This is a genomic window from Enhygromyxa salina, from assembly GCF_002994635.1.
Classification (GTDB): domain Bacteria; phylum Myxococcota_A; class Polyangia; order Nannocystales; family Nannocystaceae; genus Plesiocystis; species Plesiocystis salina_B.
The window spans coordinates 1-57,671 of sequence record NZ_PVNL01000106.1 but is presented as its reverse complement, the minus strand read 5'-3'; the positions used below and the strand labels follow the sequence as shown (position 1 = coordinate 57,671).

At 69.6% G+C, this 57,671-nt stretch carries 44 protein-coding genes (1 of these 44 running past the window's edge); 21 read left to right on the top strand and 23 right to left on the bottom strand.

Going from position 1 to position 57,671, the window contains the following annotated elements:
- A protein-coding gene (locus ENSA7_RS26350; RefSeq protein ID WP_181234127.1) for a TlpA family protein disulfide reductase crosses the window boundary here: on the bottom strand, nt 1-411 show its 5' portion. 303 nt of this gene lie to the left of the window's left edge; only the first 411 of its 714 coding nucleotides appear in the window; the start codon lies at nt 409-411; its stop codon lies off the left edge, out of view.
- A gap of 117 nt (nt 412-528) precedes the next feature.
- Entirely contained in the window at nt 529-1,746 is a 1,218-nt protein-coding gene (locus ENSA7_RS26345) for an MYXO-CTERM sorting domain-containing protein (protein WP_181234126.1), read from the bottom strand.
- A 133-nt stretch (nt 1,747-1,879) separates the two neighbouring features.
- Here ENSA7_RS26345 and ENSA7_RS26340 point away from each other — a divergent pair, with 133 nt between their 5' ends.
- Both ENSA7_RS26340 and ENSA7_RS26335 read left to right on the top strand, forming a co-directional pair.
- Nucleotides 1,880-4,756, top strand: coding sequence for an ATP-binding protein (locus tag ENSA7_RS26340; protein WP_106092113.1), 2,877 nt, complete (start codon nt 1,880-1,882; stop codon nt 4,754-4,756).
- Between the two features lie 7 nt (nt 4,757-4,763).
- Complete coding sequence (locus ENSA7_RS26335; protein WP_106092112.1) at nt 4,764-6,077, top strand: 1-acyl-sn-glycerol-3-phosphate acyltransferase; 1,314 nt, start codon at nt 4,764-4,766, stop codon at nt 6,075-6,077.
- A gap of 9 nt (nt 6,078-6,086) precedes the next feature.
- On the opposite strand, the gene ENSA7_RS26330 is transcribed toward ENSA7_RS26335, so the two are convergent.
- Entirely contained in the window at nt 6,087-7,199 is a 1,113-nt protein-coding gene (locus ENSA7_RS26330) for a hypothetical protein (protein WP_146158148.1), read from the bottom strand.
- Between the two features lie 127 nt (nt 7,200-7,326).
- Complete coding sequence (locus ENSA7_RS26325) at nt 7,327-8,643, bottom strand: Hsp70 family protein (RefSeq protein ID WP_106092110.1); 1,317 nt, start codon at nt 8,641-8,643, stop codon at nt 7,327-7,329.
- A 122-nt stretch (nt 8,644-8,765) separates the two neighbouring features.
- Between ENSA7_RS26325 and ENSA7_RS26320 the strand changes: the two genes are divergently transcribed.
- From ENSA7_RS26320 to ENSA7_RS26300, 5 genes are all read left to right on the top strand, one after another.
- Nucleotides 8,766-10,076 carry a cation:proton antiporter gene (locus ENSA7_RS26320; RefSeq protein WP_106092109.1) on the top strand — a complete coding sequence of 437 codons (1,311 nt, stop codon included), beginning with the start codon at nt 8,766-8,768 and terminating at the stop codon, nt 10,074-10,076.
- 6 nt (nt 10,077-10,082) lie between these two features.
- Complete coding sequence (locus ENSA7_RS26315) at nt 10,083-14,522, top strand: cation:proton antiporter domain-containing protein (protein WP_106092108.1); 4,440 nt, start codon at nt 10,083-10,085, stop codon at nt 14,520-14,522.
- Nucleotides 14,507-15,241, top strand: a complete 735-nt coding sequence (locus ENSA7_RS26310; protein WP_106092107.1) for a mechanosensitive ion channel domain-containing protein — start codon at nt 14,507-14,509, stop codon at nt 15,239-15,241. Before ENSA7_RS26315 ends, ENSA7_RS26310 begins: the two co-directional genes overlap by 16 nt.
- Nucleotides 15,242-15,341: 100 nt before the next feature.
- Nucleotides 15,342-17,330, top strand: coding sequence for a c-type cytochrome (locus tag ENSA7_RS26305; RefSeq protein ID WP_181234125.1), 1,989 nt, complete (start codon nt 15,342-15,344; stop codon nt 17,328-17,330).
- A complete protein-coding gene (locus ENSA7_RS26300) occupies nt 17,327-19,522 on the top strand; it encodes a hypothetical protein (protein WP_146158146.1) in 2,196 nt (731 codons plus the stop codon). Before ENSA7_RS26305 ends, ENSA7_RS26300 begins: the two co-directional genes overlap by 4 nt.
- Before the next feature lie 225 nt (nt 19,523-19,747).
- Here the strand turns inward: ENSA7_RS26300 and ENSA7_RS26295 are convergent, their stop codons facing one another.
- Entirely contained in the window at nt 19,748-20,308 is a 561-nt protein-coding gene (locus tag ENSA7_RS26295) for a Uma2 family endonuclease (RefSeq protein ID WP_106092104.1), read from the bottom strand.
- Between the two features lie 60 nt (nt 20,309-20,368).
- Nucleotides 20,369-20,587, bottom strand: coding sequence for a heavy-metal-associated domain-containing protein (locus ENSA7_RS26290; protein ID WP_181234124.1), 219 nt, complete (start codon nt 20,585-20,587; stop codon nt 20,369-20,371).
- Nucleotides 20,588-20,695: 108 nt separating this feature from the next.
- On the opposite strand from ENSA7_RS26290, the gene ENSA7_RS26285 reads away from it, so the two are divergent.
- Both ENSA7_RS26285 and ENSA7_RS26280 read left to right on the top strand, forming a co-directional pair.
- Nucleotides 20,696-23,044: a heavy metal translocating P-type ATPase gene (locus ENSA7_RS26285; RefSeq protein WP_106092102.1), complete on the top strand. Its 2,349-nt coding sequence runs from the start codon at nt 20,696-20,698 to the stop codon at nt 23,042-23,044.
- On the top strand, nt 23,044-23,598 hold the full coding sequence (locus tag ENSA7_RS26280) for an RNA polymerase sigma factor (protein ID WP_106092101.1): 555 nt from the start codon (nt 23,044-23,046) through the stop codon (nt 23,596-23,598). The genes ENSA7_RS26285 and ENSA7_RS26280 overlap by 1 nt, the downstream gene beginning before the upstream one ends.
- Nucleotides 23,599-23,617: 19 nt before the next feature.
- On the opposite strand, the gene ENSA7_RS26275 is transcribed toward ENSA7_RS26280, so the two are convergent.
- Nucleotides 23,618-24,127 carry a DUF1993 domain-containing protein gene (locus ENSA7_RS26275; RefSeq protein WP_106092100.1) on the bottom strand — a complete coding sequence of 170 codons (510 nt, stop codon included), beginning with the start codon at nt 24,125-24,127 and terminating at the stop codon, nt 23,618-23,620.
- Between the two features lie 93 nt (nt 24,128-24,220).
- Between ENSA7_RS26275 and ENSA7_RS26270 the strand changes: the two genes are divergently transcribed.
- The 4 genes from ENSA7_RS26270 (at nt 24,221) to ENSA7_RS26255 (ending at nt 28,767) form a co-directional block, all read left to right on the top strand.
- Nucleotides 24,221-25,336, top strand: a complete 1,116-nt coding sequence (locus tag ENSA7_RS26270) for a DUF4215 domain-containing protein (RefSeq protein ID WP_106092099.1) — start codon at nt 24,221-24,223, stop codon at nt 25,334-25,336.
- Between the two features lie 192 nt (nt 25,337-25,528).
- Nucleotides 25,529-26,053, top strand: a complete 525-nt coding sequence (locus tag ENSA7_RS26265) for a hypothetical protein (protein WP_106092098.1) — start codon at nt 25,529-25,531, stop codon at nt 26,051-26,053.
- Nucleotides 26,043-27,458: a TolC family protein gene (locus ENSA7_RS26260; RefSeq protein WP_106092097.1), complete on the top strand. Its 1,416-nt coding sequence runs from the start codon at nt 26,043-26,045 to the stop codon at nt 27,456-27,458. Before ENSA7_RS26265 ends, ENSA7_RS26260 begins: the two co-directional genes overlap by 11 nt.
- Nucleotide 27,459: 1 nt before the next feature.
- The gene (locus ENSA7_RS26255; RefSeq protein WP_106092096.1) at nt 27,460-28,767 is read left to right on the top strand and encodes a multicopper oxidase family protein; all 1,308 of its coding nucleotides are present in this window, start codon (nt 27,460-27,462) and stop codon (nt 28,765-28,767) included.
- 23 nt (nt 28,768-28,790) lie between these two features.
- On the opposite strand, the gene ENSA7_RS26250 is transcribed toward ENSA7_RS26255, so the two are convergent.
- From ENSA7_RS26250 to ENSA7_RS26240, 3 genes are read right to left on the bottom strand one after another with little or no spacing between them, the layout of a single operon-like run.
- Nucleotides 28,791-30,032: an aminotransferase class I/II-fold pyridoxal phosphate-dependent enzyme gene (locus ENSA7_RS26250; RefSeq protein WP_106092095.1), complete on the bottom strand. Its 1,242-nt coding sequence runs from the start codon at nt 30,030-30,032 to the stop codon at nt 28,791-28,793.
- 59 nt (nt 30,033-30,091) lie between these two features.
- A complete protein-coding gene (locus tag ENSA7_RS26245) occupies nt 30,092-31,552 on the bottom strand; it encodes a cryptochrome/DNA photolyase family protein (RefSeq protein ID WP_106092094.1) in 1,461 nt (486 codons plus the stop codon).
- 51 nt (nt 31,553-31,603) lie between these two features.
- Nucleotides 31,604-33,259: a M20/M25/M40 family metallo-hydrolase gene (locus ENSA7_RS26240; RefSeq protein ID WP_181234123.1), complete on the bottom strand. Its 1,656-nt coding sequence runs from the start codon at nt 33,257-33,259 to the stop codon at nt 31,604-31,606.
- A gap of 103 nt (nt 33,260-33,362) precedes the next feature.
- Between ENSA7_RS26240 and ENSA7_RS26235 the strand changes: the two genes are divergently transcribed.
- On the top strand, nt 33,363-34,970 hold the full coding sequence (locus tag ENSA7_RS26235; protein WP_106092092.1) for a SagB/ThcOx family dehydrogenase: 1,608 nt from the start codon (nt 33,363-33,365) through the stop codon (nt 34,968-34,970).
- A gap of 30 nt (nt 34,971-35,000) precedes the next feature.
- Here the strand turns inward: ENSA7_RS26235 and ENSA7_RS44180 are convergent, their stop codons facing one another.
- The gene (locus tag ENSA7_RS44180) at nt 35,001-35,213 is read right to left on the bottom strand and encodes a hypothetical protein (protein ID WP_181234122.1); all 213 of its coding nucleotides are present in this window, start codon (nt 35,211-35,213) and stop codon (nt 35,001-35,003) included.
- 174 nt (nt 35,214-35,387) lie between these two features.
- Here ENSA7_RS44180 and ENSA7_RS26230 point away from each other — a divergent pair, with 174 nt between their 5' ends.
- The gene (locus tag ENSA7_RS26230; RefSeq protein WP_181234121.1) at nt 35,388-38,780 is read left to right on the top strand and encodes a helicase-related protein; all 3,393 of its coding nucleotides are present in this window, start codon (nt 35,388-35,390) and stop codon (nt 38,778-38,780) included.
- Between the two features lie 139 nt (nt 38,781-38,919).
- Nucleotides 38,920-40,077 carry a vWA domain-containing protein gene (locus ENSA7_RS26225; RefSeq protein ID WP_106092090.1) on the top strand — a complete coding sequence of 386 codons (1,158 nt, stop codon included), beginning with the start codon at nt 38,920-38,922 and terminating at the stop codon, nt 40,075-40,077.
- A 94-nt stretch (nt 40,078-40,171) separates the two neighbouring features.
- Here the strand turns inward: ENSA7_RS26225 and ENSA7_RS26220 are convergent, their stop codons facing one another.
- The 7 genes from ENSA7_RS26220 to ENSA7_RS26195 form a co-directional block, all read right to left on the bottom strand.
- On the bottom strand, nt 40,172-40,492 hold the full coding sequence (locus ENSA7_RS26220) for a Uma2 family endonuclease (protein WP_342352844.1): 321 nt from the start codon (nt 40,490-40,492) through the stop codon (nt 40,172-40,174).
- A complete protein-coding gene (locus ENSA7_RS45450; protein ID WP_244923913.1) occupies nt 40,471-40,644 on the bottom strand; it encodes a hypothetical protein in 174 nt (57 codons plus the stop codon). Before ENSA7_RS45450 ends, ENSA7_RS26220 begins: the two co-directional genes overlap by 22 nt.
- A gap of 122 nt (nt 40,645-40,766) precedes the next feature.
- Nucleotides 40,767-41,594: a hypothetical protein gene (locus ENSA7_RS44175; RefSeq protein WP_181234120.1), complete on the bottom strand. Its 828-nt coding sequence runs from the start codon at nt 41,592-41,594 to the stop codon at nt 40,767-40,769.
- A gap of 136 nt (nt 41,595-41,730) precedes the next feature.
- The gene (locus ENSA7_RS26210; RefSeq protein WP_106092088.1) at nt 41,731-43,317 is read right to left on the bottom strand and encodes an aldehyde dehydrogenase (NADP(+)); all 1,587 of its coding nucleotides are present in this window, start codon (nt 43,315-43,317) and stop codon (nt 41,731-41,733) included.
- Nucleotides 43,314-44,228 carry a dihydrodipicolinate synthase family protein gene (locus tag ENSA7_RS26205; protein WP_106092122.1) on the bottom strand — a complete coding sequence of 305 codons (915 nt, stop codon included), beginning with the start codon at nt 44,226-44,228 and terminating at the stop codon, nt 43,314-43,316. The genes ENSA7_RS26210 and ENSA7_RS26205 overlap by 4 nt, the downstream gene beginning before the upstream one ends.
- A gap of 13 nt (nt 44,229-44,241) precedes the next feature.
- Nucleotides 44,242-45,393 (bottom strand): NAD(P)/FAD-dependent oxidoreductase, encoded by a 1,152-nt coding sequence (locus ENSA7_RS26200; RefSeq protein ID WP_106092087.1) that lies wholly within the window; start codon nt 45,391-45,393, stop codon nt 44,242-44,244.
- Nucleotides 45,390-46,343 (bottom strand): proline racemase family protein, encoded by a 954-nt coding sequence (locus tag ENSA7_RS26195; RefSeq protein ID WP_106092086.1) that lies wholly within the window; start codon nt 46,341-46,343, stop codon nt 45,390-45,392. Before ENSA7_RS26195 ends, ENSA7_RS26200 begins: the two co-directional genes overlap by 4 nt.
- Before the next feature lie 103 nt (nt 46,344-46,446).
- On the opposite strand from ENSA7_RS26195, the gene ENSA7_RS26190 reads away from it, so the two are divergent.
- A complete protein-coding gene (locus ENSA7_RS26190) occupies nt 46,447-47,016 on the top strand; it encodes a helix-turn-helix domain-containing protein (protein ID WP_106092085.1) in 570 nt (189 codons plus the stop codon).
- Nucleotides 47,017-47,027: 11 nt separating this feature from the next.
- On the opposite strand, the gene ENSA7_RS26185 is transcribed toward ENSA7_RS26190, so the two are convergent.
- Nucleotides 47,028-48,068 carry a hypothetical protein gene (locus ENSA7_RS26185; protein ID WP_146158145.1) on the bottom strand — a complete coding sequence of 347 codons (1,041 nt, stop codon included), beginning with the start codon at nt 48,066-48,068 and terminating at the stop codon, nt 47,028-47,030.
- 45 nt (nt 48,069-48,113) lie between these two features.
- Here ENSA7_RS26185 and ENSA7_RS42495 point away from each other — a divergent pair, with 45 nt between their 5' ends.
- From ENSA7_RS42495 to ENSA7_RS26175, 3 genes are read left to right on the top strand one after another with little or no spacing between them, the layout of a single operon-like run.
- On the top strand, nt 48,114-48,323 hold the full coding sequence (locus tag ENSA7_RS42495; RefSeq protein WP_181234119.1) for a SlyX family protein: 210 nt from the start codon (nt 48,114-48,116) through the stop codon (nt 48,321-48,323).
- Between the two features lie 16 nt (nt 48,324-48,339).
- The gene (xseA, locus tag ENSA7_RS26180) at nt 48,340-49,770 is read left to right on the top strand and encodes an exodeoxyribonuclease VII large subunit (RefSeq protein WP_146158143.1); all 1,431 of its coding nucleotides are present in this window, start codon (nt 48,340-48,342) and stop codon (nt 49,768-49,770) included.
- Nucleotides 49,767-50,642, top strand: coding sequence for a shikimate dehydrogenase family protein (locus tag ENSA7_RS26175; protein ID WP_106092082.1), 876 nt, complete (start codon nt 49,767-49,769; stop codon nt 50,640-50,642). The genes xseA and ENSA7_RS26175 overlap by 4 nt, the downstream gene beginning before the upstream one ends.
- A gap of 316 nt (nt 50,643-50,958) precedes the next feature.
- Here ENSA7_RS26175 and ENSA7_RS26170 read toward each other — a convergent pair whose 3' ends face one another.
- Nucleotides 50,959-52,206 (bottom strand): type II toxin-antitoxin system HipA family toxin, encoded by a 1,248-nt coding sequence (locus ENSA7_RS26170; RefSeq protein ID WP_106092121.1) that lies wholly within the window; start codon nt 52,204-52,206, stop codon nt 50,959-50,961.
- 97 nt (nt 52,207-52,303) lie between these two features.
- Nucleotides 52,304-53,443: a hypothetical protein gene (locus ENSA7_RS26165; protein WP_106092081.1), complete on the bottom strand. Its 1,140-nt coding sequence runs from the start codon at nt 53,441-53,443 to the stop codon at nt 52,304-52,306.
- Between the two features lie 86 nt (nt 53,444-53,529).
- On the opposite strand from ENSA7_RS26165, the gene ENSA7_RS26160 reads away from it, so the two are divergent.
- The gene (locus tag ENSA7_RS26160; RefSeq protein WP_146158142.1) at nt 53,530-55,089 is read left to right on the top strand and encodes a c-type cytochrome; all 1,560 of its coding nucleotides are present in this window, start codon (nt 53,530-53,532) and stop codon (nt 55,087-55,089) included.
- A gap of 71 nt (nt 55,090-55,160) precedes the next feature.
- Here ENSA7_RS26160 and ENSA7_RS26155 read toward each other — a convergent pair whose 3' ends face one another.
- The gene (locus tag ENSA7_RS26155) at nt 55,161-56,546 is read right to left on the bottom strand and encodes a TlpA family protein disulfide reductase (protein ID WP_181234118.1); all 1,386 of its coding nucleotides are present in this window, start codon (nt 56,544-56,546) and stop codon (nt 55,161-55,163) included.
- 51 nt (nt 56,547-56,597) lie between these two features.
- A partial coding sequence (locus ENSA7_RS26150) for an AI-2E family transporter (protein ID WP_106092078.1) occupies nt 56,598-57,671 on the bottom strand: 1,074 nt, incomplete at its 5' end.

Sequence of the window (57,671 nt, the reverse complement as noted above, 5' to 3'; positions counted from 1 at the left end):
GACCTCGGGGGCGTGGCCCTGGCACGCGCCGCACCACATCGCCGCGTACTCGAAGTAGATCGCCTGGTGGCAGAAGTCGTAGACCCGGACCGCGTCGCCAAACTGATCCGTGAAGGTCCAGTCCGGGATGACCGTACCCGGCCCGACGCCGCCCGGGGCCCACTCGCTCGGGGTCACCTCGGCCTGGCAGCAGCCGATGTCCCAGCCGCCCATGTACGGGCTTGGCGCGTCGCAGCCGCTCTGGGGCGCGTTCTCGTCGGCGTCCCCTGTCTCGCCCTCGCCCTCGCTGCCGTCGCTGTCCTCGGGTCCCTCGCTGCCGCCCGCGTCCAGTCCATCGCCAGCGAACGCGGCGCCCGCGTTGTCGACGTCACAGCCCGAGACGAGCACCACAGCTGTGAGGAGCCCGGGCACGAGCGCCCGCGCATGCGTCCCAACCAAACACGACACCGCGGCTCGCATCAGGGTCATTCTTCCCCATGGGGTCCCAGTCTGCAAGGACCGGGCGGCTCGGGCTCACGGGTCCGAGGATCACTGGCGCGGCTCAGCGTCCAGCTGGTCGCGTCGTCGGCCCCGACCGATGCCGAGCAGCGCTAGGGCCAGCAGGCCAACCAGCGCCCCGCCGCCACGCTCGTCGCTGCTGCACCCGCAGCCGCCGCCCGACTCATCGATCGCTGGCCCGGTCTCGCCCCCGCTGGTCTCGCTGGGCGGCTCACCGGTCTCGGTCTCGTCGTCGCCGTCGTCGGTGGTCATGGGCGGCGGTGGCGGGCCCGGGACGCAGGTGTTCGAGCCGAGCAGACACTCGTCGCCCTCGGGGCAGTCTTCGTCGCTCAGGCAGCACGCTTCGATCTGCGTGTTCATGCACCCGCGCTCAGAGTCGCAGGTGTCGAGCGTGCAGGGGTTGGTGTCGGCGCAACTGATCGCCACGCCGATGCACATACCTTCGGTGCAGGTGTCGGCGTCGGTGCAGACGTCGACGTCGTCGCACGGATTGGTGGTCTTGGGGTACGCACACACCCCCGCGTTGCACTCGAACTCCGTGCACGGCCCGGTGTCGTCGAGGCAGTCCGCCGCCGTCAGACATGGCACGCCCAGCCCCCACACCCACGTGTCGGAGACGCTGCCCGAGCCGTTGATCGTGTAGTCGATGCCGCCAAACAGGTCGTCGTTGCCGTAGGTGAGCAAGCCGATCGGCACGCCCATGGTGTCGATGCCCACGAACCCGGCGTCCTCTTCTTCGGGCTCCCAGCTGACCTGGCCGAGCAGCTCGCCGTTGAGGTCCCAGACCGTGATGTACTGCGTGCCAGCGCCCCCACCCGCGGTCAGGCCAAACTGGGTGACGGGCTCGCTGAAGGTCATGGCCCCGGCGTAGAACACCGCGGTGCCCAGCGCCACGCCGCCCCCGGCGATCGGGTCGGGGAAGTGCTTGCCAGGCTTGACGTAGATCGGGTTGATCGAGGCGCCCATGACCGTGACGCCCGGCAAGATCGCGCTGAGATCGTCGACGTGCAGGGTCAGCCCAGCGTCCGCGTACTGGTCGAGCGGCACGTCGCCGGTCGGGCCCTCGTCGAACAACGCCGTACCAGACACGCTGTTGATCTGGGTGATGTCGTCGAGCGCGGTGACGTTGCCCTGCGCGGTGATGGTCCCGGCCCAGGCCACACCTGGCGACAAGCTCGACAGCGCGACGCAGGCGAGAGAACCGAGCAGACAGGTCGCGGGGGCGTGGAGTGGGTTGCGGTAGATCATGGATGCCATAGCCGTCGCCGAGGTGGGCCGGATGATACGACGATCTTCGATCGAGCGTGGACAATGGGTGTGCAGGCGCTCTCGACCGAGCCGCGGCGCGTCGTGAGGTGCGCAGATCGGGTATCATGGTGAGGTGATCCGGCGACTCGTTGTCGTGCTCGTGGCGGTCTGGGTCGCCATGATCGCGCTGCCGGCCCAGGCTGGCTCGGCGGACGCTGCCCGACTGATCTGTAGCGGACGCGGCGAGGATCTGGGCGAGCTCTCGGATCGCGAAGAGCGCGAGGTCGTCGACTGCCTGCTGTACCGGCTGGACCCAACCAGCACGATCGCGCAGACCCAGTGCTGCGAGGGCGGGGACTGCTGCGTGGACGGTGGGTGCGAGCGACGCAGCTGCGACGACGTCAAGCAGGCGCTCGGCTATCTGGCGGACGTGACCAACGTGCCCGCGCAGGGGTTGGATCGCCTGGCCTCGCTCCGTGACAAGCGCGCCTCGACGTACATGGGGTGGGCGTGGTCCCGCTACTTCATCGACGCGCTCACCAACCTCGGCCATCACGCCAGCGCGGCGCAGCAGCCGGGCTTGGCCGACGCCCTGGGCATCTACCTGAGCCGGCCGTGTCTCCGCGACGGGCAGACGAGCGGCTGCAGCACCCGCCCACTCGACTCGGCCAAGCGGCTGACCAAGCTGCTCGCCAGCAAGCCGTTTGCGCCGCAGCAGTTCAGCGAGACCCTCGTCGAGCTGCTGCCCAGCGGCGTGGACATCGAGCTTCGCCGGAAGGTCATCGAGGCGCTGCTGGTGCTCGAGCCCAGCGGCGCCACCCGCAAAAAAGCGATCGACAGCCTGCTGATGGTGTTCCAGACGACGTGGCTCACCGACAACGCGCTGCGGGCTCAGGCGATCGGGGCGGTCGCGCAGCTGGGCTGGCGCGGCGGAACGGTCGAGGCTCGCTCGCGCGAGCTGCTCTTGCAGTACATGGATCCGGGCCATCCGCCGCGCGAGCTTCACCGGCCTACCGTCGAGGCGGTGGCCGTGGGCATGGGCCGCTACGTCGCCGACGACATCCAGCTCGCCGCGGGGTTGGTCGCGGTGATCGACGACCCCGAGCTCGGACCGCTCGCCCGCGACGCGCTCGAGCGGATCCCCAAGCTCGACGGCGGTCGCCCCGAGCTGCTCGAGCTGCTCGCGCCCTTGCTCGAGCCCAACGCCAGCAACCAGGAGACCCAGCTGATGGTCGCCGGCTGGGTCCGGCGCCACGGCGGCCAGGCCAAGGTCGACGAGCTGTTCTCGCGCCTGTCTGCGGCGGTCCAGACCAGCCAGGCGCTGCGCCAGCGACTGCGCGAGCTCGCGGTCGTGCGAGCGCCAGGCCCAACGCCACCGATCGTCGTCCCGACGGTGCCCGAGCTGAAGCCCACGCCGACACCTGCGCCAGACCGACCGCGGCAACGAAGGCCCCGCAGCCGCGAGGCCGCCTCCGAGGCGCCCAACCGCGTGGCCAAGACCTGGCGCACGTTCAGCGACTGGTGGGGCTCCGAGCGAGATGGGTGGCTCAAGAACATCCTGGTCATGGTCGTGCCCGGCCTCGCGTTTGGCCTGTTGCTTCGCCCGCTCTTGTTTGTGCATCCGATCGGCGTCCACAAGCTCGACCGCTGGATGCTCCAGCGCTTCGGGGGTGACGGTTGGCTGGCCGGGCTCCGCACGCGACCGTTCTTGCGGGCCCGCTACTTCGATCACGCCAAGGTGTGTCAGCTGTGGATCGCCCGCGCCTACACGAAGCACGAAGCCGAGATCCGCGACCGGGGCGGCTACCGCGAGCAGCTGCCGCCCGTGTTCCCGCGGCTGAGCTTCAGCCGCCGCAAGGACGTGCCGATCGACAGCCCCGCCGCGCTGGTCGCCGAGCTGTTCGAGGCTCGCAGCGCCCCGCGGCGCACCGTGATCTTTGGCAACGCCCACACTGGCAAGAGTCAGCTCGCGCGGGCCGTCGCGCGTGAGCTGCTCGCCGATCGCAAGGTCATCCCGATCTACGTCGACGTCGCCGCGCAGTGGTTCGAGACCCACCCGCTCGATCGCGAGCAGCTCCACGCGCTCGTCGTCGAGCACCTGTGCAAGATCGACACGCTCGACGCCAAGCTGCCGCCCGAATTTCTGGGCGCCCTGATCCGCGACGGGCACGTGGTCGTGGTGCTCGATGGGGTCGAGCAGCGTCACCAACAGATCGAGGCGCTGCTCGGCGCCGACGCCGAGCCCGGCGCGTCGAGCACGGTCGACGAGCGCGAGCTCGAGCGCGACCTCCGGCCGCTGCCGCGCTTGCTGATCTTCTCGCGCCGCGACTTCACCGGGCCGATCCGTGTCGACCGACGCGCGCGCCTGGACGAGGTCGCTCTGGGGCTGTGGCCAAAGTTTGGCGTCGATCCAGCGGCCGCCCGCGCGCAGGTTGGCGAGCGCCCGGTCCCTGTCGGCGTGCTCGCGAGCATGGTCGAGAACGATCACTTCGTGGACTGGGACGCCTACGCCGAAGCTCTGGTCGCGCCGCTGGTCGACTACGAGCAGCCGCGGGCTCGCGCGGCGCTGGTCGACGTGGTGGGCTATCGAACCATCAAGCGCTCGGCGCAGACCCGAGCCGCCCTCGACGAGCTCGCCAAGCAGCGAGGGTGGCGGGCGCTGTACGAGCCGCAGTGGGCCCTGGATCACAGCCTGTTCGACATCAACGGCGATGACCTGGTCTGGCGGCTGCCGAACTTCGAGGCCCACCTGCTGACCGAGTACCTGCGCCGCGAGCTGGTCAGCGAGCCGATCGACGTCGACGTCGATCGAACCGTGCGCGAGTGGCTGGCCGAGAAGATCCCACCGGATCCGCTGCAGCGACTCGAGGCGGGGCCGCTCGAGCAACCCGCGCGCGACCGGCTCGCGAGCTGGCGCAAGCAGCTCGAGGACGCCCAGGCCCGCGCCACCGCCACCTCCGACGCCGACGCCAAGCAAGACCCAGACCCAACCGCGAGCAGCCCCGAGTAGTCACTGAATGCGCGCTCTACTGACCGCCCTGTCCCGCCTGCTGCTGCGGATCTTCTTTCGCCGGATCGACAACGTCGACGCCGCCCGGGTGCCCGTGGATGGGCCGCTGCTGTATGTGCTCAACCACCCCAACGGGCTGCTCGATCCGCTGTTCATCCTGTGCGAGTCGCCGCGACCCGTCACGTTCTTGGCCAAGGCGCCCCTGTTTCGGATGCCGGTGGTCAAGCACTTCGTGCGTGGGTTCGAGTGCCTGCCGGTCTACCGAGCCGAAGACGGGGCCGACCCCAGCAAGAACCGCGAGATCATCTTGCAGTCGATCGAGCTGCTGGCCGGCGGCAAGGTGTTGGCGCTGTTCCCCGAGGGCACCACCCACAGCGATCCCAAGCTCAAGCCGCTCAAGACCGGCGCGGCGCGGATCGCTGCGAGCGCCAGCCGAGAGGTCCCGGTTCGCATCGTCCCGGTCGGGATCGACTACAGCCGCAAGGCCACGTTTCGCAGCGACGCGCTGCTGATCTACGGCGAGCCGATCGTCACCCCCAAGCTCGAGCTCGACGCGCAGCTGCGGGCCTCGGCCGCGGATGTCCAGGCCCTCAACGACGCGATCACCCAGGCGCTGGGCCAGGTCACGCTTCAAGCCGAAGACGCGCAGGCGCTGCGCCTGGCCGAGCACGCGGCGCGGATCTTGTCGGGCGCGCGCCGGGACGCCGGGGCCGCTCCGCTCGACGACTTCGACGTGCGGCGGCGGCTCGTCGATGGTTATCAGCAGCTGCGCGAGCGGGCGCCCGAGTCGCTCGAGCAGCTGACCGAGCGGGTCCGCAGCTACGCCGCGCAGATGTCGATGCTGGGCTTGCCGCTGGACCACCCCGCCGAGATCCCCGGGGCTGCGATCCGCCGCTACGTGCTGCGGCACGCGGTGGTCATGCCGATCTTGCTCGGCCCCGCGCTGCTCGGCATGCTCACGCACTATCCAGTGTATCGCCTGGTCGGGTGGTTGAGCCTGCGGATCGCCAGGCGAGAAGAGGCCGTGATCGCAACGATCAAGCTGATCGCCGGATTGCTGCTGTTTCCGCTCAACTGGGTGGCGCTCAGCGTCGCGCTTGGGGTTGCGACCGCGTGGCCGTGGGCGTTGCTGGCGTTGGCCGGGCTGCCGCTGGCGGGGTCCGCCGCGCTGTCGTTCAGCGAGCGCGCTGCCGATCTCGTTGACCGGGCGCGGGGGCTGTGGGTGATCACGACCCAGGCGGAGCTCGCCGGGCGGCTCGCCGCCGAGCGCACGGCGATCCACGACGCGATCATGGCCCTCGAGGTCGAGCCTCGTCACTGAGCGGACCAGTCAGAGCTCGAGCCACGGGACGCCGTTGGTGTTCGGCGATGTCAGCCCAAAGCTGTCGGTGTCGAGCGCGTACTTGTCGGGCCCCGCAGTCTCGAACTGGACAAAGAAGGTCAGCCGCAGCTCGACGTGCCCCGGCGCCGGACGACCTTCGGCGGCGCCGTCGGCCTCGCGCACGGCCTCGCGCACGCAGGTCTGGGCGGCCGCGTCGAGCTGATGATCACCGCCGAAGTTCACCTCAGGGAGACCGCTGGGGGCCCAGGTCAGGTCGAGCCGAACCCGCTCGACGATGCCCGCGCCGCGGCTCAGCGCGCCCTCGTAGCAGCGCTCGGCGGCCGGGCGGGCCAGCTTCAGCAGCGCGTGAGCCCGCTTGCCCGTGCCCGCGTCGGTCGGGTGGACCCGCCCGCGGACCAGCACCCGGGTGGGGTTGAGCGGCTGACCGGGCTTGTCGAACAGCGTCGGGCCGAGGGCTCGCGGGTCGCGGAGGAACGCCTGGACCCGGGGGTCGTCGAGGTGGGCCCAGGGGATCGCCTCGACCTCGATCACCCGGACCAGCGCGTCGTCGGCCGCCTGACCCGAGCGGGCGGACTGCCGCTCGAACCCGGTCTGGGTCGCCTCGACCAGGGCGACCAGCCGCGCGTTGGCGTCGGGCGGCGGCTTCCCGTCGCGGCGAAGCTGGTACTCCCCGAGCAGGGCGTAGATCACCTCGCGCTCGGCGTGGGCTGTGGGGAGCAGGGCCTCGTGCCGGACCAGGTAGCGCTCGAGCGTCTGCTCACCGCGATCGAGCGCGGCCACGTCCGCGTCGACGTCGTAGTGGCCCAGCAGCGACCAGCCGATGTGCTGGACCAGCAGGTGGCGCAGGTGATCCTCGCGGGGATCGGGCGGGAGCGCGAGCAACAGCTGGGTGAACATGTCGGCGGCGAGCTGGTACTCGCCGCGATCGAAGGCCGTCAGCGCGAGCCCGTAGCGTCCGACCAGCTCGCGGGTGAGCCGGACGTCGGACGACGCGGGCGCCCTCGCGTGGGTCGGCGCGGCGAGCCGCTCGGGGGCCTGGCTCCCGCTCACCTGGCAGCCCGTCGCGGTCAGAGCGGCGATCGTGAAGGCCAACCGGGTCACGAGCCGGCAACGGTGGGCGCCCCCCTGACTTTCACGGCCCCAGCTTGGCCTGTAGGTCATGTGATCGTTCATGTATGCACGGCACGAGGCGCAGCGTGATGACTCGCCACCACGGTGTCTGTGGGGGTCATTGTACTTGCGAGGGGCCCGCCGTCGCGTAGAGCTCGCGACTCGCCTGATGGGACGCGGCCTCGAGTCGGCTGCGTGCGGCCGCGACCGCGGCGAGATCCGCTTCGCGGGGGTCCACACCAACCACTGACACCGCGGCTTGCAGGGCCACCTCGAGCGCCTGGATCGTGGTCGCGCGACCTCCCGAACGCAGGCTCGCCAGCAGCCCGCGAGCGCCATGGATCAACGAATCGAGCTCGTTGAGCGCGGCGATCCGCCCACGCAGCTGATCGTCCTGGGCCCGTGCAGCCACGGCGTCCGCGAGCATCCGGTCAACATCGGCCTGCGACAGACCAGCGCTCGCCCCCGCGACAATCTCGACCTGCTGCTGGCGCCGGGTCCCGAGGTCGATCGCGCTGGCCGAGAGCACCCCGTTGGTGTCGACCGCGAGCGTCAGCTCGATCTGCGGGATCCCCCGCTCGGCCGGTGGAATTCCGGTCAGCACGAATTTACCCAGCGTCCGATTGTCGACCGCCAGCGCCCGCTCGCCCTGAATCAGATGAACCTCGACTTGGGCCTGATTGTCGAGCGCCGTCGAGAATATCTCGGTCCGGCGGGCGGGCATCAGGCTGCCACGAGCGAACAGGACCGCCACCTCGCCCCGCACGGTCTCAACGCCGATCGACAGCGGCAGCCGGTCGGTCGCGACGTCAGCTTCGAACAGCGACACCTTGGCCGCGGCAGGGTCGACCGGCGCCGCGGCCAAGTTCGGTGCCCCGACCTGCAGCTGGCGAACCTGCTCGGCCGTGACCGGCTCGCCCCGCGGACCCGCGACGTTGACCGGACGCACCGCGTGGCTGGCGAGATCCTGGGCGCTGACCCGCAGCCGGCCGCGCGCGTCGACCGAGAAGCTCACCCGGATCTGTGGCACACCAGCGGGCGCTGGCGGCAGCCCGCTCAGGTGCATGCGTCCAATCTCGCGGTTGTGGGCGGCGAGCTCGGCCTCGCCCTGCACCACGTGGAGCTCGACCGAGGGCTGGTTGGCGAGCGCCGTGGTGAACACCTCGCTGTGCTCGCAGGGCAGCTGGCACCCGCGCGGCAAGAGCACGGTCGCGACGCCTCCGAGCGTCTCGATCGACACCGACAGCGGGAGCTGGCCGAGCGGCACATCCTCGGCGTAGAGCTGCGCGTCGAAGCTGGCGCCGGGTGGGCTCACTTCGGGACTGGGAGTGGCCTCGACCTGGGCGACGGCCGGCCGCCGGTCAGCCGGGGCGCGCCCGGTCTCACCGCAGCCCAATGCACCACACAAAACAACCAACACCAGCACGCGTGCCACGGTGCCAGGTTATCACCGTCCCCCATTGTAAACCCCATGGCGCCGGCGACGAGACTGCTCTAGCTTGCGACTAATTGGATCGACCCCCTTCGTGCTCGCGCTTCGGCGGCAGGACGTTACGGGTGAGCTGCGTGCTCGCGGGCCTGGTGATCATGGTGCTCATGGCGATCATGATGTGGCCACGGACCGCGCTGGCGGCCGGCCTCAGCGACGAGACCTTCCAGCGGATCATCGTGCTGCTCGCCGCGGTCGGCGTGGGCTACGTGATCACCCACCTCGCGGTCGAGCGCCTGGCCCGGCGGTTCAGCTTCGCTGGTGGCATCGAGTACATCGCGCTGGGGATCGTGCTGGGCCCGCTGCTGGGGCTGCTCGACGACGAGCTGATCCGTGACATCCGCCCAGTCTTGCTGCTGGGTGCCGGGGCGCTGGGGATGCTCGCCGGGCTCGAGCTCGGCGAGCGCGACGCCGAGGCCCGGGTCCGCGGGGCCTGGGCGGCGGCTCTGTCGATCACTTCGTTCACGGCGCTGACGATCATCGCGCTGCCGCTGCTCATCGCGTGGGCGCTGGGCTACTCGATCGACGGTGACCACGCGTGGACCGGCGCGCTGCTGTTCGCGGGGGTCGTCGCGCTCGGCAGCGACGGCGCCCTGATCGGCAGCTTGGCCCATACCCTCGGTGCCCGCGGACCCGCCCCCGCGATCGGGATCGCGGTCGCCAACCGAGTGCGGGCGGTGGCGGTGCTCGGCTTTGGGCTGCTCTACGCGCTGATCAACGACACCACGATCCTCGACACGCGGCCGCTGGCCGGGGCCGGCTTGGCGCTCGGTCTTCAGGTCGGCGCGGGGATCGTGCTGGGGCTGCTGTTTGGCGTGGTCATCCATCGCAAGCTCGACGAGCGGACCTTGCTGACGGTGGTCGTGGGCATGGTGTTCCTCGGCGGCGGCTTCGCCTACGCGATGGACGTCTCGGGCATCTTCGTCAACTTCATCGCGGGGCTGACCTTCGCGCGGACCAGCCCCCACGCGGGCGAGGCGACCCGGACCATGCGGTCGATCAAGCAGCCGTTCGTGATCGCGCTGTACTTCTTTGCCGGGCTCGAGTGGGTCGGCGGCCAGGTCTGGGTCTACGCGATGATCCTGCCGTTCTTGGCGGTGCGCTGGGTCGGCCGCTACCTCGGCGGCGCGCTCGCGGCCCGGTTCGGCGGGGTCCCGGCCAACCTCGGCCCCGCGACTGCAGCACCCGGCGGCCTGACCCTGGCGTTCGTGCTCAGCATCGGGCTGGTCTACCGCCAGGCACCCGGGATCGTCGACGCCTACGGCCCGCTGGTCACGGCCCTGGTCCTGCTCGAGCTGCACTCGGTCCGGGCGGTCCGCCGGTGGTTGGCCGACACCGCCGGGATCACCACCGAAGTCTCCAACTCCCCCGCCGAGTAACCCGCCATGCGCCAGCTGCTCGTCCTCGTCGTGCTCGTGCTGTTGATGCAGGTGGTCATCCACCACGGCGTCGCGACGAGCGCGGCCTTCGACTCGCTGACCTTGCTGACGACCGGCTTCATCCTGGTCGGGGCCTACACGATGGGCGAGCTGGCTCGGCGCATGCGCTTGCCAGCGCTGCTGGGCTACCTCGCGGCCGGGGTGTTGTTTGGGCCCAAGCTGGTCGGGCTGGTCCTCGGCGATCCAAGCCTGGCCCCGCTCGGCAGCCAGGCGATCCGCGAGCTCGGCCTGGTCAACGTGCTCGCGGTCGGGGTGATCGGGACCATGGGTGGCGGCGAGATCAAGCTGCCCGAGCTGCGTGAGAATTTGGGCAAGCTCGCGGCGATCTGCGGCGCGGTGTTCGTGCTGGTCTTGCCCCTGGTCGCGGGCGTGGTCCTGGCGCTGACCTTCGTGATCCCCAGCGTGGTCCCGTTCTTGGCCGAGCTGCCGCTCGCTGGCCGGATCGCCGGGGCCCTGTTGTTTGGCGCGCTCGCGGTCGGCATGAGCCCCGCGGCGACCCTGGCGATCTTGCAAGAGGTCCACGCCCGCGGGCGCTTCACCTCGCTGGTGCTCGGCGTGGTCGTGATCGGCGACCTGATCTTGGTCGCCACGTTCTTGCTGGTCCTGGCCCTGGCCAAGCTGCTGATCTCACCCGAGGGGCTCACGCTCGCCAGCCTCGCGGATCAGCTGCCCCACATCGCCGCCGAGTTTGGCTGGGCGCTCGCGCTGGGCGTGGTCGTGGGCGTCGCGTTCATCTCGTACCTGCGCTTCGTCCACCGCGAGGTGCTGCTGTTCTCGCTCGCGCTGGTGTTCGTGACCGCGTTCGTGGCCAGTCGGCTCCACGCCGAGACGCTGCTGGCGTTCTTGGTCGCGGGGTTCATCGTTCAAAATTTTTCGCGGCACGGGCACACCCTGGTCGAGGCGTTCGAGCGCATCGCCCTGCCCGTGTTCGTCGTGTACTTCACGGCCCAGGCCGCGAACCTGGATCTGATCGCGGTCACGGTCTACCTGCCGCTGACCTTGATCCTGGTCGGCCTGCGCTCGGGCCTGTTCGTGTTGGGCGTCGGATTTGGGGCCCGCGTCGCCGGGGTCGACGAGACCACGCGGCGCCGCCTGCAGGTCTCGTTCTTCTCCCAGGGCGGTGTCGATCTGGTGCTCGCCGCGATGGTCGCCGAGGCGATCCCCGGCTGGGGCGCGCAGGTCCAGACCGTGACGATGGCGACGATCCTCTTTTATGTGGTCGGCGGTCCGCTGTTCCTCGCCCGGGCCCTCGACGCGGCGGGCGAGTCAGCGGCGGCCCGCGAGCGCGGGGCCGAGCAGCTGGCGTCGAGCGTGCCCCCCGAGGCCGCCGCGCTCGAGCTCGCCGACGCGGTCACCGAGCTGGTCTTGCCGCGAGCCAGCGACCCCGCCCTGTTGCGGCGACTCGAGCAGCTTCACGAGGTGGTCTCGAGCGTCCGCACCGGATTGATCGAGGGCGAGATCTTGGCGCGATCCCGGCGGCGTTCCGCGGTGGTCGAGGAGCTGGCCGCGACGATCAGCTCGGCGCTGGAGCTCGAGCTCGAGCCCGAGTCATCTGACGCGGCGCTCGGCAGCGACGCCCAGGAGGCCTGCGCGCGACTCGACGCCGCCGTCGCCGAGGCCGGGATCGAGATCGAGTATCCCGAGGTCGCGCCGTTCAACGGTCGGAGCCTGCTCGCGCTGTTCGCCGGGCTCGACCGGGCCCAGGACTTCAGCCAAAACTTTCGGGTCAGCCGCGGCGCCGCGCTGTTCGAGGCTCGCGGCGGTCGCTGGGCTCGGACGATCCGCGTGGTCCGTCGGGTCCGTCGCTCGGTGGTCGGGCCGGGTCATCGCACGGTCCCGCTGGGCCGGCTGTGGCGTCACGACGTCGCGCTCGCCGTTCCCGTCGCGCTGTGGCGAAGCACGCGACCGATCGAGGCGCAGCTGTGGCACGCCTTGCTCGAGCACTACCGGCTGACCCGCGCCGGGCTCGAGGCGCTCGCGCGCGGGACCTGGGCGGCTCCGGAGCACGACAGTCACGACGGTCACGACAGCCACGCGGGCGAGTCGGCGGCGGCGTCGGGGGCTCACAAACAGGCGCCCGTGAGCGTCACGCAGTGGCTGACCGGCAAGCAGGCCGAGGCGGCCACGCGCGAGGCGACGATCGGCGAGCAGCTCAACCGGAGCGACCGCGAGCTCGAGCATGGCCTGCTGACCGGGCTCGGCCACAGCTGGTCCACGTTCCTGGCCTCGGTCGAGATCGCGGGCACGCTCGAGCTCCCCGCCTGGCGAACCCGACCGTCGAGGCGCTACGACGCCGCCCAGGCCGCGAGCGCCGAGCTGCTCGAGCGCAGCGCTCGCGACCGCGAGGCCGGGGCCGGCCGGTTCGACGCGCTGTTGGCCCTCGCCCACGCCGAGCACGTCGCGACCAGCATCCACCTGGCCGCCCTCGAGTTCGAGCACAGCTTCACCTCGATCCTCGCGGCGCTCGGGCAGGACTTCGACGACACGCTCGCCCGGATCGCCACGACCGAGCCCGAGCCAGGCCCCGACCAGCACGAGCTCGACCGCGCGCTGGTGCGCATGGGTGAGCACGTCGAGGGCCTGCGCACCCAGCTGACCGCGCTCGCCGTCGCCCAGCCGCCCGCGCTGCTGCTCGCGCTGGCCAACGCGCCGGACCAGCTGGCCCCTAGCACCGAGCTCGCGCTCGCGGATCCACTCAACCCCGACCCCCGACGAACCAGCATCCGGCTGCGGGGCTGGCTGGCTCAGACGCTGCTGCACGACTTTGGGGTCGCGCGGGCCAGCGCCGACGACGAGCTGGGGGTCGGGCTCGACGGACTTCGCCAGACCCTCATCCACATCGCCCGGGTCGCCGACTACCACCTCGGCACGCCGGCTTCGGTGATCGACGCGGGGCTCAGCGAGCGCCTGACCGCCCTGCTCGAGGGCGCGCGCGCGCAGGTCGAGGCGCTGGCCAAGCTGGTCCGCGAGCACGTCGAGGACACGATCGCCACCGCCGAGCGGACCGGGCTCGAGCCGATCCGGAGCGCGCGATGGGACGAGCTGCGGCGGCGTCAACGTCGGCTCGAAGACGGCCCGCGCGCGGCGATGTTCGACTGGCTGCGCGAGCGCCGGGTCGCGTTCATCGACCGGGCCCGGACCCTCGGCCACACCCTGGGCGATGAGTTCTCGGCGCTGTCGAGCGATCGCCACACCGCCAGCGCGGTCGCGGCATGGCGGCGGCTGCTGTTTGGCTCGCGCTCGACCATGCCCGATCCCTACCAGCGGCTGTTCACGTCGGTCCCGGCCGAGACCATTGGGCTGTTGATCAACCGGCCCGAGCTGCAGACCCTCAAGACCGCCGCCGAGGCCTGGCTGGGCGGTCGCAGCGGCGCGATCTTGGTCTACGGCGATCGCGGCGTCGGTAAGCGGACGCTGGTTCGCCAGCTGCTCCAGAGCGTGGGGCCGCACGTCAGCGTCCACTGGCTGCGGCTGTCGCCCGCGCTCGAGCGCGAGGCTGAGCTGGTCCGCGGGCTCGCGCCGCTGCTTGGAGTTGGCGACGCGGATCCGGCCGCGGACCTGTCGAGCTTGCAGCAGCAAGTCCTGGCCTTGACCTCGACGCGGCTGAGCCACGGGCCCGAGCATGACGCGCGCGCCCAGCCTCGCCCGATGCTCGTGATCGAGAACGCCGAGCGACTGTTTCGACGCACGGGCGCCGGCCTCGAGCGGGTCCGGCGGTTCCTGGATCTGGTCGCGGCGACCAGCGACCAGGTGCTGTGGGTGGTGTTGATCGCCGAGCCCGCGGTGCCCGTGCTCGACGCGGCGCTCGAGCTTCGCGCCCGGTTTGAGCCGGCCGTGCGGGTGCCAGCGATGGACGCTGCCCAGCTCGCGGCCGTGCTCGACGGCCGGCATCGACTGTCGGGCTACCCGCTGCGGATCGACGCGGGCATGCCTTCGCTGACCGAGTGGGTTCGCGGACCGCAGACCGCGTGGCGCCTGCGTCGGGGGCTCGAGCAGGCCGCCTACGAACGACTCGCCCAGCTCAGCGGCGGCAACGTCCGTCAGGCGCTGCGCCTGTGGCTCGCGGCCGCCCGAGTCGATCCGCGCGACGGCAGCGTGGTCGTCGGTCCGCTGCCGGGCTACCCCTGCCCGCTGCTCGCTGATCTGCCGGTGTCGAGCCGGGTGCTGCTGGCCGCGCTCATGCTCCACGGCCCGCTGCGGCGGACCGACCTCGTGGGTCTGCAGGGACCGGAGCTGCTCGATCTCGACACCGAGCTGACCCGCCTCGCCCGCCGAGGCCTGGTCATGTTGGACGAGGGCGGCGCCCCCGACTCGCGGGTGATCCAGGTCGAGACCCGCTTAGTTCAACCCCTCACCTCGGAGCTGCGCGCGTGCAATTTGCTCTGAACTCGGGGTGGGCCGTGGCCGCGCTGATCGTCGGCGGAGCGCTGGCGCTGAGCTTGGTGACCACGCGGATCGGCGCCGCGCCAGCGCTGCGCGGGTGGCAGCGGGCGCTGCATGTGCTCAGCGTGCTCGCGTGGATCGGCGCGGGCTGGCTCATCGGGCTGCGCTTGCTGGTCGCCGACACGCTGCCCGAGACCGCCGCGCGGGGCTTGCTCGTCGGGGTGTTGGTGCTGATCGCGTTGCCCGTACTCAACGATGTGATCGCCGGGTTCGCGCTCGCTATCGAGGGCCGCCACCGGCTCGGCGAGGACGTCCGGGTCGCCGCGTTCGAGGGCCGGATCGTCGCGTTCGGCCTGCGCAGCGTGGTCCTGCGTGATCGTGACGGGACCGAGACCACCCTGCCCTACCGCCGGTTCGCCAGCCGCGAGGTGGTTCGCCTCAACCTCGCCCGGCAGGACGCACCCTGCGAGTTCGAGGTCGAGCTCCCGCGCGACGTCGAGCTCGAGGACGCGTCGCGGCGGCTGTTGGAGGCGGCGATCCTCTCGGCCTACGCCGCGCCCGGACATCGACCCGAGGTGTTCGCCGTCGCCGACGAGCGCGGCGGCATGCGGGTCCGGGTCCGGGCGGTCGTATTCGATCGGGCCCACGAGCAGCGCTACCGGGCCGATGTACTGGCGCGGGCCGATCTGCTGGGTCGCAACGCTCGGATCGTGCGGCCCTGATCCTCGCCGGTCGAGCCGGACAAAATCGCGCCCCCTTTAAAGCCCGACGATCGTCCCACCCACCGGGAATCGTCTGCGTTGCTCGGACGTGGTGTCGCCCGTGCGTGATTGGATCCCCCGTCTTGGCTTCGGCTTCGCAGTGCTGGCGGTCGTCGTGATCGCCGAGGCCGGCAAACCCAAGGTCGAGCTGCTCGGCGGCACCAGCACGCTCGTGCGTGAAGACGGCCGCCTCGGTCGCCTGGCGCCGCCAGCTCGGTTCGCCCGCGCCAGCCAGCACGGCAGCACGATCGCCGCCGACGCGACCGGCCTGTGGCTCGTCGAGCGCAACGCGGGCGCGCTGATCCGCACGGATCACGCGGGCGAGCTCGTGGCGACCTTCCCCCTCCACGCGGGCCTCGGTGAGCTCGTGCTCGAGTCCGGCTCGGGCTCGCTGTTCGTCGCCGATCGCAGCGCGGACAGGCTGCTGCGCTACGCGACCAAGGGCGACGAGGCCACGCTCGTGGCCGAGCTGAGCTTGACCGAGCCCCACGGCCTCGCGCTGACCCCCGACGGCGCGACCTTGCTGGTCACCTCGGTCGCCAATCACGAGCTGGTCGCGGTCGCGGCCGCGACCATGCAGATCCTGTGGCGCGTGAAGCTGGCGGCCGAGCCCCGTGCCGTCGCGGTCTCGCCCGAGGGTCGGTGGGCGCTCGTTGGGTTTCTCTCGACCGGCGCGGTCGCCCGGGTCGAGCTGGCGAGCGCGGGCGAGCGGGTCAGCTGGCACGCGCTCTCACCCCGCGACCCGGTCGAGATCGAGAAAGACGCCGAGGACGACTGGGGCGAGACCTTTGTCGAGGCCCGAGTCATCGAGGCCCCCAGCCGATTCGAGGTGCCCAAGGACAGCGGCCGCCGACACGCGCGCAACGTGTTCGCGCTGGCGTTCGTGGGCGAGGGCATCGCGGTCGCGGCCCACCATGTAGCGACTCCGCAGATGGAGCTGCACCCCGACGAGGATCGCCGTGACTCCTACGGCGGCGGCGCGGCCGAGATCGCGCCGATCGAGTATCGCTTCGCCCGGATCGCCGAGCCCAGCGACGACGGGTTCACGCTGATCGACCAGCATCACATCACCGTCCACCAACCGCGCGCGCTCGCCTACGATCCCGCGCGTGACATGCTCTACATCGGTGGCTACGGCGACGATGAGATCGTCGCCGTAGCCTCGGCCTCGCGCGAGCGCCCCACCGTCGCGTGGCGGGCCTCGCTCGGCGAGGGGCCTGCGTGTGGGCTGGACGGCCTCGCGCTCATCGATCAGGCCCCGTCGACCATCGAAAATTCCAGCGGGGCCACCTCGCTGTGGGCCCACTGCGAGCTCGCTCGCACGGTCGTGCGCGTCGACATCGATCCCGACAGCCTCACCGCCCAGCCCACCAAGTCCAAGCACTGGATCCGCGGCCCGGAGCTGGCCAAGTCACTGCGCAGCGCCGCGGTCGAGCAGGGCGCCGAGCTGTTTCGTCGCGGTGAGAGCTTCGCGCTCGGCAGCGCCCTGGCCTGCGCGAGCTGCCACCCCGAAGGCCGCAACGACGGGCTGTCATGGCGACTCGGTCGCTCGATCCTGCAGACGCCGCTGCTCGCGGGTCGGCTGCCGAAGACCTCACCCTACAAGTGGACCGGCGAAGATCAGACCCTGCGAGCCAGCTTCGCCCACACGATCGAGCGGATCGGTGGCGACCCCGAGGAGCTCGACGAAGACGAGTTCGCCGCGATCGAGGCCTACCTCACCAGCCTCCCCCGGCCCCGCCCGCCAAGCGTGAATGACGAGGCCGCGCTGGCCCGCGGCCAGACCCTGTTCGAGGACGAGTGCAGCGTCTGTCACGAAGGCCCGGCCTCGACCGACCGCGAGCGCCACGACTTCAATACCTCGATGCGTCGGGTCGACACGCCCTCGCTGATCGGCCTGGCCCACTCGGCGCCCTACTACCACGACGGCAGCGCGGTCGACCTCGCCGCCGTGCTCGACGACCGCGGCAGCATTCACGACATGATCGACAGCTCGAGCATGTCCGCCGCGCAACGCCGCGACCTCATCGTCTACCTGCAATCGCTATGAGGCGACGTGACCTCGACATGAAATCGACCCGCCACCTGTTCGCGTGTGTGCTGTTTGGCTGTACCGCGCCGAGCGACTCGCCACCCTCACCCAGGCAGACCGACTCGGCTGACGGCGAGGCCGGTGAGGCGTTCACCAGTGAGTCGGTGCGCGCGGCGTCCGAGCCGGTGGGTGTGGCGGTGCCTCGCGGGGTTGGCCACGACGCCTCGATCACCGAGGTCTGGCTGGATCATCGAGCCACCGCTGCGCTCAGCCTCGACGCTGACGGCGGGGTCCGCCTGTGGCCCACGCTGCCCCGCGCGCAGGCTGACTCCGCCGCGGTCGTGCCGATCCGCGTGCCGATCCGCGAGCCAGCGTCGCTCTCGCTGGCTCGAGCCGGCGACCAGGCGTTCGTGATCGGGGCGATCGACACGGCCCAGTCGGCCCGCGTGATCGCCATTGAGCTCGACGACGCCGGTCAGCCCCGCGTGCGCGAGCGCTTCACGATCCCACCCCATGATCCGCTGCTCGAGCTGCACGTGCTCGACGGTGGTGAGCGGGTGCTCGCGCTCGGCGTCGATCACCGCCTGCGCCTGTACGACGGGCACGGCAAGCGGCTCAACGAGCTCAGCAAGTACGGGGTCTCGCCCTGGCAGCTGCGGCTCGCGGGGCCGGCCGAGGCGCCCGTGTTCGCGCTGGTGCTGGCCGGGCCCACGCGCCTGCAGCGGTTCACGATCACCGACGATCGGCTGGTCGAGCTCGGCGAGCCGCACGCGTTCATCATGGATCGCGGGCCCAATCAAAATGACCTGGCGCTGCTGCCCTCGGGTCGGGTCGCCGCGCTGCTGCGCCGGCCCAAGCACCGCACCAACCAGTGGTCGCTCGAGCTGCACGACCTCGACAGCGGCGAGGTCCGGGTCATGTGGGGTGAGGTCGAGACTTCGCTGCGTCCGCGGCTGTACATCATTGACGACGCCCGCGCGCTGCTCGAAGACGGCAGCGGAGCTGGGTTCTGGATCGATCTGAGCGCGGGCGTGATCATGCCCGCGCCGTTCGAGCTCCCGGCCGCGCTCGAGCAGCTGCCGCCCGAGTCCCACGTCATCCCGCGGCGCGAGCAGCTGCCCAGCTCGAGCGTCGCCAGCCGTCGAAGCACCAGCGTGGTCGCCGGTCTGCGCGTGGCCCCGCTCGGGTCGGCGTTGGTGTTTGATCCGCTCGACGCGGATCGCCACCACCGCGTCGAGCAGCGGCTTGTGTCTGTCACCGATCTCGCCCTCGACCGGGCCGGCGGCCAGCTGGCCATGGTGATGACCGATGGCCAGGTCGTCGTCGAGACGCTCGGCGAGGATCGCCGCCACGCCGTCGTCGGCTGCACCACGGATCCGGTCCGCGCGCTGGAGTTCACCGATCCCGATCACCTGCTGCTGCTCGGTGAAGCGCGCGTCCAGATCTGCGAGTGGGTCGCCGGGAAGGTCGTCAGCGAGGTCGAGCTGCCGTCCCACGAGTACGCCAAGATCCGCCCAACCGAGCCGGGTGCTGGGCAGCTCGGGGTCGTGACCCAGTTTGGCCATGGGTCCCACCAGCACCAGATCTCGCGCCTGAGCTTCGCCGACAACCGCTCGAGCGCGCTCGAGTCGGTGCCCAAGTCCGAGTTCTCGAGCTGGCCCGAGATCGACACCGACGGGCGCAGCTTGGCCCTCGACCACACCGGGCGTCACTACGCGCACCCCAAGGCCGACCCCCGGGCGTTCGAGATCACCGCCGCCGACGGTGAGCCGCGCATTGTGACGATCGCGGAGAACAAGATCGACATTGAGAAGCTCGAGCCCAGCGCCGACGGTCGCCGGGTTGCGGTCGTCCACACCCCGCACGTCGAATCCAACGATTACGCCTACGAATATTCGTACTATTCATACGATCCGCCGCGCACGCTCAGCGTGTGGTCAGTCGCCGACGACATCCCCGAGCTGCTGTGGTCGACGCCCGCGGATCGATCCATGCACATGGCATGGTCGGCCGACGGCTCCCGGCTCGCGCTCGACCTGGGCCAGGGGGTCCGGGTCGTCACGGCCGAGGGCGAGCTGGTGTTCGAGCGATTGCAGCACGACCTGGAGATCGAGGAGCACCCCGATGTCCCCGAGCCGCCCCAGGTCCCCGAGCCGCCCACGGTCGATCCACCCGCGTGCCCTGACGAGGGCGAAGCCGGGGGGTGCTGACGGGTAGCGGTGACGGCGCACACTCGGCTGTTCCCTGCGCGAGGGCTGCGGAGAATGGTCCCTACAATCTCCGCAGATCATGCGGAGATTCGAGCTATGCTCCCCCCATGCCCTGGATCTGGGAGGCGCCCGAGTGGCCCCGATCGACCTCGGCATCATGCGCCCTGGCCCAGCGGGCGGTCGCAGCACCAGCTACGAGTTGGTAGCCGCGCCGCCGCGCACGAGTTACCCCGCGTAGACATCGTCGACCGCGATCGTGCAGCCGATGCTCTCGAACCTGACGGACTCGCCGGGACCGGCCTCCAAGAACCGCCAGCTGCCGTCCTCGCTGCGCCGAAATACCTCGATCCGGGCAGCGTCCTGGGCGACGAGCACGTACTCGCTGACCGACGCGATCCTGCGGTAGTGCAGCGCTTTGTCGCCGCGATCGAACCGCTCGGTCGTCGGTGAGAGCACCTCGATGACCAGCTTGGGGTTGGTCGCGGCGTCACGATCCTCGGGGTCCCGCTGCAACGGACCGCACACCACGGTGATGTCTGCGTAGGTTGCGATGTTGGTCGCGCGCGAGCGAATGCGGAGATCGCTCGTGAACACCTGACACTGTCCACCTTCGACCGCATTTCCGATCAGCCGGATCAGCCGGGCCTGGATCCGGGCGTGCTCGGGCGTGCCGCCGACCATGGCGTACACTTCGCCGTCGATCCACTGGTGCTTGTGCAGCTCGAGCTGTTCCTGGCGCAGGTACTCCGCATAGCTGACCCGAACCTGGCTGGCCGCTCCCGTCATCGCCGTAACATACCATTGACGACGGCGGTGCGGCCTCGATCTCGGGCGATGCGCTGGACGCTACGCCGCCGCGACCGCCCGGCTGGGATACCCGGCCGCGCTGATCCGAGCGGCCAGCTGATCGGCGGTGACGGCGTCGGTGTGGCAGATCCGAACGACTCCGTTCGCGAGGTCGACCTCGGTGTCCTGGACATCGCGCAGGTCCGCCAGCGCCCGCTCGATGTGCTCGATGCAGCTCCCGCAGGTCATGCCGGAGACTTGGAGTGTGGTGGTGTTCATGCCAAGCTGACGTCCCGGTGGCCGGAGCATTACGTCGGTCCGGGGCGCGTAATGGTGGCCGGGTGAGCGCATCAGCTGACCGAGGCGCGGACATCAGCGCGAACCTACATGCCATCACCCAAGCGGATCATCATCCCCCCCATCGCCCTGATCTCGACCGAGCTGAACATCGACGGCATGACCTGCGCGTCGTGCGTCGCCCACGTGGAGCGAGCGCTCGCGGGCGTCCCCGGCGTGAGCAGCGTGACCGTCAACCTCGCGACCGAGCGGGCGGCGATCCAGCACGAGCCTGGCACCGAGCTCGCGGCCCTGACGGCGGCGGTCGCCGCGTCTGGATATGAAGGGCGCCCCGTCACGGGCGGACGCGACGAGGCCGGGGACCAGGCGCGGGCCGAAGATCAGCGCCGGCTGCGACGCTCACTCGCGCTCGCGGCGATCCTGACCGTCCCGCTGTTCGTGATCGAGATGCTCGGTCACGCGATCCCAGCGTTTCACCACTGGCTCGACATGACCATCGGCCGCGAGCCGCTCAACTGGCTGGGCCTGGTGCTCGCTGGGATCGTCATGTTTGGACCCGGGCTTCGGTTCCACGAGAAGGGCTTCCCGGCGCTGGTGCGTGGCCGGCCGGACATGAACTCACTCGTCGCGCTCGGGACCTCGGCGGCCTACGGTTACTCGGTGATCTCGGTCGTGTTTCCGAGCTGGCTGCCCGCTGGCGCGGCGCACGTGTACTTCGAGGCCTCGGCGACGATCATCACGCTGATCTTGCTCGGCAAGCAGCTCGAGGCGCTGAGCAAGGGCCGGAGCTCCGCGGCGATCGAGCGATTGATCGGCCTGCAGCCGCAGACCGCTCGGATCATGCGGGACGACGAGGTGATCGAGGTCGAGACCAGCGCGGTCGTCATCGGCGATCGCGTCGTCGTGCGCCCCGGCGAGACGATCCCAGTCGACGGCGAGGTCGTCGAGGGCGCCTCGAACGTGGACGAGGCGATGGTCAGCGGCGAGCCCGTGCCGGTTCGCAAGCGCTCGGGCGACGCGGTGGTCGGTGGCACGATCAACGGACTCGGCAGCCTCGAGATCGTCGCGACCGGAACCGGCGACGCGACCGTGCTCGCCCAGATCATTCGCATGGTCGAGGCGGCGCAGGGATCCAAGCTGCCGATCCAGCGCTACGTCGACACGGTCATCAGCTACTTCGTCCCGATCGTCATGGGCTTGGCGCTGCTGACCTTCGCGGTCTGGTGGGTGCTCGGACCGGCCCCGGCGCTGCAGCTGGCGCTGGTCAACGCGGTCGCCGTGCTGATCATCGCCTGCCCCTGTGCGATGGGGCTGGCCACGCCGATGTCGATCATGGTTGGCACCGGGCGCGCGGCCCAGCTGGGTGTGCTGTTTCGTCGCGGCGACGCGCTGCAGACGCTCGAGCGCGCCAAGTTGATCGCGTTTGACAAGACCGGAACCCTGACCGAAGGCCGCCCGACGCTGACGGACCTGACGATGCTCGGCGACGTCGGCGAGCTCGGCGAGCGCCAGCTGCTCAGCTATGTCGCGGCGCTCGAGGCCCGCTCGGAGCACCCGATCGCGGCCGCGCTGGTGGCCGCCGCCCAGGCCCGAGGTGCCACGACCATGACCGTCACGCAGTTCGAGGCCGTGCCAGGCTTTGGCGCGCGCGGGATCGTAGATGGGCACGTGATCGAGCTCGGGGCCGACCGCTACATGGACAAGCTCGGCTACCCGCTCGGGTCAGCCCGGGCGACCCTCGAGGCGCTGGGGTCCCAGGCCAAGACCCCCGTCTGCGTGGCCGTCGATGGCCGAGTTTGGGCGATCCTGGCGGTCGCGGATCCAGTGCGACAAGGCGCCCGTGCAGCCCTGGAGACGCTTCGCCAGCGCGGCCTCGAAATTGCGATGATCACCGGGGACAACCGCCGAACCGCGACCGCCGTCGCTGCGCGGCTGGGGATCACCCAGGTCGTCTCCGAGGTCCTGCCGGGCGGCAAGGTCGCCGCGCTGCAGTCACTGCGGGGCGACGGGCGCTCGATCGTGTTCGTGGGTGACGGGATCAACGACGCCCCTGCCCTGGCCGAAGCCGACGTCGGCATCGCGATGGGTAGTGGGACCGACGTCGCGATCGAGAGCGCCGATGTGGTGTCGATGTCGGCCGAGCTGTCCGGGATCGTGACCGCCGTCGACCTGTCGCGCGCGACCATGACCAACATCCGCCAGAACCTGTTTTGGGCGTTCGCCTACAACGCCAGCCTGATCCCGCTCGCGGCTGGGGTCCTGTACCCCCGCTTTGGGCTGTTGCTGTCACCGGTGGTCGCGGCTGGGGCCATGGCGCTGTCGAGCATATTCGTGATCACAAACGCGCTCCGTCTGCGCCGGTTCGGCGGTGGCACGAGCCGCGAGCAAGCTCCTGCTGTAATATCGCCGGGAGCTTCGCGTCTGCACCCACGGCCGTGATGACCACCAACGACGACCCGTCCAGCCCGCTCACCCAGCTCGTCGCCATGCGCGACGAGTTTCTCGCGTTCGTCCTCGGCCGGGTCGGCGACCGCGCGCTGGCCGAGGACATCCTGCAAGACGCGTTTGCGAAGAGCGTCGAGCGCCTGTCGAGCCTGCGCCAGCCGGAGTCAGCCACCGCGTGGTTCTACCGCGTGCTCCGCAACGCGAGCGCCGAGAGCTACCGACGCCGCGACGCCAAGCAGCGGGCCCTGGACACGGTCGCAGCCCAGACCGCGGTGGCGTTCGAGCAGCTGGCGCTCGACGAGGTCGCCGTCGGGTGTCGCTGCGTCGGCCGGGTCGCCGACTCGCTCACGCCCAACTACGCCACGGCGCTCACCCGGATCGAGGTCGACGGGCTCTCGGTCAAGGACTTCGCGGCCGAGCAGGGGATCACACCCAACAACGCCGCGGTCCGGGTCCACCGGGCGCGCGCCGCCCTGGCCCGCGAGCTGGCGGAATGCTGCGGGGCGTGTGCGTCGCTGGGGTGTGGCGACTGCACCTGCGAAGGCTGACGGCCGCGCAGGTCGACGCCTACCCCGGAGGGCGCTGCGTCAGGGTGCCCAGGTAGTCGCGCTTGCCGACCGAGACGCCGTTGTGGCGCAAGATCGCGTAGGCCGTCGTCAGGTGAAAGAAGAAGTTCGGCAGCGCGTGCTCGAGGAAGTAGTCGGCCCCGGTCATCGTCTTGCCCTCCCAGCGCGGCTGCGTGATCGAGGCCGTCGCCGCCGATTCGAAGTCGGTGGCCGAGAAGCCCGCGAGGTAGCCTGCGGTCGCCTGCACCCGCCCGCGCAGCTCCTCGAGCGTCTGCTCGGTGTCCTCGTTGACCGGCGCGTCCTTGCCCGACAGCCGCGAGGCGGCGAGCTTGGCCGCGTCGCAGGTGATCTGCACCTGGCGGGCGAACCCGAACTGATCGGGCGCGAGGCGGAATCCCAGGAACAGGTTCGGGTCGAACTTCTTGTCCTTCGCGTAGGCCTCGGCGGTCTCTAGCCACTTGTCGAGCTGGCTGAGCATCTTCGTCATCTGGCGGAATGTCTCGTGGTACACGAGCGCACTCTAGCGGAACCGCAGCTCGGGCTCTAGAGCGCCGATCAGTCTGAACTCCTATCCGCCCTGGTGCTCTCGCAGTAACATCCGGCCATGACTCGACTGCGCGTTGACTTTCCCCTGACCAAGCTCGCGGCCCTGGGACTGTTCGTCACCCCGATCGCCTGCGGGGACGACTCGGGCAGCACCGACACGACCGCCTTCGAGACCTCGTCGGGTGACGGCGATGGCGACGGCGACGGCGACGGCGATCCCGGCCCGCTGTGCGGCAACGCGGTCGTCGACGAGGGTGAAGAGTGCGACGTCGGCAACGAGACCATGTTCTGCGACGCCGACTGCACCTACGCCGTGTGCGGCGACGGCTATCACAACATGCTGTCCGAGCAGTGTGACGACGGCAATTCCGACAACACCGACGGCTGCGTCGGTGCATGCTTGATCAACGTATGCGGTGACAATGTCCTGTGGGAGGGCATGGAGGCATGCGACGACGGCAACATGATTGACACCGACGAGTGCAAGAACGACTGCACCCCGGCCGTGTGTGGTGACGGCGTCGTCTGGGAAGGTGAAGAGCAGTGCGAAGACCTCAACATGGTCGACACCGACGCCTGCACCAACACCTGTCAAGACGCGATCTGCGGCGACGGGATCCTGTGGGAAGGCGTGGAGGTCTGCGACGACGGCAATTTGACGAACACCGACATGTGCCCCGGCAGCTGCGAGCCGGCCGTCTGTGGCGACGGGTATGTGCTGCAGGGCGTGGAAGAGTGTGACGACGGCAATAACAACAACGACGACGGCTGCGACAACAACTGCATGTCGGACTGCAACAACGGCACGATCCTGATCCAGGACTGGAACGGCTGGACCTACTGGAAGGTCGGCGTCATGGGCCAGATGACCGACAACAACATCGCGGCGGCCTGCCAGCTCTGCGGTCTCCAGGTGCCGTGCGCGGGGCCAGCCAACTGTCAGTACAACGACAACGTCTGCGTCCAGACCAACAACGAGGACAGCTGCGGCAACCCGATGCAGGACATGGCGCAGCTGCTGTGTAATTCTGCGCCCTCACAATGCATGGCGATCTGGGGCATCTACCAGTACATGGGCAACGCGTGGTCTGGTGGTTGCGGCGCGGAGCAAAACGGCTGGTGCACGCAAGGCAACAATCAGAACAACAAGTTCGCGCTGTGCGTCAGCGGTTGATCGGGGGTTGATCCTCGACCCGGCGGGTGCCGGGGCGGCGACGGTGACGGCGACTCGTCGGACGTCGCCGTGATCGGCTGCGGCTGCGGCTGCGGCGCTGGTCGGTTCGCGGTCGGGCGGTTGCATGGATGCGGTGGCGCCAGCGCCCGCTCACGGGGTGTAATACCGGGTCTCGATCGGCATCTGCGGCAGGTGACCTCCACGAACCTGACCCCCGACACCATGAACGCCCGCACGACGCTGACTCGCGGATTGGCCAGCGTCGCCGTCTCGCTGGCTCTCGCCGGGTGCTCGCGCGACTTCCCGTCCGAGTGGAACAGCACCTCGCCGGCCTCGGGCGACGCCACGGCCATGCCGCACGCGCATGTGACCCACGCCCTCGACGGTGATCCGCCGCTGCCGGGCGAGGCCAGCGAGGGCTGGATCGGCCTCGAGCAAGCTGTCGAGACCGATCCGCACGCGTATCACCACGGCCACGGCCACGCTGAGCAACCCGCGAGCGAGCCAGCTCCGGAGCCGGAGCCCGAGCCCGCGCCCGCCGCTGAGCCCGAGCCCAGTGAGGGCGTGACCGCGCCCACCAAGCCTACGCCCAAGTCTGCGAGCAAGCCCAAGCCGAAGCCAGCGCCCAAGCCAGAGCCCACGCCCGCAGCCGACGACCACGCGCATCACCAGCATCACCAGCCGGCGAAGCACGAGGGGCATCACCATGGTCACTGAGCGACTCCGCTGGCTCGCGCTGGTCGTCGGCCTGGGGCTGACGGGGGGCTGCGCGAGCGGAGCGTCGACCGACCTCGCGCGGGTGCAGGCCCTGGCACAGATGCCGCTGCCGATCACCCTCGGCCCGGTCGACGCCGAGCTCGAGCCCGAGGTCGCCAAGCTGCTCGGCGCTCCGCTCGACAGCGAGACGGCCGTGCAGATCGCGGTGCTCAACAACCGCGCGCTGCGAGCCAGCCTGCGCGAGCTCGGCATCGAGCGCGGGATGCTGATCGACGCCCGCTCGATCCCCAACCCCGACTTCGAGGTCGAGCTGCTGCCCGAGCGCGACAGCTCGCTCGAGCTGCGCGTCGAGTATGCGATCAGCGAGCTGATCCTCGCGCCGCTGCGGGCCAAGGTCGCGCGCTACCAGCTCGACGCGGCTCGCTATCGGGCCGCGGCCGACGTCGTGCGCCTGGGCTACCAGGTCCGCGCGGCGTTCGTGCGCATGCAGTCGGCCCACCAGCGGCTGATGCAGGCCCAGCGGCGCCTCGACGCGCTCGCGGCCGCCCGCGACGCCGCGCTGGCGCTCGAGCAAGCTGGCAGCATCAACGAGCTCGACGCGGCCACGCAGATCGTCAGCTACGAGCGGGCGCGAGTCGGTGTCGCGGCGCTCGAGCTCGAGCTCGCCTCGCGGCGCGAGCAGCTGCAGCGGCTGCTCGGTCTGCACGGTGAGCACGCCGGCTGGCAACTGGCGACCGAGCTGCCGGCGCTGCCCGAGCAAGCACCCGAGCACGCGGGCATCGAGTCGAACGCGATCGACGTCAGCCTCGAGCTCGCCGCCTCGCGCAGCGAGCTCGAGTCGCTGGCCCACAAGACCGGGCTCGAGCGCACGGAAGGTTGGCTGCCGAGCATCGCCGTCGACGTCCACGCGCTGGTCGGCAACCCCGAGGCCGCGCCCAACGATCCCGACGTCCGCCTGCGCACTGGCGCCGGCCTCAGCCTCTCGGTCCCGCTGTTCAACCAGAACCGGGGGGCCACGCGGGCGGCCGAGGCCGCGTTCGACGGCGCGCTCGAGCGCTACATCGGGGCGAGCATCGATCTGCGATCGAGCGCGCGCGAGCTCGGCAATCGGCTCCGCTCGGCCCACGCGAGCGCCCGACACATCGCCACCGTCGTGGTCCCGGCCCAGCGCCGCGTGCTCGACGAGACGCTGCTGCAGTACAACGCCATGCAGGTCGGCGTGTTCGATCTGCTGGCGGCCGAGCAGGCGCTGCTCGACGTCGAGCTCGCCGAGCTCGACGCGCGGGCCGAGTACTGGACCACCCACGCCGGCTGGCAGGCGCTGCTCGCTGGTGCGCCCCCGGAGCTCGACGGCATCCGCGGATCCGCTTCCCTCGACGTCGACACCAACTCGAAAGGACACTGACATGGATCGCCGATCATTTTTGCAGCTGAGCAGTTTGGCCGCGGCCGGCTCGGTCCTCGCCCACGCGGGCACGGCCCGCGCCACCGAGCCGCAGACCTCCACCCTCGCCACCTCCCCGACCCGCTCGCGCACGGTCGCGCCCACCCGCGAGCTCGCGGTCGTGACCCCCAACGGCTCGACGCTGGCGTGGAAGCTCGTCGACGGCGTGAAGGTCGGTCACCTGATCGCCGAGCCGATCGATCACGAGTTCGCGCCCGGTCTGCGCGCGACCTGCTGGGGCTACAACGGCTCGACCCCGGGCCCGACGATCGAGGCGGTCGAGGGCGACCGCCTGCGGATCTACGTCAGCAACCGCCTGCCCGAGCCGACGACCGTGCACTGGCACGGGCTGATCTTGCCCAACGGCATGGACGGCGTCTCCGGCCTCAACCAGGCCCCGATCGCCCCGGGCCAGACCTTCATGTACGAGTTCACCGTCGATCGTCCGGGCACGTTCATGTACCACCCGCACTACGACGAGATGACGCAGATCGCCCTGGGCATGGCCGGGATGTTCATCGTCCATCCGCGCCGCCCTCGCGGGCCTCGGGTCGATCGTGACTTCGCGCTGATGACCCACGAGTGGCGCCTCGACGTCGGCGCGCGGCGGGTCGATCCCAACGAGATGAACGACTTCAACCTGCTGACCTTCAACAGCAAGGCGTTCCCGGGCACCCAGCCGCTGTTGATCGGACGCGGCGAGCGGGTCCGGATCCGGCTCGGCAACCTCAACCCGATGGACCACCACCCCGTGCACCTGCACGGCGTCTCATTCGAGGTCACCGAGACCGACGGCGGGTACGTGCAGCCGTCGGCGCGGCGGCCCGAGACCACGGTGTTGCTGCCGGTCGGCAGCGTGCGCGTGATCGAGTTTGCGTACGAGCAGTCCGGCGACTGGGCCATGCACTGCCACATGACCCACCACGTGATGACCCAGATGGGCCACGGCCTGCCGCCGATGGTCGGCGTCGACACCCACAAGCTCGATCGCCGAATGGCCCGGGTCGACCCGCGCTACATGAGCATGGGCACCACGGGCATGGGCGGCATGGGTGACATGGACATGCCGATCCCACCCAACAGCCTGCCGATGCGCGGCGGACCGGGCCCGTTCGCAACCGTCGACATGGGCGGCATGTTCACGATCCTCAAGGTCCGCGATCAGCCACAGGCCAGCGATGTCGACGGCTGGTACACTCACCCGCCGGGGACGGTCGCGTCACTGGTCGACCCCGATCAAATGGCCGTCGACGGGATCGTCGCGCCCTGACGCGCTCGCAGCTCGACGTGTGGTCAGGCCCGGGGCGCCAGGACCCGGGCCAGCCGCGCGACGCCCTCGATGACGGCCTGCGTGGGCTCGCTCGCGTAGCACAGCCGAAAGAAGCCGGGCTCGACGATCCTGCACGCCGAGCCCGGCGTGAGGTTGACGTTGGCCTCGTCGACGATCCGCCGCCACAGCCGATCCTCGGCGGCCCAGCTGGGCTCGTCGAGGTGCCGGCGCAGGTCGCATATCACGAAGAAGCCGGCCTCGGCCGGGAGGTGCGCGATGCCATGAGCGTCGAGGGCCGCGCACAGCTGGGCATGGGCCTGGCCGAGACCCGCCTGCATCCGATCAATGAACGGGTCGACGAAGTCCCGATCGGCGACCAACTCCCCCAGCAACCATTGCGTGTCACCGGAGCACGCGGCCCAGTACGCGAGCGCGTCGACGGCCGCGATCACGGCCGGGTTCTCGCTCATCAGTACGCCGCAGCGCAGCCCGCTCGCGCCGAAGTCCTTCGAGAACGCCCAGACCACGTGCGCGCGCGGGCCCAGCGAGGCTCGCAGCGACGCGACGCTCACGAACGGGCGCTCGCCGAACACCGACAGCGCGTAGATCTCGTCAAATACCACGTGGACGCCGACCCGATCCGACCACTCGAGGATCTCGAGCAGGTCCTCGCGGGTGTAGACCGTTCCCAACGGGTTGTTGGGCGTCGTGAACAGCAGCGCCTTGACCGGCCGCTCCGCCTGCGCGATCGCGCGATCGAGGGCGTCGGTGCGGAGTCGAAACCCGTCGGCGCTGCGACAGTGAACCGGGATGATGTAGAGCTGATCGCGGGTCTCGAGATCCGCCCAGAACCCGGCGTAGCTGGGCGTCGGCACCAGCACCGCGTCGCCGGGATCGGCGATCACATGAAACAACAGCTCGAGCACGGTCCCGGCCCCGGCGACGGCCGCGAGCTGCTCGGCCTGAACCGCGCGACCGAGAAACGCCCGGCTCATGAACGCCGCGAGCTTCTGACGAAACTCGAGGTTGCCGATCATCGCGTCATAGCCAAGCACCCGCGGCGGGATGTCTCGATAGTTGCGAAGCTGCGGGACCAGCGTGTCCCACATCATGCGATTCTCGGCGATGCACAGCGCGATATAACCATTGGGGTTGGTGCTCGGATCCCAGGCGTCCTCGACTCGCGCGAAGTGCTCGAGGATGTAGGGTGCCAGTGGAGGGCTGGCGACGAGCTGCTGGCCGCGGGCAGAGAGGACGTGTTCCACGAGCGCAGAACATAGCACGCCGCGAGATCGGCAAACTGGCACCCCGCGGCGACCGCGACTCACTCGGGCCCGAAGCGCTGCAAGTACGCGCGCAGACGCAGCTTGCGGCGGGTCGAGTCCGAGCTCATGTAGCGGATCTTGCCAAACACCGCCCGCTCGGGGCCCCAGGCGCGATCGTAGCGGCCCATCACCCAGCAGATCCCGCTGTAGGAATTTGGATCGCGGCCATCGAGCGCGTAGCGATCGTTGAGCGTGATCATGATCTCGAGCGCCTCGGGCGGGCTCGCCGACCAGTGCAGGATCTTCTTGCCCCACAGCATCCGCAGGTAATTGTGGATGCGCCCGGTCTGCACGAGCTCGCGCTGGGCCGCGTTCCAGATCGGATCGTGGGTCGCCGCCGCTTCGAACTGCGCGAGCGAGTACAGCTGCGGTCGCTCGTCGCTGGCGTGGGCGCGCAGGGTCGTGCGGGCCCACCCGGGCAGCGACTCGTAGCTCGCGTAGTCTTCCGGGCGGTGCCACACGAAGTTGTGGCCGACCTCGCGCCAGGTCAGCAGTTGATCCAAGAAGCCCTCGCGCGCGGGCGACATCCCCCACCACCCCTCGCGCTGGCCGCGAGATAGATCCGAGATCGACGCGGGACTCCACTCGGGCTCGGACGCGAGCACGGCTCGCAGCACCTGGTGCGCGCCGATGTGGCCCCAGTGGAGGTACGCCGACAGATCGCTGGTGACCTCCGCCTCGGGCTGGTTTCGCTCGGTGTAGCGCTCGAGCTTGGTCGCCACGAACGCCCGGAGTCGGGCGCGTCCGGCCTTGCTGCCGCCCTCGCCCGGGATCGCCGGGATGTCGCGGGCGAACGGCAGTCGTGCGACATGGTCGAGCGCGGCATCGGGTTCGACCGGTGCGGCCGGCCACTTGCTGCGCGAGACCGGCGGCTTGCCGGCAACCGGCAGCTGCAGCCGCGCGAGTGGGTTGACCCGCGGCTGCGGGCCCAGCCACAGATCCGCGTGTTTTTGACACCAACGACGAAAATCGTGAGCGCGGGTAAAGCAGCGATCAGGGGCCGACATTGGCACCAAGCCGACACCGTCGACCAATTCCATGCGCACGCCAATCTTGGCCGCCGCCGCGCGCGTCATGTTCTTGACGAAATAGACCGGCCAGTCGTCGGTGACGACGACGCAGGCGCGGCGGGCGAACGCCTGCAACAACCCCTTACCGGCGTTCAGCTTGGGCTCGACGTAGGGGTAATACCCGATCGGGCTGGCCTCGAACCGCGCGGCGTTGTCACACATGCCACGCACGACGAACGCGTGCAGCCGCGCGCTGGCGTGGGTGTGGCCGAGTCGCAGGGCCTCGAGCACCCACAGCGGCTTGTCGAGCTCGCGGGCCCAGTCGATCGCGCGATCCAACGCGTAGCTGGACCGCGTGCGCCGAGCGGCGGTCATCCAGTACAGCACGTGCGTGCCACCGGGGTCGACCGGGGCCTCGCGGAGCGTGCGGACGCGAGCGCTGGGTTGCACGGGCCCAGGCTAGCCCCGATGCCAGCGCACGCCCGAACATCGGCCCTGTCGTCAGCGCAACCCGGCGAATTCGCTGCTCGGCTTGTACGTTGGCCGAGCGTCACTCGCGGCCACGTCACGGACCAGGTCGACGACCAGCGCCGCGTCGCGAGCCGCGCCCGCGAAGGTCCAGGCCGCGTCGAACTCGTCCGCTGGCGTATGGTAGCGCTGCTTCACGCCCGCCCGGATCTCGTCGCCCGCCGCGGTCCCGCCGTCGACCATGTCGAGGCTGCTGTGAAAGTACATGGCCGGGATCCCGACCTGGGCGAACGGAAAGTGGTCGGATCGGTAGAAGCTGCCGGCCTCCGGGTGAGTGTCGGGGACGACGGTGCGGCCCTGGGCCCGCGCGAGCTCGACGAGCCGATCTTCCAGCGTGGTCTGGCCCCAACCGACGACCTCGACGGCCCGGGTCTCACCATGGACATTCATGCTATCGAGGTTGACGAGCGCCAGCACATTGTCGAGTGGCATGGTGGGATTCGCGACCCACGCCTGCGACCCCAGCAGCCCCTGCTCCTCCGCCGTGGTCGCGAGAAACACGACCGAGCGATCCAGCGCTGGCCCGCTGGCGAGCTCGGCCGCGACGCCCAGCATGCTGGCGATGCCGCTGGCGTTGTCGATCGCGCCGTTGTAGATGCCGTCCTCACCCGCGGCGACCTTGTCGGGATCGGTGCCAAGGTGATCCCAGTGCGCCGTCAGGAACACCGCCTCGTCGGCTTGCGCCGCGCCCGGCAGGCGACCGAGCACGTTGACGTCTTCGACCTGGCGCTCGCTGGTGACGAGCTTGCCGCTCAGCCGCAGCCGCGTACCGGCGGCCACGAAGTCATTGCGCAGCGCCTGCGTGTGCCAGGCGGCGAGGCTCTGGCCGCCGCGCTTGGCTAGATCGTCGGCCGCGGTGCTCGAGATCCACCCGCGCAGGGCCATCGCGGGCGGCGGCTGACCGTCCGCGCCCAGAATGTGAAAGCGCTCGCTCGAGTAGCTGGTGGTTGGCACGTTCCACCCATACGAAGCCGGCGCGTCCTCGTGGATCACCAGGCACCCGGCCGCCCCAGCCGCGAGCGCGCGCTCGTACTTGTAGCTCCAGCGACCGTAGTAGGTCATCGCTGGCCCGCCAAAGCTGCCGTCTTCGGTTGGCGGATCGCCGACGAACGCGAGCACGATCTTGCCCTTCACGTCGACGCCCGCGTAGTCGTCCCACTGATACTCGGGCGCCGTCACGCCGTAGCCAACGAAGACCAGCTCCGCGTCGAGCGGGTGCTCGCTGCCAGCCGCGAAGCTGGTCCCGACCCAGTGCTCGCCAAACACGAAGGGCGCCGCCTGACCGGCGCCGCTGCCGAGCTCGAGCTGGCTGGCCTCGCGATCGAGGGTCACCCCGCGCATGACCACCCGCTGGGTCCAGCCCGCGTCCTCGCCCGCCGGCTCGAGGCCGATCGCCTCCATCGTCTCGATGATCTGCGCGACGGCGACGGCCGCCCCTTCACTACCCGGGAGCCGACCGCCGAGCGCATCCGCCGAGAACTCGCGGGTGAACTCGCGCAGCCACTCGGCGCTGAGCTCCGGCCCACCCGTGGGCGCCGCGACGTCGGACCCGGGGTTGGTCGTGGGTGGCGTGTCGCAGGCGAGCAGGGTCGAGACAGCGAGCAACACTGCGGCGTGGGGGCGAGGCATGCTCCGACCAAAGCGCAAACTTTGTGTGGACGCAAGTACGCTGGATGGACCGATGCGCGTGGGGGCACTCGCAGGCGCGTGGTAAACCCCAGCACGCCCCATCATGTCCACCCCTCCCCTCGCAGCCGTGCTCGCCTACCACGAGGTCACCAAGCACCGCCTGCCCAACCGCTACGCGAACTCGCGCGGGTTCCTGGACTGGGACACCCAACCCAATCCGTTTCGGCGCTACGAAGGCTGCCCGCTCGATCGCTTGACGCGGGTCGATGACGCCCCGTCCGGGCCGACCCTCGATGCTGTCTACGATCCATCGCGGGTGCCCGCGGAGTCGGTGAACGCGAGCAGCGTCGCGCGGCTGTTGTTCGACTCGATGGCGCTCTCGGCCTGGAAGCAGCTCGGTGACAAGCGCTGGTCGCTGCGGTGCAACCCGTCGAGCGGCAACTTGCACCCGACCGAGGCCTACGTGATCGGCACGATCCCAGGGCTGAGCGACGCGCCCGCGCTGTGGCACTACGCTCCGCTGCTCCACGCGCTCGAGCGTCGGGCCGCGCTCGAGCCCGAGCTGTGGGACACGCTGCGCGGCGACGCTGACGGCGTCATGATCGGTCTGAGCTCGATCCCGTGGCGCGAGTCGTGGAAGTATGGCGAGCGCGCGTTTCGGTACTGCCAGCATGACGTCGGCCACGCGATCGCGGCGCTGGCTCTGTCGGCCGGCGCGCTGGGTTGGCACCTGCGCGCGGTGCCGTCGATCGACGACGACGGCATCGCTCGGCTGCTCGGGCTTCCGCCTCCGTCTGGACCCGAGCCGGAGCACCCGGATCTCATGTTGTTCGTGGGCCCGCGCCCCCCGAGCCATGCGCCAGTCGTGCCCGAGTCGCTCGCGCTCGAGCTGGTCGGCACACCCAATCGCCTGAGCGAGTCGCACCACCCCTGGCCGATCATCGAGACCGTCGCCCACGCGTGCGCCCGGCGTGACGGCGTTGCGATCAACGAGCCGCAGCCGCCCGTGAGCCCCGAGCCGTCACCTTCGGGCGCGAGCGCTCATCATGTGTTTCGAACCCGGCGCAGCGCCGTCGACATGGACGGCGTCACCGGGCTCTCGCGCGCGGCGTGGCTGCGCATGCTCGCGCGGACCCTGCCGCGGCCCGGACACGCCCCATTCGCCAGCTTGCTCGGCCGGCCCCGCGTGCACTTGTTGTTGTTCGTGCACCGGGTGGAGGGCGTCGAGCCCGGGCTGTATCTGCTGCTGCGCGATCCAAGCGTTCGGGCCACGGTCGCGGCCACCATGCACGACGACTTCGAGTGGGCGCCGATCGACACCGGTCCGCTCGCGCTGCCGCTGTGGCGACTCGAGCTCGCCGACACCCGCCCGGTCGCGGCGCTGGTCAGCTGCCGCCAAGCGATCGCGGCCGACGGCGCGTTCGCGGTCGCGATGCTCGCCGAGCTCGGGCCCGCGCTCGCGGATCACGGGGCCTGGATGTACCGCCACCTGCACTGGGAGGCCGGCGCGATCGGGCAGGTGCTGTACCTCGAGGCCGAAGCCGCCGGTCGGCGCGCGACCGGGATCGGGTGTTTCTTCGACGATGGGGTCCACGAGCTGATCGGCGCGAAGGACCATTCGCTGCACACGATCTATCACTTCACCGTGGGTGGTGGCGTCGAGGACACGCGCATTGCGATCGTTGATGCCTATCATCACCTCGCGCCATGACGGGCCCTATCGCGCGTCGAGGCCTCGACATCACGCCGATCTGCCAATACTCGCGCTCTCTGCTCCGAAAATTTCGACGATTGTCGAGCGCACCTCATCATGCGTGGTGTGGCGCTGCGGCTTGTACAGATTCGAGACTTCGACCGGCTCCGCCTGCTCTTGAGTCTCATCGCGGGCGGCGTCGCCGATCTTCGCACTGCAGGCAGGCGGATGGGTGCGGGCGCCAAACATGCCGCGCGTCATGCACGCTACTACCGGGATGCTGCGGAGGTTCTCAACCTGCTAGAGCGGGACCGTTGGATCCTCACGGAGCTGGGCCTGCGCCTGATCGCTGTAGATCCGTGCAGCGCGGACGAGCGCGCCCTGTTGGCTCATGCCGTCGGTAGCGCGGAGGACCTCGGAGCAATTGCGCCAGCGTTGCTGGCCACACAAGAGCCTGACCTCGACGCGCTGGTCGAGTACGCCTGCACGCAACTCCCCGACCTGGCACACGCGACCCTCGAGCGACGAGTCCGCGACATCATCAGCTGGCGAGCCAGGCTAACCGGCCGAACCGCTCCCAAGCCGCGCCGGCACGAAATCGACCGCCAACATCGCTGGCAGCTCGATCTGTTCGATCCCACCGCACCGCCGATCGAGGCCGCCGAGTGGCCGGATCCGCGGCGTCTTCCGTTCAACTGGCCTAAAGATCGTATTCGAGTCGAGCACGTCGTTTATCCCGACCTTCGCGAATCAGACGAGGTGCTGCTGGTCATGGGCTACACGTCACTGCAACACCTGTGCGACTTTGTCGGATCCCTCGACATCGACCTGCCTCGTCGTGTCCGGGTGGTGTTCGGCAACGAACCGTTTGTCGGTCGGGACGTCCCCGCCCGGCGTCCAACGGACACACTCCGCCAAGACGTGCTCGACTACTGGCTCGAGCGAGGCGTCTCGATCCGTCACGCCCGCGCGGTGTTGGTCACGCTCGAGGCCGTGCGCGCAGGTCGACTGGCGACCCGAATCGCGCGCCGCTCTCCGGGTCTACACGCCAAGATGTTCATCGGCTCCGAGACCGCGACGATCGGCTCGAGCAACTTCACCTACCCCGGGCTGGCGGGTCAGCTCGAGGCCAACGTGCGGCTTGGTCCGCGCGCGGCCGATCGACAGCGTCTCGACGAAGCCCGCAGACTGGGCGAGATCTATTGGCGGCTCGCGCTGCCCTTCGACGACCCCTTCATCAGTCTACTCGAGCAACTACTCCGCAAGGTCTCGTGGCAAGAGGCGTTGGCGCGCGCGTGCGCAGAGCTGCTCGAGGGCGAGTGGGCGCGCCTGCATCTGCGCGACGAGCTGGGATACAGCGAGCGGCTGTGGCCAAGCCAGCTGCAAGGCATTGGTCAGGCCCTCTACGTCCTGATGGAGGTCGGCTCGGTGTTGATCGCCGACGCGACCGGATCGGGCAAGACCAGGACCGGCGCGTGGTTGCTTCGCACCTTGCGTCAGCACCTCGTCGCAATGGGCCGACCAATCGCCGATCCGGTCCTGGTCAGTCCTCCGACCGTAACCGAGATCTGGGCAAACGAGCTGCACGAGGCCGAGGTTAGGGTCGAAGCGTACAGCCACGGCGCCCTGAGCAGCAGCCGCGCGACCACACACGGGCGGGTGGTAAAGGACGTCGAGACGGCCCGCTTGCTCGCACTCGACGAGGCCCACAACTTCATCAATCCTTCCAATCGAAGCGCGATCGTGACAACCAACCTCGCGGATCACGTGGTGCTGTTCACGGCCACACCGATCAACCGCGACGTCTCGGACCTGCTGGGCATCGTCGACCTACTTGGCGCCGACAACCTCGATGACGAGACCTTGAAGATCCTGCTCGAGTCTGGCTGGCGACGCAAGCGCCCGCTCGACGACGACGATCGATTGCGCCTGCGCCGGGCCGTCGGCGGGTTCACAGTTCGGCGCACCAAGTCGATGTTCAACACGCTGATCGAGCGAGAACCGACTGCCTATCACAACGCCGAGGACCAACCCTGCCGCTATCCCGACCACAAGCCTCGCTACTATCAGCTAGGTGAGGCAAAACGCGATCGCAAGATTGCCGCCGAGATCACGACGCTCGCACGGGCGCTGCGAGGAGTCCTGTGGCTGCGCAAGCCCCTGCAGCTGACGCGTGCGCTCGCGGACGAAGGCTGGACCGCCGACAAGTATGTCGCCATGCGCCTGCAGAGCGCGCGAGCGCTGGCTCGCTACCAAGTTCGGGTCTCGCTGCGCTCGTCTCGGGCGGCCCTGTGGGAGCATCTGCATGGCACGGATGCCGCCCGCGGAAAGTTTGGGCTCAGCCGCCTCGACAAGGATGACTCGGGTGAGGTCCTCGCCAAGCTCGAGAAGTTGCGCGACCGCGGGCCCCCGAAGTCGCCGCTCACCAAGTTTCTGCCCGAGTGGCTCCAGACGCGCGCCGCGTTTCGCCAGGCCTGCGACGAGGAGCGCGACCTCTACGAGCAGATCTCCGCGTGCTGCGACCAACTGTCGACCGGGCGCGAGCAAGCCAAGGTGAAGCTGTTGCGCAACCTCATCAATAGTCACCGACTGATCGTCGCCTTCGACTCGCGCCCGATTACCTTGGCGCTACTGCGCGAGCTCCTCGATGGTGCGAGTGAATTCGACGTTCTGATTGCTACCGGCGGCCGAACCAGCGAGCAGAAGGCGGTTCAGCGAGCGTTCGCGCTGGGAGCCAAGACCCGTCCCAGCATCGCGCTGTGCTCCAACGCGATGGCCGAGGGGGTCAACCTGCAACAAGCCTCGGCAGTGGTCCATCTCGACATGCCGAGTGTGGTCAGGATCGCGGAGCAGCGTGTCGGTCGAATCGATCGCATGGACAGTCCGCACGCGCGCGTGGAGTCGTGGTGGCCGAAGGATGCCGATGAGTTCGCGCTCTCGACCGCCGACAAGCTCGGCGCTCGGCTGGACCTGGTCGGCGACTTGCTCGGCGCCAACGTGTCGCTGCCCACGGACGCGGAGAACGACGAGATCATCCAGCCCGAGCACCTACTCGAACAGATGAAGGCGCAGCAAGCCCGCCAGATCGACCTGATCGACGACGCCTTCGCGCCCGTTCGCGGTCTCATCGAGGGCCCGCGGGCGCTGGTCGACGCCGCGACCTACGCCGCGCTGCGCGGCAGCGATGCTCGCGTGCTGTCGGCGGTCGCCACCGTGCGTGCGGCTGCGCCATGGGGGTTCTTTACGATCCCAGGCACGCGTCGTAGGGCCCCGCGCTGGGCATTCATCGATGGCTCGAGCGGACGTGTGATCACGGCCCTCGACGTGATCGCGGACGAGCTGCGCATACGGCTGGCGGTCGCTGAAGACATCGAGCTCGACGCCACCGCGGTCGACGTGATGGACACGCTCCTGGCCAAGCTTCAAGCCGCGGCAACCTCGCTCTTGCCTCGCCGCAAGCAGCGGGCGCTCGAGCAAATGCGCGAGCTGCTCGGTGCGTGGGCCCGCCATAGCCGACGCGACGATGATGAGGTCCGGCTCGAGATCATCAATGATCTCTTGGGGCTGAGCGCGTCCGAAGACCAGATTGACTACGACGAACTCGTGGACTCCTGGCTCGCCGCGATCCGTCCTCGGTGGCGCCAGTTGCTGCTCGCGCCCGGCAGGCGTCGACGGAGCAGCCTGCGGCGACTCGCGGGCTTGACCCCCCTGCTGAAGAAGCAGCCGCTCGAGACCGCGGCTCTCGTCGAGATGCTCGGCAGGGTCCAGCGTGCAAAGCCGCTCGCAGAGCGAATCGTCGCCGCGATCATTGGGGTTCCTGGGAAGTGATGACTGGGACGAGGACGCGCTCGCGCGGAACCCAGCCAAGTTTAGCGCCCCTCAAATAAGTGGGGCAGCTGACAAACGATTCACGCGAACCCCCACCCAAAGGCCTGCTTGCGCGGCGCTAAACCGGTATCCTCTGCCCATGCAACCTGGACTACGACGGACGCTGATTGTCTCGGGCCTGCTGCTCGGCGCCTGCGGGGGTGAAGAAGGCCGCCCGGTCGGCAGCACCACTGGCGTATTCACGGTCGGCGACGCCGACACCACCGGCGACGGCGACGGCGACGGCGATCCCTCCACCACGACCGGCCCGCTGCTCGACATGCAGCAGGGCGACGGCGACGGTGACACCGGGGACGAGTGCGCGGCGGTCAGCGAGCAGGCGCAAAATCAGTTCGCGCCGGTCGACATCGTGTTCGTGATCGACACCTCGGGGTCGATGTCCGACGAGAAGAACTTCGTGCAGCAGAACATGAACATGTTCTCCACCCAGATCTTCTTGGCCAACATCGATCACCACGTGGTCCTGGTCGCCGAGTCCTCGCCCGACGGGCCCTGCATCGGCGTGCCGCTGGGCAGCGGCTCGTGCCCCGCCGACACCAAGCTGCCCGAGTACCTCCACGTCGTCGAGAGCGTCGGCAGCACCAACGCGCTCGACAAGATCCTCTCGACCGAGCAGCTGTGGTCGACCTCGATCCGGCCAGACTCGGTCAAGCACCTGGTCGTCGTCAGCGACGACAACTCCAACATGGACGCCGCCAGCTTCGACGCGGCCTTCAAGGCGCTCAACCCCGACTACGCCAACTACTTCTTTCACGCGATCGTGGCGTTCGAGGCCCCGGACGTGGGCGACTGCTTCCTGGGGGCCAGCTGCTGCCTGTCGTTCGTACCGCTGTCCGAAGAGGCCGGCGACGTGTACCTGGACCTCGTCGCGCTCACGGGCGGCGTCGCGGGTGATCTGTGTGATCAACAGTTCGGCCCCGTGTTCAATCAGATCGCGCAGTCGGTCCAGCAGAACCTGCCGCTCGCCTGTGAGTGGGACATCCCCGATCCGCCCGAGGGCGATACCTTCGACCCCAACAAGGTCAACGTCGAGCTGCTGCTCGATGGCCAGCCCGAGAGCGTCTACTACGTCGACAACGAGGCCGCGTGCAACGGCGGCGACGGGTGGTTCTACCTGCCCGACGCGACCGACCCGCAGTCGATCCGCATCTGCCCCGAGACCTGCACCCGCACGCAGAACGCGACCCAGGCATCCGTCGACATCCTGTTCGGCTGCGACACCGTCCCCGTCGAGTGATCGGCTCAACCGTCTGGGAGACTTCTACCCCGAACCTTCACAGGCTTGGGGAGCGAAGAACACATTGAGCGAAGCATCGGCCGGCGCGATCACGCTATTTCGACGCAACCTCGAACACCCGCCGATAGATGTCCCCGACGCTGATCTCACAGCCGATCGCCGACAGCACCACGGCGTCACCGAGCCGCCGATCGGCGAGTGACCAGAGCCCGTCGCCCTGGCGCGTGTAGAACTCGACGAGCGCCTGGTTCTGAGACACGAGCACGTAGTGCTGCACGCTAGCGATCTGTCGGTAGTGCTCGAATTTTTTTCCGCGATCATAGGCTTCGGTGCTGTCGCTGAGCACCTCGACAATGACCACGGGGTTGAGCAGCGTGTCTCCTCGTTCGTCCGTCAGCTCACTGCGAGCTCGCAGGCGAACAACATTCCGCGCAGGCCCCCGGCGGCGGTGGGCGCCTCGTTGAAGTAGAGCGGCTTGGGCTCGCCGGTCTGGTTGATCGACGCGACGAAGCGGCGCCGACATTGCTCGGGCAACGCGTTGAACTCGAGGGTTCGCTTGTCAGACATGAAGTGCTCGAGCGGGATGCGGCTCGGTGGATCGCTGCAGGTGGTTCGGAACGACCACGCCAAGTTGAACGAGCAGCTCGCGGCGGCCAGCGCTTCGCTGCCCGCTCCTGCGCTGACTCGCCTCAGTCATTTTGCAGGGTCGGGACGTAGTTCATGTCGGTGGTCACCAGCACCCGACCCACCGCGGCGGCGTCTACTGCCGTCGCAGAGAACTCACGATTGCGAAACCGCAGGGTGTGCATGCCCGCAGCCAGATTCCAGCTCAGGTCCTCGACCATGCAGAAGTCCGTTCCCTGGTTGTGGCTGACGGGCTGGTAGCTCCAGTTGCTCTGGATGTTCTCGGTATGGCAGCCGTAGACCCACTTGTGCTCCGGGTCTTCGCCGTCGACGCGGACCCAGAACGAGTCGGGGTCGTTCCCCTCTATGCCCGGCTTCGAGTCCCAAACCAGGCCCCAGATCACCACCTCGGCCGGACACACGAGCTCGAAGGTCCAGGTGATCGTGCCCGCCCCCTCCTCCTGCGACTGCGCGAAGACGCCTGGGTTCTGATTCGGGTCGCCATAGATGTCCATCGGCAGCTCGGTCTCGCCGTGCGACGCGAGCATGAGCGTTTGATACGTGAAGCCGGCGCAGGGATCGGGATCGCCGTCGCCGTCCCCGGTGTCGCCGTCGCCGTCCCCGGTGTCGCCGTCCCCGTCCCCGGTGTCGCCGTCCCCGTCTCCGGTGTCGCCGTCCCCGTCTCCGGTGTCGCCGTCGCCATCGCCCGGGTCGCCGTCCCCGTCGCCCGAATCACCGTCGCCATCGCCGGGATCACCGTCGCCGGGGTCGCCATCGCCATCACCCCCGGTGTCGTCGGCGGCCTCGGGCGAGTCTCCCGCACCGGTCGCGTCGAAACCACAGCCGGTGCCCAGCACCAGACAAGCACAGACGATCGAAGATCCGTAACGCATGCGGACAGCGTACACAGTCCGGGACACGCCGTCATACCCCCAAATTGCGCACTCGCCCCGCCCCCGGACGGGTACCCGCCCCTGCAGCTCGACCGTTTCCGTGTCGCGCACAGCCCCGCGCGTAGGCTGGATCACGTCAAAGCGGCGCCCGAGTTGGGTGACCGTCGACGATCCGCAACAGCCCGCGCGGGTTCGCGGCTTGCAATTCGGGTGGCAGCAGCGCGTCGGGTAGATCCTGAAAACAGATCGGCCGAGCGAATCGCTCGAGCGCCGCGGTCCCGACCGAGGTCGTGCGGGCGTCGCTGCTGGCCGGCCACGGACCACCGTGCTGCATCGCGGGCGAGACCTCGACGCCGGTCGGGAACCCATTGAACAGCAGCCGGCCGACGCGATCGCGCAGCGCGTGGATCAGCCGGGCCGCCAGCTGCAGATCCGCAGCGTCGGCTTCATCGACGTGAATCGTCGCGCTGAGCTGGCCCTCGAAGCTGGTCGCGAGACCCACGAGCTCGTCGTCGTCGCGATAGCGCACGATCAACCCCGCCGGCCCAAACAGCTCTTCATGCAGCGCTGGCTGGGCGATGAAATTTTCCGCGTCGATCGTGAACAGCTCGGCCTGCGCACGGCCGGCTTCGGGCCTGGGCGTGCTCAGCCGAACAATGCCCGCAGCGGCAGCCCGCCGGGAGACGCCCGCCTCGTAGCCCGCGAGGATCCGCGGATCCAACATCACGCCGGGCCCGACGTCGGCCAGCGCGACCGTGAGCGCCGCGACGAAGCGATCGCCAGCCTCACCGTCGGGCACCAAGATCACCCCGGGGTTGGTGCAGAACTGACCGACGCCCATGGTCAGCGAGCCCGCGACGCCGACCGCGAGCGCCGAGCTGCGAGTCGCGAGCGCGGACGGCAACACGAACACCGGGTTGATGCTGCCCATCTCCGCGAACACGGGGATCGGGCACGCCCGCGCCGCGGCGGCCTCGACCAGCGCACGACCACCCCGCAGCGAGCCCGTGAACCCCACGGCCCGGGTCAGCGGGTGCCTGACCAGCAGCTGGCCAACCGCGTGATCGTGACCATGAACCAAAGCGAAGCTGCCCGGGTGCAGACCGCTCGCGCGCACGGCTGCTGCGATCGCCTCGCCGACCAGCTCGCTGGTGCCGGGGTGGCTGGGGTGCGCCTTGACGACGACCGGACAGCCAGCCGCCACCGCCGAGGCCGTGTCGCCGCCCGCGACCGAGAACGCGAGCGGGAAATTACCCGCGCCAAAGATCGCCACCGGCCCGATCGGGACCAGCATCCGACCGAGCTGTGGCCGCGGAAACGGCTTGCGATCGGGCAGCGCACGATCGATGCGCGCTCCGACCCAGCTGCCCTCGCGGACCAGCTCCGCGAACATGCGCAGCTGCCCGACCGTGCGGCCGCGCTCACCGATCAGACGGGCCTGCGGCAGCCCGGTCTCGACCATCGCGCGCTCGATCAGCGCGTCACCGATCGCTTCGATCTCGGTGGCAATCGCCTCGAGAAACGCAGCGCGTCGCTCGGCCGACAGCGGCGCCTGGGCGTGGGCTTGGGTGGCCAGGTGCAGGGCCGCGTCGAGCTCCTCGGCGCGGGCGTTCGCGTACGCAGGCTCGAGCGCCTCGCCGGTCGCGGCCGCGACCGCGCGATGGTCCGCCGCGCCGTCACGTCGCCGCTCGAGGCCGATCAAGTGGTGGCCGTGCAGCGTCATAGCCCCAGCTCCGGCCGCACGCCATCGGCGAGTCGCTGGTCAATCAGCGCCAAGCTGCGCTCGCGGACCGCCCCCTCCAGCGGCCTCCGGGGCGCCCGCACGCGCTCACTGCCGATCTGCTCGCGCGCCTGCACCAGCTTGATCTGTTGCACGAAGTCGGGCTGACAATCCAGGCGCAGCAGCGGCAGAAACCACCGGTATAGCTCGAACGCCTGGGCCCAGTCCGCAGGTGCTTCACTGCGCCCAAGCTCGAACAGCGCGACCGACTCGGCCGGCAGCGCGTTGACCAGCCCGGCGACCCAGCCATCCGCGCCCAGTCGCGCGGCCTCGAGCGCCATGTCGTCGAGCCCGGCCAAGATGTTCAGGCGATCACCGAGCAACGCCCGAACCGCCGTGATCCGGCGTAGATCCCCGCTCGACTCTTTGATCGCCACGACCTGTGCATGCGCCGCAGCGAGCTCGGCGACCTGGTCCGGCAGCAGATCCACGCCGTACGCGATCGGGTTGTTGTAGAGCATGCAGGGCAGCGACGAGGCGCGGATCACCGCGTCAAAGTGGTCGCGAATCTCCGCCCACGGACCCTTGTGAACATACGGCGGCAGCACCATCAGGCCGCGACAACCCACGCGCTCGGCCTCGCGCGCGAGCGAGCACGCCTCGGCGGTCGAGAGCGCCGAGATCGACGCGACGACAGGCACCCGCTCGCCGACGGCCCCGATCAACGTCCGCAGCAGCTCGAGCTTCTCGTCGACGAGCAGCGTCGCGCCCTCGCCGAGCGAGCCCAGCGCGATGATCCCGGTGGTCCCGTGGTCGACGAGCCAGGCGGCGTGGCGATCCACGAACGCGTGGTCGACCGCGCCAGCCGGATCGAAGGGGGTGGTAATGGCAGGCATCACGCCTTGGAAGTTCATCATGGTCACCTGTTCATGCGTGGAGCGCCGCGGCTGAGATCAGCCGGGCGGGAGAGAGTGGCAGCGGGTCGAGCGTCGTGGCTGCGCCGGTCAAGCCCGCGACGATGAGCTCCGCCGTGGCGAGGGAGGTCGTGATGCCCAGGCCCTCGTGACCGCACGCGAGCAGCAGCGAGGGTCGATCGGGGAGCGGCCCGATCAACGGCAGCCCGTCCGCGGTCGCCGGACGCAGGCCAACCCAGGTCCGCAGGGCCAGCTGACGATCCAGCCCAGGGACGAACCCGCGGGCGCGCGCGACCATGCGGGCGAGCACGCCCCGATCCACGCTGCGATCGTCGTCGCCGTCGTGGCGCGAGGAGCCCAACAGAACCTGCCCGGTCGCGCGCGGCTGCAGGTTGAAGGCCACGCTGGTCTCGCCGCGGGTCGCGACGCTGTCGTGGTAGCCGAGCTCGATCAGCTGGTGACGCAGGTCGAGATCGGTCGCGGTGGTGATCAGCAGGTGCCCCCGCCGCGGCGTGATCGCGTGGGCAAGGCCGTGCTCGGCGAGCAGCGGGGCGGCCCTGAGCCCCGCCGCCACGACCACGTGCTCCGCCGTGATCGCGCCGCCGTCGGCCAGCCAGATCCGCTCGCCCGACCCGACGCGCTCGATCCGATCGACCGGTGCTCGCTGGGTCAGCTCCGCCCCCAGCGCCTGCGCTTGGGTCAGCATCCACGCGGCGACCACGGGCGGGTACACGATCCGATCGCCTGGCACCCGCAGCGCACCAGCCAAGCTCGGCGCCACGCAGGGCTCGAGCGCGCGCAGCTGCCCGGCGCTCACCAGCTCGGCCGCCCACCCGCTCGCGCTCAGCGGCTCGAGGCGGGCGCGGGCGTGGTCGAGCTGATCGTCGTCCTCGGCCAGCCACAGCGTGCCCGCCCCACCCCACTCGGCCTCGCGCGGGAGCGAGGGCGCGAGCGCGTGCCACAGCTCGAGGCTGCGGCGGGTGAGCGCGAGCGTGGTGGGATCGTGATCGAGCACCAGCAAGTGGCCCATCCCGTCCGCGGTCGCGCCCACCCCGGGGCTGTCCCGCTCGAGCACCCGCACGCGCGAGCCGGCGCGGGCCAGCCACAGCGCACACGCGGCGCCAACGATCCCCGCCCCGATCACCACGACCGATCCTCCGCTCACGCCAGCCCTCCCAGCGGATCACGCGGGTCGAACAGCAAGCGGCCCTCCGCGGTCACCCACGCGCGCCCGCGGATCGTCGGCTGCGGCCGCCCGCTCGCGTCGAGCTCGTCGATGCTGCCAATGAACACGCTGCCGGTGATGCTCTGCTGCCGCCAGCGCTGCCCGAGCGCGAGCCGGCCGTCGGCGTACAGGCAGGCCAGGCGCGCGCTGGTCCCCGTCCCACACGCCGAGCGATCGTGCTCACCGCCCGGACACAGCACGAAGTTGCGCGAGTCTGCGAGCTCACTCGGGCCGCACAGCTGCACGTGATCGATCGGCGCTCCGTCGTCGCCTCGAACGCCCGCGAGCTCCAGCGCCGCGCGCAGCTCACGAGTGAACGCGTGCAAGCTGGCCAGCTGCTCGGCCGCGACCGCGACCGGCGAGTCCTCGACGATCAGGAACCAGTTGCCGCCCCACGCAACATCGCCGCGAACGATCCCGCGGCTGGTCGACAGCTCCACGCCGCGGTGGAGCCGGTAGCTGGGCACGTTTCGCACGGCGACGTAGCCGTCGGCCTCGAGCTCGAGCCCGACCTCGCCCGCCACGGTCTCGAGCACCAGCGTGCGCCCCCACGGCTGATCCGGCATCCGCCCGCAGTGCACCAGCGTGCGCGCGATGCCGACGCAGGCGTGCACACACATCGGCAGCTGCCCGACGTTGTTGACGAACACTGCCGCCGCGGCCGAGCTCGACTCGCACGGCGGGACCAACAGCGCCCCGACCATCGCCGCACAGCCGCGGGGCTCATCGATCAACGCCGCCCGCAGACCCGGGTAGTCGGTCTCGAGCGCACTCGCCCGCGCGCGGATCGTGGCGCCGCGCAGCTCGGGCAACCCGTCGAGCAAGACTCGCGTCGGCTCGCCCTCGGTGTGGCTGTCGACGAAACCGATCGATGGGACGGGCACGCTCATCAGACGCTTTAGCGAATCACCCTGGCGAAGGTCCAGGAGCAACGAGACCCTAGATGCACACTTGACCCACGTCAACGCTATAGCGTATGAGATCATCTGCGAGATGGTCGACCCGTCCAGCAACATCGGCCCCAACATCCGCCGCCGCCGCCAGGCGCTCGGGCTCAGCCTCGACGCGCTCGCGCAGGCCAGCGGGGTCAGCAGCACGATGCTCTCGGAGGTCGAGCGCGCCCGCAAGAACCCCACGGTCAAGCTGGCCTATCAGATCGCCCTGTCGCTCGGCTGCTCGCTGACCGACCTGCTCGACGACAGCGAGCAACAGAGCGTGTCGCTGGTGCGCGCGAGCGACCGGCGGACCCTGCTCGACCCCGACACCAACGTGGTCCGTCACGGTCTGCGACCCGACCTGCTCGACCTCGAGATCGCCTGGTACGAGCTGCCGCCGCACCGCTCCTCGGGGCAGATGGGCCCGAACCGAGCGGGCGTGGTCGAGCTGATCACCGTGCTCGAAGGCCGCGCGCAGATCGTGCTCGGCGGCGAGGTCCACACCCTCGAGCTCGGCGACTCGATCTCGTATGGGCCGCAGTCCACGACCGAGTACATCAACCCCAGCGACGCGCCGACCCGGCTGTTGCTGGTGGTCGATCGCTCGCGGGTGTCGCCGGGTGGGTAGAGAGGCCTCGCTCAGCGGGCAAACCAGAAGTCCGAAGACCACGCGAGCGTGCGGGCGCCGGTGTTCGGGTCGAACACGTCCAGCGCGACGCCGTGGCTCTCCGCGGAGAACACCGCGATCCCGGTGACCGTGGCCGCGCGGCCCGGGAGCGCGCGCGAGTCTGGATCGGACGGCGGCGACTCGATCACGATGATCTCGACGGCGAGGTAGCCGAGCCCGCCGAGCACCTTCCGATCGGGACCGCAGACCTCGGCCTCCCAGCGCACGCTCGAGTCCGAGTCGATCGCCCGCAGCGGAAACCGAAACCCACCGGACCCGGGGGCGAAGGTCGCGTAGTAGATCGTCGTGCCGCCCCTGGCCCGCGCCAGCTCGAGCGCGGCGCCGGGATCGGTGGGCAGCGGGCCGAGCTGGACCCGACCCATGCTCAGATCAAAGCTCAGCGTGCCCTTGGCCGCCGACAGGACCATCGCCGCGCCCGGGCGAACCCGCAGCCCGCCGGGCCCCTGCGCCCACGCGCCGCGGCGATCTGCGTGCTCGCTCAGCCCGATGTCGTAGTACGGGGGACCCGACTCGTCACCCTCGCGCAGGCGGGCGCTGGCCAGCTGCTCGAGCCACCAACGCGGCGGCGCGAGGTCGAGCTGGGCCTCGATCTGCTGCGCCAGGCGATCGACGCTGGCTCGGGCGAGCACACCACTGGCGTCAAAGCTGCGCCCGCGCTCCCACGCGGCCAGCATGGCCACGCTCGGTGGCGCGGTGTCGGCGAGGCTGTCGAGCTGCGCGGGCGTGCGGGCGGCGAGCTGCTCGCGCAGCGCAGCGCCTTCGCACGCGAGCGCGAGCGCGTGCAGCTGGGTCTCGTCATCCAAGGGCGCGAGCTCCGGCTCCGGCTCCGGCTCCGGCTCGTGCTCGGCCTGGTGCGTCTGCTCGGGGATCGGCGCGAGCTTCGGCGCGGCCGTTGGCGACACCGGGGTAGCTCGCTCGCACCCGGTCACGGTGCCGACACACACACCAAGGATCAAGAGCTGCATGCACAGTCGCTCGGGCCTGGGTGTCACCGGGCCACGCTACCATCGCCCGCTGGATCCATGCACACTCGCGCCATGCCTGACGACACCGAGCACGACGCCCTGCGCGAGCAGGTCGAGCAGCATGAACGGCGCATCACCGAGCTCGAGATCGACGCCGCGTTCCGCCGCCAGACCAGCGACGATCTCGACGAGGTCCTGCGTGAACAGGGTCGCCGCCTGGCCCAGCTCGAGCGGCGCGTCGCCGAGCTGGTCGGCCAGCTCGATCTCGTCGCCGACGATTGATGCTACAACCGGCCGCATGGCCCAGCGTGGCATCCCGTTTGGCAAGCGCCCGCCCGGTGGTCACGGCGATCCGCCTGGTCCGCCCGGTCCACCTGGGCGTGGCCGGCAAGCGCCCCAGCGCCCGCGGGTGTTCAGCGTCCGCGAGGCGGTCGAGCTCGCCAACCAGGTGATCGAGCGGGGCGTCTCCGCGATCTGGGTCGAGGGCGAGGTCTCCAACCTGGTCGTGGCCCGCAGCGGCCACGTCTACTTCACGCTCAAGGACGGCGCCGCCGCCCTGCCCCTCGCGATGTGGGCGACCAGCGTCCGGCGCCTGCGGTTTCGCATCGATGAGGGTCAGCGCCTGCGCGTGTTCGGGCGCATGGGCATCTACGCCGCGCAGGGTCGGTTTCAGTTCTACGCCGAGCGGGCCGAGCCAGCCGGGCTCGGCGAGATGACCCTCGCGCTCGAGCAGCTCAAGCAAAAGCTCGCCGCCGAGGGTCTGTTTGCGAGCGAGCGCAAGCGGCCGCTTCCGGCCTGGCCGCGCGTCGTCGGGGTCGTGACCAGCCCGACCGGCGCCGCCGTCCACGACATCATCAAGGTCATCCGGCGGCGCATGCCCACGCCCGTGCTGCTGTCGCCCGCCAAGGTCCAGGGTCCCGAGGCGCCCCACGAGCTCACCGTCGCGCTCCGCCGCCTGCAGCGGGCGCCGGGGGTCGACGTGATCATCATTGGGCGCGGCGGCGGCTCGCTCGAGGATCTGTGGGCGTTCAACCACGAGGGGCTGACCCGCGCGATCGCGATGTGTCCGATCCCGATCGTGTCGGCCGTCGGCCACGAGGTCGATGTGACCCTGTGCGATCTCGTCGCCGATCGCCGGGCCGCGACCCCGTCACAGGCCGGCGAGCTGGTCGTCCCCGATCGCGCGGCGCTGCTCGAGCGCTTCGCCGATCGCGAGCGCCGGCTGCTCCGCAACCTCGAGCGCCGAACCCTGGATCTGGGCGCGCGCCTACACGGAATGTCCAGCCGGCTCGAGCGCTGGGGCCAGAGCTGGGTCCGACGCGAGCGCCAGCAGCTAGGCGGGGCCCAGCGGCGGCTGACGGTCAGCATGCGTGGGTCGGTCGGCGCCTCGCGTCGGCGCCACCGCGAGCTCGCTGAGCGACTGCGAGCCGTGCACCCGCGGGTCCGGATCGCCGCCGAGCGCAAGCGCCTGCACGAGCTCGAGCGCCGGCTGATGCGGGCGGGCAAGGGGCTGACGGCCGGGCTGCGACCCCGGCTCGCGCGGGCGGCCGGCAAGCTCGACGCGCTGTCCCCTCTGGCCGTGCTCGGGCGTGGATATGCGCTCGCGCGGGATTCATCCGGGGCGCTGATCCGTGACGCGAGCCAGGTCGATCTCGGGGACTCGCTGCGGCTGCAGCTACAGCGCGGGGAGCTCGACGTCACGGTCACCGGTATCGAGGATCCCGCTTGAGCTCGCCGCAGGCCCTGCCTCGGTGCTTTGGCGTATTCGGTGATCCCATTGGGCACTCGCGCTCGCCGATCATGCACGCCGCCGCGTTCAAAGCGCTCGCATTGCCACACTGCTACTTGCCATTTCACGTCGGCGCCGGGGGGCTCGGCGAGGCCGTGCGTGGCGCGGCGGCGCTCGGGTTTGGCGGCGTCAACCTCACGCTCCCCCACAAGCAGGCCGCGCTGGATCTGTGTGATGTGCGATCGGAGACCGTCGAGCGGATCGGCGCCGTCAATACCCTGTGCTTCGTGCCGCGCGCGAACACGGGCGCGATCGAGATCCACGGGCACAACACCGACGCCCGCGGATTCCTCGACGCGCTCGACCAGCTCCCGGGCTCGAGCCCGCGGCACGCCACGATCCTGGGCGCAGGCGGGGCCTCGCTCGCGGTCGTCGACGCGCTGCTGGGCGCGTTCGAGCAGCTGGAGCTGACCTGGGTCAGTCGCAGGCCCGAGCGCATCGCGCTGCCGACCGAGCCCAGCGCCCGGGCCCGCGTGCGGCCGCTGAGCTGGGAGCAGCTGGGGGCGCCGCGCGGTGAGCTGTTGGTCAATACGACGATCGTCGGCCTCGCCGGGGGTCCGCGGGAGTTCCCGGTCGAGCTCGATCTTGGCGAGCTCGACGCGGGGGCGCGGGTGATCGACATCGTCTACCCGCGGCCGGTCGGCGGCCTGCTCGAGCGCGCGCAGGCGGCTGGGTTCGCGGTTCAGGATGGCCTGCCGATGTTGCTGTGGCAGGGGGTTCGGGCGCTGGAGCTGTGGCTAGACCTGGCGCTGCCGGATCACGCGATCGAACGCATGCAGGAAGCGCTGGGGATCGTCCGCGCAGATCGATGAGTCTTCGTTCCGCCGTGTCACTGTAGCGGTGTCACTGTAGCTGCGGCGAAGTTTTCCGACACACCTCGCCACACGCGAACACGCTGCGGCAAACCACGGGCGTGCCTCCACGATCTTCGCAGGTAGCATGTTGGCGTGCTGAGCCACGCAATCTTGTACGGCAATGACGGCGGTGTTCGGTCTCGCGGGCGGCGTTGCTGGATCTCCGCTGCTGACCGGGTTGGTGGTCGGAGCGGCGGTCGGTGTTCTACTCCTGATCGAGGCCGCGGTCCGACGTCGACGCGCCCGGCAGCAATGATCCGAGTTGAACATCCACTCACGCTCGCGCGCACTCGGCAACCCGAAACGCCCGGACCATCTGGTTCTGCTCCGCCCGCGGGATCCGCCGCGCCGTCGCGACCTGGCGCCAGCCTCGCGCGACCGCGGTCACCAACTCGATGATCTGATCTGCGCGACGCCGACGAATCCCAAATAGCTCGGCGACCTCCCGCACCAGCTGCAGATCCTGCGTGTTGTCGGTCGCCGAGATGTTGAGGCTCAGCCCCTCGCCCCCGGCGACCGGGTTGATGTCGTACGCCGGCGCCAGGCGCCAGCCTGCGTCCGTCAGCAAGAACCCATGATTGCGCAGGTGATCCTCGACATTGGAGATACACACGAACAGCACAATCCGCCGCCACAGCTCCTCGAGATCCTCGCTTGGATTGGCGCCTGAGCGCTTGAGGACCTCGGCCAATTCGAGGTAGCTCGCCTCACCGGGCGCGCCGCGTTCGGTGCGCTGCAGCAGCGCCATGGCCGACGCGAAGTGACGACGTTGTCCGCCGCGTGTCCGGTCGAACCTTCGCGTGATGAAGGTGTGGTGCTGACTGGCAAATCGCGCAGACGCCGAGGGTGAGACCGTGACGCCGGCACGGTTGGCGAGCTCGTGCGCCACGCCCTCCCATGCGCCAACGTCGACCACATCGTCATGACTGGGGAATTTGGCGATGTGAAGCCGACCGTTGTGGTCGACGACGCTCGCCTTCGGTCGCGCCCCGCCCAGCGAGCGGCCGGATGCCAGCAGCATGGTGAGCCACCGCGGGTAGTCGGTGCTAGCTTCCGCGCCGGCTCGCTCGAGGCACTGGCTCGCCTGCTCGAGCTCGCGCAGCGCAATCCAGGGCGGCGACGCGAGCTCCACGTTGTCGTCCAAGAAGGGGCCCTCGGGCGACAACCGGAAGCGCAGGGCGCCCATTCGATGCCCGTCGTACACGCCGAGCAGGTAGTCGGACTCCGACAGCTTTCGGCGCGGACGCCCCTGCTCGCGGGCGAGCTGGGCTTCGCTCCGCTCGAGCAACATCCGCCCCCAGCGGTCGGGGCTGGAGTCCAGCAACGCGCCGCACTCGTGCCCCGTGTACGCGGCCAACCACGGGTCGTCGACTTGCTCGCTCTCGACCCACTGCTGGTCATACTCGAACGAGAGCACCTCTTCCCCGCTCACCTGCGCGGCCGACAGCGCGCCAACCCGGGACCGCGGCGCGCCCTCCCAGTCAGCCCATACCTCGATGGAGATCTGATCAGATGTGGTCATCATTCGCGTCGTTCCTGCGCTTGTAGGAGGATCTTGAACGCATCGCCCCCACTTGACCAACGCTGAACATTCGCGTTGAAGCGCCCCGCGATCCGAGCTACTGCGGATCCGGCAGCGTCGACTCGCACTCGGTCAGCGGCCCCGTCAGTCCGCTCCACCCTGCGGGATGATCGCCGACCGCGGGCGGCCCGGCCACCAGCACGCCGGACAGGCTCAGGTCCAGCGGGTCCGCCTCGAACAGCTGCGAGTCGAGGTCCAGCAAGTACAGCCGCGCCGTGTCGTCGTCGAACAGCGGCCCACCCAGCGCGTGGCTGCCCCAGGTTCCGCCCATCCCGATCAACGATCCGGTGCCAGTGTTGTAGTCGAACTCATAGACCGCCCCAGAGTCGATCGCAAAGCCGACGCCGTCGGTGATCTCGCCCATGTCGTCGATCCCGGGCCCGAGGTCGTCAATGTCCGCGATCTGGGCCATCTGCAGATCGGTGATGACTTCGTAGTCCAGCTCGCCAGCGACGTAGTCGCCGGTAAAGCGCAACAGTCGATTGCCGGTGGCGTCACTCAGGTCCACGCCGCTGTCCATCAAGTACACCAGGCCCTGACAGTCGGTGTAGAGCGCTTCAATTAGCAGGTTATCCGGGACCATGCCCAGGACTTGAACCTCGATCATGCTCGCTTCGGTCGGCGGCTCGGCGATATGGATGATCTGCGTGCCGACCATCGGGGCTACGCGCGAGATCAGGAGTGATCCATCCTCGAGCATGGTGATGCCAGAGAAGCCGTCAATCAGCGGGGTGGTGATCGTGCTGCTGACCAGCTGCGTCACGGTTCCGTCGGCGGGGTTGATCTCGATGTAATTCAGGCGCTGCTCTAGCGAGTACCAGAGGTTGGGACTGCTCCACAGCGGGTCGACTGGATCGCCGTCGCCGTCGCCATCGCCATCTCCATCGCCGTCACCGTCGCCGTCACCGTCGCCGTCACCGTCGCCATCACCATCACCATCACCATCACCGTCGCCGTCACCGTCACCAGGATCGCCGTCGCCGTCGCCGTCGCCGTCGCCATCTCCATCACCGTCGCCGTCGCCGTCGCCTTGGTCGGTCCCCGACTCGGTCCCGCTCCCGTCGCTCGTCGTCTCTGTCTCCGTGCCAGATTCGGTCGAAGCATCGGCGGAGGTCGTGCTGTCACCGCACGCGGCCACGAGCAGCAAAATTCCAGTGAGCGTGACGTCGCGTCGCATCGCGCGAGTTTGGCACGCAATGGCTCGACCCGCGATGCCACCCTGATGTGGCTGACACCCGACCTCGCGGCCTGTACCCTGGTGCCATGGGACACACACCTGAGCACTCGCTACCAGCCTTGTTGCTCACGAGCGTCGTGGCGCTTGGCTGCGCGGATCAGCGGGTCCCCGCCAGCGGCTCGGACACGGGCACCAGCGACGTCACCGACGCGGAGTCCGACGAGGGTGAGGACGAGAGCGAGGGCGCGGGCGAGGGCGAGGGCGAGACCGGAGAGCCGAGCTGCCTCGGCGCGCCTGGCCCGTGGGATCTGGGCTGGGCGATCCCCGACCCGCCCGAGCTCAACGGAGATCCCACGGCCGGCGAGTGGGCCCTGCTCCACGAGGACTACGTCAGCTGCGGCGTCCCCTACGACATGTTCATGCTCGGCAAGGGCCTGTTGGGCACCTACGCCGACGGCCAGCCGCTGCCGTGGCGCGACGGCAAGGCGGCGACCCTGCCCTACAACTGGAACTTGGTCGTGTCCGAGGGCGGCACCGAGCTCGCGGCCATGAACTGCTTGACCTGCCACGCCGGACAGCTCAACGGCGAGCTCGTCATCGGCCTCGGGCGCCACGACGCCGACTTCACCCAGGATCTCGGCGCCCTGTTGAGCGTGCTGCCGCCGCTGCCCGAGTGGACCGACGCTGGACACGAGATCAACAAATTCGTCGGCCGCTACGAGGCCCTGGGACCCCACATCAAGACCTACACGATCGGCACCAACCCCGCCGACGACGTCGCGGTGATCCTCGCCTCGCACCGAAACCCGTTCACGCTCGAGTGGTCCGACGAGCAGCTGGTCCCGATCGATCCACCGCTGGTCCCAGTCGACCCGCCGCCACTGTGGCGGGTCGAGAAGAAGGCCGGGCACTTCTACAATGGCATGTCGCGGGGCGACCACCGCGGGACCATGATGTTCGCGTCCTCGCTGTGCATTGACAGCGCCGCCCAGGCGACTCAGATGTTCGACTATTTCGCTGACATCGTCGCCTACCTCGAGACACTCGAGCCCCCCACGTACCCATGGGCGACCGACAAAGCGCTGGCCGAGCAGGGCCGCGAGCTGTTCGAGTGCAGCTGCGCCGGCTGTCACGGGACCTACGATCAAGACCCCGACGCCGAGACCTTTCCCAATCTGCTGATCCCGCTCGACCTCGTTGGCACCGATCCCTTGCTTGGTCAGGCCGCGCTCGGTGAGATCGGCGAGATGATCGAGTGGTACAATTCGTCGTGGTACGGCACCGTCACGCAGCTCACCGCCACGGATCCGTTCATTGGCTACGCCGCGCCACCGCTCGATGGGATCTGGGCGACCGCGCCATTCTTGCACAACGGCTCGGTCCCCACGCTCGAGCTGTTGTTGAATTCGAGCGAGCGCCCCACCTACTGGCGGCGCGTCAACTACGACAGCAGCAACTACGATCAAGACCAGCTCGGCTGGCGCTGGATGGAGCTCGACCACGGACAGGCGGGCGCGGCACCCGACGAGGCCAAGCACATCTACGACACCACGATCCTCGGCCATGGCAACGGCGGCCACACCTTTGGCGATCACCTCAGCGACGCGGAGCGGGCGGCCGTGCTCGAGTATCTGCGGACGCTGTGAATCTGCGGACGCTGTGAATCTGCGAACGCTGTGAATCTGCGGACGCTGTGAATGGGGTGCGCGCGCTTCGGCTATTGTCCGAGGGTCGTCTGCCAGTGACGGATGCGGCGCTCGAGGTTATCAGCGCGCAGCTGAGGGCTGCTCTCGAGGATCCGTCCGTCGGGGCCCACGAGTAGCATCGTGGGCACGCTGTGCAGCCCGAGCTCGCTGCGGACGGCCTCGCGCTGGCCCTCGTCGACCCACCCGTGGCGACCGGGTGTCGGTGCTTCGGCCAGGAAGGCTCGGACTTGCTCACGGTCATTGTAGACCTCGATCGTGACGAGCTGCGGCGCGGGCTTGGTGTGCTCGAACGCAGCCACCGTGGCGGCCAGCTCGGGGAACGACTTGCGGCAGCCTTCGCACCAGATCGCGTAGAGCTCGAGCACCGTCAGGCCGTGGAAGTCTGTGGTGCACAGGCGGCCGTTTTGGTCGAGCGCGTCCACGCACAGCTCCGGTAGCATGCGGCCGGGCGCGAGGCGCCGCGTGGGACCGAGGGACTCGACGATCGGGCCGTAGACGGTCGCGTGTAGCTCTGGCCGACCTTTCCATCGAGCCCAGATCGCCGTGGCCTGATCCCAGCGAGCCTCGCGGATCGCCCAGCCGTAGCGCTCGAGCGTGATGAGGGCCGCGACCTCGGGTTGGGGGTGGACGCGGATCTGATCATCGAGCTGGTCGAGGGTCTCCCAGCGGCCCGACTCGAACGCGGCGGTTGGCAGCGAAGGGGCCCAGATCGCCCAGCGGGGGTCAGCGAGATCGAGCTCGTCGAGCGCCTGGGCGGCCGCGGCCTCGCGGGTCAGGCCGGCGCCTGGATCTGCCGTGCCGATCGCAAACTGAGCCGCGATCATGAGCGCCCGGACGTGAGGGTCGCTCGTGGAATCGATCTCGGCCGCGACCTGAGCCCAGACAGCGAGCTTGGCTCGAGGTTCGCTCGCGCTGTTCCAGCGCTCGCGGCGGGCGGCTTGCCAGGCGGCGACGTCGAACCATGCCTGCACCTGTGGATTCGGCCTGGCTTGGGCGATCGCGAGGGGCCTGTCGGAATTGGTGCCGGCGGGGAGCTGCAGCGTTAAAGCGCCGGCAAACGCCTCGCGTGGGACCGTGGCGGGCAGGTTGTCGCCGCCAGGGAGCGTCGCGCGGAGGTACACCACCGGGGCCGCGGCTCGCCACGGCGAGAGCTCGAGCGTGACGCGGCCGGCTGTATCCGTGGTCTGCGAGCGCTCGCCGAGGACGCCGAGTTCGACATTCGCGATCGGCTGGCCGTCGGCGTTGAGCAGCCGCGCGTCGAGGTGCGTGGGTTGGGCAGCGGCCGGGCGCAGCTGGTCACTGCGCCTGGCGCTCGGTGACGGATCGGCGCGGGAGCACCCGAGCGCTAGCGCCACCATTGCAACCGCCGCCGCCGCCGCCGAGAGGCTCCTGTTCATCACTCGCATGAGAGTACTACGCGCGCCAGACACCGTCGCAAAGTTGGGCGGTCACTCGCCGATCACGCGGACATCGTCGTGGAGGGCGTCGCGCAAATATAGCGACTGCACGACGACGACGATCGCAACTAGCAAGGGTGTTGCCATGAACAAGCCGATGATACCGCCGGACAGACCCATGAGCAGCTGAAACGCCAACAACAGCGCGGGCGGCATCGACACGACCCGTTGCTGAATGAGCGGGGTGATCACGTAGGACTCGATGATCTGCACGCCGACGTAGACCAGCAGCGCCCACAGGGCTGTGCGAGGATCGACCGACAGGCCCACGAGCACGCCCGGGACCGCGGAGATCATGGGTCCGAGGTTGGGCACGAACGAGAGCACCCCAGCGAGGATGCCCAGCGGCAGCGCGAGCGGGACACCGACTGCCCACAGACCGATCGCCGTGCCTGCGCCGACGACGACCATGGAGAGGAACCGCCCGACGAACCAGCTGCGTAGCGCCCGCCCGATCGCGCGGAACAGATCGAGTACTCGATCGCGGCGATCCGGCGGGAACAGGCGGGCGGTGCCGCGGAGGTACAAGGTAGGGTCAACGGCGAAGTAGAGGCCGAATACTGCGATGAGGAGTAGCGCACCGATCGTGCCGACTGTGGTGCTCAGGAACCCGCCGAAGCGGGGGGTGAGCAAGGACTGGATCTCCATGTTGGATAGCTCCGCGTAGAGGCGTGAGCCCCATGTGCGGGCCTGCAGCCACGAGCGCAAGGCTTGCCAGGTGATTGTGATCTGTTGGCGTAGGCCCTCGAAGTGCTCCGCGAGGGCTGGTCCAATCCAGATGAGGACGCCGATCGTGGCGCCGAGCATCGCGAGAAGCACCAGCGCGAGGGCCAAGAGTCGGGGCATTCGGGTCCAGTCGGCGATCTTTTGGGCGATGCCGTCTAGGAGGACGCCGATGAGGACGCCGCCGAATATTGTGAGGATGGCTGTCCATGCGAGGCCGACGAGGACCAGGATGACCGAGGCGAACGCTACGACGGCGACTGCGATCATGACCAAGCGCAGGAATCGGCGCTGCTGCGCGCGCGAGAGCTCGGTGGCGGTGGCGGTGGCGGCGGCGTCCTC

Excerpts from the sequence above, each read along its gene's own strand:
- ENSA7_RS26345 (WP_181234126.1), bottom strand. The coding sequence starts at position 1,746 with ATGATCTACCGCAACCCACTCCACGCCCCCGCGACCTGTCTGCTCGGT.
- ENSA7_RS26170 (WP_106092121.1), bottom strand. The coding sequence starts at position 52,206 with ATGACCACATCTGATCAGATCTCCATCGAGGTATGGGCTGACTGGGAG.
- ENSA7_RS26165 (WP_106092081.1), bottom strand. The coding sequence starts at position 53,443 with ATGCGACGCGACGTCACGCTCACTGGAATTTTGCTGCTCGTGGCCGCG.
- ENSA7_RS44180 (WP_181234122.1), bottom strand. The coding sequence starts at position 35,213 with ATGACGCGCGGCATGTTTGGCGCCCGCACCCATCCGCCTGCCTGCAGT.
- ENSA7_RS26205 (WP_106092122.1), bottom strand. The coding sequence starts at position 44,228 with ATGAACTTCCAAGGCGTGATGCCTGCCATTACCACCCCCTTCGATCCG.
- ENSA7_RS26270 (WP_106092099.1), top strand. The coding sequence starts at position 24,221 with ATGACTCGACTGCGCGTTGACTTTCCCCTGACCAAGCTCGCGGCCCTG.
- ENSA7_RS26195 (WP_106092086.1), bottom strand. The coding sequence starts at position 46,343 with ATGAGCGTGCCCGTCCCATCGATCGGTTTCGTCGACAGCCACACCGAG.
- ENSA7_RS42495 (WP_181234119.1), top strand. The coding sequence starts at position 48,114 with ATGCCTGACGACACCGAGCACGACGCCCTGCGCGAGCAGGTCGAGCAG.
- ENSA7_RS26295 (WP_106092104.1), bottom strand. The coding sequence starts at position 20,308 with ATGACGGGAGCGGCCAGCCAGGTTCGGGTCAGCTATGCGGAGTACCTG.
- ENSA7_RS26335 (WP_106092112.1), top strand. The coding sequence starts at position 4,764 with ATGCGCGCTCTACTGACCGCCCTGTCCCGCCTGCTGCTGCGGATCTTC.
- ENSA7_RS26190 (WP_106092085.1), top strand. The coding sequence starts at position 46,447 with ATGGTCGACCCGTCCAGCAACATCGGCCCCAACATCCGCCGCCGCCGC.
- ENSA7_RS26315 (WP_106092108.1), top strand. The coding sequence starts at position 10,083 with ATGCGCCAGCTGCTCGTCCTCGTCGTGCTCGTGCTGTTGATGCAGGTG.
- ENSA7_RS26155 (WP_181234118.1), bottom strand. The coding sequence starts at position 56,546 with ATGAACAGGAGCCTCTCGGCGGCGGCGGCGGCGGTTGCAATGGTGGCG.
- ENSA7_RS26260 (WP_106092097.1), top strand. The coding sequence starts at position 26,043 with ATGGTCACTGAGCGACTCCGCTGGCTCGCGCTGGTCGTCGGCCTGGGG.
- ENSA7_RS45450 (WP_244923913.1), bottom strand. The coding sequence starts at position 40,644 with ATGTCTGACAAGCGAACCCTCGAGTTCAACGCGTTGCCCGAGCAATGT.
- ENSA7_RS26225 (WP_106092090.1), top strand. The coding sequence starts at position 38,920 with ATGCAACCTGGACTACGACGGACGCTGATTGTCTCGGGCCTGCTGCTC.
- ENSA7_RS26285 (WP_106092102.1), top strand. The coding sequence starts at position 20,696 with ATGCCATCACCCAAGCGGATCATCATCCCCCCCATCGCCCTGATCTCG.
- ENSA7_RS26160 (WP_146158142.1), top strand. The coding sequence starts at position 53,530 with ATGGGACACACACCTGAGCACTCGCTACCAGCCTTGTTGCTCACGAGC.
- ENSA7_RS44175 (WP_181234120.1), bottom strand. The coding sequence starts at position 41,594 with ATGCGTTACGGATCTTCGATCGTCTGTGCTTGTCTGGTGCTGGGCACC.
- ENSA7_RS26235 (WP_106092092.1), top strand. The coding sequence starts at position 33,363 with ATGTCCACCCCTCCCCTCGCAGCCGTGCTCGCCTACCACGAGGTCACC.
- ENSA7_RS26280 (WP_106092101.1), top strand. The coding sequence starts at position 23,044 with ATGACCACCAACGACGACCCGTCCAGCCCGCTCACCCAGCTCGTCGCC.
- xseA (WP_146158143.1), top strand. The coding sequence starts at position 48,340 with ATGGCCCAGCGTGGCATCCCGTTTGGCAAGCGCCCGCCCGGTGGTCAC.
- ENSA7_RS26240 (WP_181234123.1), bottom strand. The coding sequence starts at position 33,259 with ATGCCTCGCCCCCACGCCGCAGTGTTGCTCGCTGTCTCGACCCTGCTC.
- ENSA7_RS26210 (WP_106092088.1), bottom strand. The coding sequence starts at position 43,317 with ATGACGCTGCACGGCCACCACTTGATCGGCCTCGAGCGGCGACGTGAC.
- ENSA7_RS26290 (WP_181234124.1), bottom strand. The coding sequence starts at position 20,587 with ATGAACACCACCACACTCCAAGTCTCCGGCATGACCTGCGGGAGCTGC.
- ENSA7_RS26255 (WP_106092096.1), top strand. The coding sequence starts at position 27,460 with ATGGATCGCCGATCATTTTTGCAGCTGAGCAGTTTGGCCGCGGCCGGC.
- ENSA7_RS26300 (WP_146158146.1), top strand. The coding sequence starts at position 17,327 with ATGAGGCGACGTGACCTCGACATGAAATCGACCCGCCACCTGTTCGCG.